This window comes from Lichenifustis flavocetrariae (assembly GCF_026130545.1).
Taxonomy (GTDB): Bacteria; Pseudomonadota; Alphaproteobacteria; order Rhizobiales; family Beijerinckiaceae; genus Lichenihabitans; species Lichenihabitans flavocetrariae.
Map to the genome: position 1 here is coordinate 1 of NZ_JAMOIM010000035.1, position 48,912 is coordinate 48,912.

The 48,912-nt window shown below is 66.8% G+C and carries 48 protein-coding genes and 3 pseudogenes; 29 read left to right on the plus strand and 22 right to left on the minus strand.

The window, feature by feature from the left end; genetic code table 11:
• Positions 1 to 152: 152 nt before the first annotated feature.
• The 4 genes from M8523_RS28385 to M8523_RS28400 all read right to left on the minus strand — a co-directional run bounded on the left by M8523_RS28385 (position 153) and on the right by M8523_RS28400 (position 5,894).
• The gene (locus M8523_RS28385; RefSeq protein ID WP_282588248.1) at positions 153 to 2,378 is read right to left on the minus strand and encodes a hypothetical protein; all 2,226 of its coding nucleotides are present in this window, start codon (positions 2,376 to 2,378) and stop codon (positions 153 to 155) included.
• 9 nt (positions 2,379 to 2,387) lie between these two features.
• Complete coding sequence (gene copM / locus M8523_RS28390; RefSeq protein WP_282588249.1) at positions 2,388 to 2,744, minus strand: CopM family metallochaperone; 357 nt, start codon at positions 2,742 to 2,744, stop codon at positions 2,388 to 2,390.
• 178 nt (positions 2,745 to 2,922) lie between these two features.
• Positions 2,923 to 3,312: a hypothetical protein gene (locus M8523_RS28395; protein ID WP_282588250.1), complete on the minus strand. Its 390-nt coding sequence runs from the start codon at positions 3,310 to 3,312 to the stop codon at positions 2,923 to 2,925.
• A 47-nt stretch (positions 3,313 to 3,359) separates the two neighbouring features.
• The gene (locus M8523_RS28400; RefSeq protein ID WP_345894316.1) at positions 3,360 to 5,894 is read right to left on the minus strand and encodes a heavy metal translocating P-type ATPase; all 2,535 of its coding nucleotides are present in this window, start codon (positions 5,892 to 5,894) and stop codon (positions 3,360 to 3,362) included.
• A 246-nt stretch (positions 5,895 to 6,140) separates the two neighbouring features.
• Here M8523_RS28400 and cueR point away from each other — a divergent pair, with 246 nt between their 5' ends.
• The gene (gene cueR / locus M8523_RS28405; RefSeq protein ID WP_282588252.1) at positions 6,141 to 6,584 is read left to right on the plus strand and encodes a Cu(I)-responsive transcriptional regulator; all 444 of its coding nucleotides are present in this window, start codon (positions 6,141 to 6,143) and stop codon (positions 6,582 to 6,584) included.
• A 4-nt stretch (positions 6,585 to 6,588) separates the two neighbouring features.
• On the opposite strand, the gene M8523_RS28410 is transcribed toward cueR, so the two are convergent.
• Genes M8523_RS28410 through M8523_RS28420 form a run of 3 tightly spaced genes read right to left on the minus strand, consistent with a single transcriptional unit; the run spans position 6,589 to position 8,721 of the window.
• Positions 6,589 to 7,134 (minus strand): cytochrome b, encoded by a 546-nt coding sequence (locus M8523_RS28410; RefSeq protein WP_282588253.1) that lies wholly within the window; start codon positions 7,132 to 7,134, stop codon positions 6,589 to 6,591.
• Between the two features lie 17 nt (positions 7,135 to 7,151).
• Positions 7,152 to 8,441 carry a CDF family Co(II)/Ni(II) efflux transporter DmeF gene (dmeF, locus tag M8523_RS28415; RefSeq protein ID WP_282588254.1) on the minus strand — a complete coding sequence of 430 codons (1,290 nt, stop codon included), beginning with the start codon at positions 8,439 to 8,441 and terminating at the stop codon, positions 7,152 to 7,154.
• A gap of 10 nt (positions 8,442 to 8,451) precedes the next feature.
• Complete coding sequence (locus M8523_RS28420) at positions 8,452 to 8,721, minus strand: metal/formaldehyde-sensitive transcriptional repressor (RefSeq protein ID WP_282588255.1); 270 nt, start codon at positions 8,719 to 8,721, stop codon at positions 8,452 to 8,454.
• A 40-nt stretch (positions 8,722 to 8,761) separates the two neighbouring features.
• Here M8523_RS28420 and M8523_RS28425 point away from each other — a divergent pair, with 40 nt between their 5' ends.
• Complete coding sequence (locus M8523_RS28425; RefSeq protein ID WP_282588256.1) at positions 8,762 to 9,517, plus strand: MFS transporter; 756 nt, start codon at positions 8,762 to 8,764, stop codon at positions 9,515 to 9,517.
• A 131-nt stretch (positions 9,518 to 9,648) separates the two neighbouring features.
• Complete coding sequence (locus M8523_RS36895; protein WP_428351512.1) at positions 9,649 to 10,221, plus strand: phosphatase PAP2 family protein; 573 nt, start codon at positions 9,649 to 9,651, stop codon at positions 10,219 to 10,221.
• A gap of 36 nt (positions 10,222 to 10,257) precedes the next feature.
• Here the strand turns inward: M8523_RS36895 and arsH are convergent, their stop codons facing one another.
• The 8 genes and pseudogenes from arsH to M8523_RS28470 form a co-directional block, all read right to left on the minus strand.
• Positions 10,258 to 11,067 carry an arsenical resistance protein ArsH gene (arsH, locus tag M8523_RS28435; protein WP_282588258.1) on the minus strand — a complete coding sequence of 270 codons (810 nt, stop codon included), beginning with the start codon at positions 11,065 to 11,067 and terminating at the stop codon, positions 10,258 to 10,260.
• The gene (locus M8523_RS28440) at positions 11,064 to 11,759 is read right to left on the minus strand and encodes a gamma-glutamyl-gamma-aminobutyrate hydrolase family protein (RefSeq protein WP_282588259.1); all 696 of its coding nucleotides are present in this window, start codon (positions 11,757 to 11,759) and stop codon (positions 11,064 to 11,066) included. The genes arsH and M8523_RS28440 overlap by 4 nt, the downstream gene beginning before the upstream one ends.
• Positions 11,752 to 12,810 carry an ACR3 family arsenite efflux transporter gene (arsB, locus tag M8523_RS28445; RefSeq protein ID WP_282588260.1) on the minus strand — a complete coding sequence of 353 codons (1,059 nt, stop codon included), beginning with the start codon at positions 12,808 to 12,810 and terminating at the stop codon, positions 11,752 to 11,754. The genes M8523_RS28440 and arsB overlap by 8 nt, the downstream gene beginning before the upstream one ends.
• Positions 12,811 to 12,817: 7 nt before the next feature.
• Positions 12,818 to 13,342, minus strand: coding sequence for a GNAT family N-acetyltransferase (locus M8523_RS28450; protein ID WP_345894320.1), 525 nt, complete (start codon positions 13,340 to 13,342; stop codon positions 12,818 to 12,820).
• Positions 13,343 to 13,368: 26 nt separating this feature from the next.
• Positions 13,369 to 13,656: pseudogene (gene arsC / locus M8523_RS28455) on the minus strand (arsenate reductase (glutaredoxin)); the annotation flags it as partial.
• Positions 13,649 to 14,008: an ArsR/SmtB family transcription factor gene (locus tag M8523_RS28460; RefSeq protein ID WP_282588261.1), complete on the minus strand. Its 360-nt coding sequence runs from the start codon at positions 14,006 to 14,008 to the stop codon at positions 13,649 to 13,651. The gene M8523_RS28460 and the pseudogene arsC, both read right to left, overlap by 8 nt.
• 87 nt (positions 14,009 to 14,095) lie before the next feature.
• On the minus strand, positions 14,096 to 14,416 hold the full coding sequence (locus tag M8523_RS28465) for a DUF736 domain-containing protein (protein ID WP_282588262.1): 321 nt from the start codon (positions 14,414 to 14,416) through the stop codon (positions 14,096 to 14,098).
• A 311-nt stretch (positions 14,417 to 14,727) separates the two neighbouring features.
• Positions 14,728 to 15,612, minus strand: a complete 885-nt coding sequence (locus tag M8523_RS28470; RefSeq protein WP_282588263.1) for an aromatic alcohol reductase — start codon at positions 15,610 to 15,612, stop codon at positions 14,728 to 14,730.
• Between the two features lie 124 nt (positions 15,613 to 15,736).
• On the opposite strand from M8523_RS28470, the gene M8523_RS28475 reads away from it, so the two are divergent.
• From M8523_RS28475 to M8523_RS28490, 3 genes are all read left to right on the plus strand, one after another.
• Positions 15,737 to 16,642 carry a LysR family transcriptional regulator gene (locus tag M8523_RS28475; RefSeq protein ID WP_282588264.1) on the plus strand — a complete coding sequence of 302 codons (906 nt, stop codon included), beginning with the start codon at positions 15,737 to 15,739 and terminating at the stop codon, positions 16,640 to 16,642.
• Positions 16,643 to 17,053: 411 nt separating this feature from the next.
• A complete protein-coding gene (locus M8523_RS28480; protein ID WP_282588265.1) occupies positions 17,054 to 18,271 on the plus strand; it encodes a PAS domain-containing protein in 1,218 nt (405 codons plus the stop codon).
• Complete coding sequence (locus M8523_RS28490) at positions 18,264 to 19,661, plus strand: HWE histidine kinase domain-containing protein (RefSeq protein WP_345894317.1); 1,398 nt, start codon at positions 18,264 to 18,266, stop codon at positions 19,659 to 19,661. Before M8523_RS28480 ends, M8523_RS28490 begins: the two co-directional genes overlap by 8 nt.
• A gap of 93 nt (positions 19,662 to 19,754) precedes the next feature.
• Here M8523_RS28490 and M8523_RS28495 read toward each other — a convergent pair whose 3' ends face one another.
• Positions 19,755 to 20,828 carry a sensor histidine kinase gene (locus M8523_RS28495; RefSeq protein ID WP_282588266.1) on the minus strand — a complete coding sequence of 358 codons (1,074 nt, stop codon included), beginning with the start codon at positions 20,826 to 20,828 and terminating at the stop codon, positions 19,755 to 19,757.
• A gap of 393 nt (positions 20,829 to 21,221) precedes the next feature.
• Entirely contained in the window at positions 21,222 to 21,872 is a 651-nt protein-coding gene (locus M8523_RS28500; protein ID WP_282588267.1) for an NAD(P)-dependent oxidoreductase, read from the minus strand.
• 185 nt (positions 21,873 to 22,057) lie between these two features.
• Here M8523_RS28500 and M8523_RS28505 point away from each other — a divergent pair, with 185 nt between their 5' ends.
• The 8 genes from M8523_RS28505 (at position 22,058) to M8523_RS28540 (ending at position 29,429) form a co-directional block, all read left to right on the plus strand.
• Positions 22,058 to 22,318: a hypothetical protein gene (locus M8523_RS28505; protein ID WP_345894318.1), complete on the plus strand. Its 261-nt coding sequence runs from the start codon at positions 22,058 to 22,060 to the stop codon at positions 22,316 to 22,318.
• A 236-nt stretch (positions 22,319 to 22,554) separates the two neighbouring features.
• Entirely contained in the window at positions 22,555 to 23,523 is a 969-nt protein-coding gene (locus M8523_RS28510; RefSeq protein WP_282588268.1) for a D-2-hydroxyacid dehydrogenase family protein, read from the plus strand.
• Between the two features lie 123 nt (positions 23,524 to 23,646).
• Positions 23,647 to 23,838 carry a hypothetical protein gene (locus tag M8523_RS28515; RefSeq protein WP_282588269.1) on the plus strand — a complete coding sequence of 64 codons (192 nt, stop codon included), beginning with the start codon at positions 23,647 to 23,649 and terminating at the stop codon, positions 23,836 to 23,838.
• 336 nt (positions 23,839 to 24,174) lie between these two features.
• A complete protein-coding gene (locus M8523_RS28520) occupies positions 24,175 to 24,840 on the plus strand; it encodes an NADPH-dependent F420 reductase (protein ID WP_282588270.1) in 666 nt (221 codons plus the stop codon).
• A gap of 445 nt (positions 24,841 to 25,285) precedes the next feature.
• A complete protein-coding gene (locus tag M8523_RS28525) occupies positions 25,286 to 26,026 on the plus strand; it encodes a CBS domain-containing protein (protein WP_282588271.1) in 741 nt (246 codons plus the stop codon).
• Between the two features lie 181 nt (positions 26,027 to 26,207).
• Positions 26,208 to 27,530, plus strand: coding sequence for an efflux RND transporter periplasmic adaptor subunit (locus M8523_RS28530; RefSeq protein ID WP_282588272.1), 1,323 nt, complete (start codon positions 26,208 to 26,210; stop codon positions 27,528 to 27,530).
• On the plus strand, positions 27,527 to 28,753 hold the full coding sequence (locus M8523_RS28535; RefSeq protein WP_282588273.1) for an ABC transporter permease: 1,227 nt from the start codon (positions 27,527 to 27,529) through the stop codon (positions 28,751 to 28,753). The genes M8523_RS28530 and M8523_RS28535 overlap by 4 nt, the downstream gene beginning before the upstream one ends.
• On the plus strand, positions 28,746 to 29,429 hold the full coding sequence (locus M8523_RS28540; protein WP_282588274.1) for an ABC transporter ATP-binding protein: 684 nt from the start codon (positions 28,746 to 28,748) through the stop codon (positions 29,427 to 29,429). The genes M8523_RS28535 and M8523_RS28540 overlap by 8 nt, the downstream gene beginning before the upstream one ends.
• Positions 29,430 to 29,640: 211 nt before the next feature.
• On the opposite strand, the gene M8523_RS28545 is transcribed toward M8523_RS28540, so the two are convergent.
• Positions 29,641 to 29,853, minus strand: coding sequence for a hypothetical protein (locus M8523_RS28545; protein ID WP_282588275.1), 213 nt, complete (start codon positions 29,851 to 29,853; stop codon positions 29,641 to 29,643).
• Positions 29,854 to 29,935: 82 nt separating this feature from the next.
• Positions 29,936 to 30,868 (minus strand): LysR family transcriptional regulator, encoded by a 933-nt coding sequence (locus M8523_RS28550; RefSeq protein WP_282588276.1) that lies wholly within the window; start codon positions 30,866 to 30,868, stop codon positions 29,936 to 29,938.
• A gap of 403 nt (positions 30,869 to 31,271) precedes the next feature.
• On the opposite strand from M8523_RS28550, the gene M8523_RS28555 reads away from it, so the two are divergent.
• The 5 genes from M8523_RS28555 (at position 31,272) to M8523_RS28575 (ending at position 37,011) form a co-directional block, all read left to right on the plus strand.
• Positions 31,272 to 31,832 (plus strand): nitroreductase family protein, encoded by a 561-nt coding sequence (locus M8523_RS28555; protein ID WP_282588277.1) that lies wholly within the window; start codon positions 31,272 to 31,274, stop codon positions 31,830 to 31,832.
• Between the two features lie 355 nt (positions 31,833 to 32,187).
• Positions 32,188 to 32,703 (plus strand): hypothetical protein, encoded by a 516-nt coding sequence (locus M8523_RS28560; protein ID WP_282588278.1) that lies wholly within the window; start codon positions 32,188 to 32,190, stop codon positions 32,701 to 32,703.
• Positions 32,704 to 32,744: 41 nt separating this feature from the next.
• A complete protein-coding gene (locus tag M8523_RS28565; RefSeq protein WP_282588279.1) occupies positions 32,745 to 33,503 on the plus strand; it encodes a PRC-barrel domain-containing protein in 759 nt (252 codons plus the stop codon).
• A gap of 124 nt (positions 33,504 to 33,627) precedes the next feature.
• Entirely contained in the window at positions 33,628 to 36,096 is a 2,469-nt protein-coding gene (locus M8523_RS28570) for an HAD-IC family P-type ATPase (protein WP_282588280.1), read from the plus strand.
• Positions 36,097 to 36,117: 21 nt separating this feature from the next.
• Positions 36,118 to 37,011, plus strand: a complete 894-nt coding sequence (locus M8523_RS28575; protein ID WP_282588281.1) for an ADP-polyphosphate phosphotransferase — start codon at positions 36,118 to 36,120, stop codon at positions 37,009 to 37,011.
• A 211-nt stretch (positions 37,012 to 37,222) separates the two neighbouring features.
• Here M8523_RS28575 and M8523_RS28580 read toward each other — a convergent pair.
• A pseudogene (locus tag M8523_RS28580) lies at positions 37,223 to 38,023 on the minus strand (NADP-dependent phosphogluconate dehydrogenase); the annotation flags it as partial.
• Positions 38,024 to 38,034: 11 nt separating this feature from the next.
• Entirely contained in the window at positions 38,035 to 38,928 is an 894-nt protein-coding gene (locus M8523_RS28585) for a slipin family protein (protein WP_282588282.1), read from the minus strand.
• A 94-nt stretch (positions 38,929 to 39,022) separates the two neighbouring features.
• On the opposite strand from M8523_RS28585, the gene M8523_RS28590 reads away from it, so the two are divergent.
• Complete coding sequence (locus M8523_RS28590; protein WP_282588283.1) at positions 39,023 to 39,196, plus strand: hypothetical protein; 174 nt, start codon at positions 39,023 to 39,025, stop codon at positions 39,194 to 39,196.
• A gap of 386 nt (positions 39,197 to 39,582) precedes the next feature.
• Here M8523_RS28590 and M8523_RS28595 read toward each other — a convergent pair.
• Positions 39,583 to 41,945 (minus strand): annotated as a pseudogene (locus M8523_RS28595) (heavy metal translocating P-type ATPase).
• 497 nt (positions 41,946 to 42,442) lie between these two features.
• Between M8523_RS28595 and atpD the strand changes: the two are divergent.
• The 9 genes from atpD to M8523_RS28640 form a co-directional block, all read left to right on the plus strand.
• On the plus strand, positions 42,443 to 43,867 hold the full coding sequence (atpD, locus tag M8523_RS28600) for a F0F1 ATP synthase subunit beta (protein ID WP_282588284.1): 1,425 nt from the start codon (positions 42,443 to 42,445) through the stop codon (positions 43,865 to 43,867).
• Complete coding sequence (locus tag M8523_RS28605) at positions 43,864 to 44,283, plus strand: F0F1 ATP synthase subunit epsilon (protein WP_282588285.1); 420 nt, start codon at positions 43,864 to 43,866, stop codon at positions 44,281 to 44,283. Before atpD ends, M8523_RS28605 begins: the two co-directional genes overlap by 4 nt.
• On the plus strand, positions 44,280 to 44,573 hold the full coding sequence (locus M8523_RS28610; protein WP_282588286.1) for an AtpZ/AtpI family protein: 294 nt from the start codon (positions 44,280 to 44,282) through the stop codon (positions 44,571 to 44,573). Before M8523_RS28605 ends, M8523_RS28610 begins: the two co-directional genes overlap by 4 nt.
• A complete protein-coding gene (locus tag M8523_RS28615) occupies positions 44,570 to 44,869 on the plus strand; it encodes an N-ATPase subunit AtpR (RefSeq protein WP_282588287.1) in 300 nt (99 codons plus the stop codon). The genes M8523_RS28610 and M8523_RS28615 overlap by 4 nt, the downstream gene beginning before the upstream one ends.
• On the plus strand, positions 44,866 to 45,573 hold the full coding sequence (locus M8523_RS28620) for a F0F1 ATP synthase subunit A (RefSeq protein ID WP_282588288.1): 708 nt from the start codon (positions 44,866 to 44,868) through the stop codon (positions 45,571 to 45,573). The genes M8523_RS28615 and M8523_RS28620 overlap by 4 nt, the downstream gene beginning before the upstream one ends.
• Complete coding sequence (locus M8523_RS28625) at positions 45,570 to 45,818, plus strand: F0F1 ATP synthase subunit C (RefSeq protein ID WP_282588289.1); 249 nt, start codon at positions 45,570 to 45,572, stop codon at positions 45,816 to 45,818. Before M8523_RS28620 ends, M8523_RS28625 begins: the two co-directional genes overlap by 4 nt.
• Positions 45,819 to 45,822: 4 nt before the next feature.
• Positions 45,823 to 46,554 carry a F0F1 ATP synthase subunit B gene (locus tag M8523_RS28630; RefSeq protein ID WP_282588290.1) on the plus strand — a complete coding sequence of 244 codons (732 nt, stop codon included), beginning with the start codon at positions 45,823 to 45,825 and terminating at the stop codon, positions 46,552 to 46,554.
• On the plus strand, positions 46,551 to 48,113 hold the full coding sequence (locus tag M8523_RS28635; RefSeq protein WP_282588291.1) for a F0F1 ATP synthase subunit alpha: 1,563 nt from the start codon (positions 46,551 to 46,553) through the stop codon (positions 48,111 to 48,113). The genes M8523_RS28630 and M8523_RS28635 overlap by 4 nt, the downstream gene beginning before the upstream one ends.
• Positions 48,110 to 48,912, plus strand: an 803-nt coding sequence (locus tag M8523_RS28640; RefSeq protein WP_282588292.1) for a F0F1 ATP synthase subunit gamma, incomplete at its 3' end; no start/stop codon positions are given. The genes M8523_RS28635 and M8523_RS28640, both read left to right, overlap by 4 nt.

Genomic DNA, 48,912 nt, shown 5'->3' on the forward strand with positions numbered 1-48,912 from the left:
GCCCGGCACCAACGCCTTTCAGGTCATTCTCCAGACCGTCAGCGCCTGACCAGCCTCCAAATGGCCTGGGTAATTACTAATTTTAGATCCCTGTTACACCCGCCCCATGATGCGGCAACTCTGTCGGTCGAACGTGAAAAACCCGTTTCCGCTCAGATTGCGGTTTTGAACGCCTTGACCGCCTTGGCTAGCTCCGCGCGTAACATCTCACGGCCAGCCGGCGGAAGTCCGGCAGCCTCCACGGTCACCCTGAAATTGAGGGGAACGCCGTAGCCCGCCACCGCTCCTTGCACGTCGGCAATCGCATCGGCGAGCATGCTGAGAGCGGCGCTGTCGAGCACGGCCATCGCCACCGTCGCATCCATCGTCGCGCTCGCCGGTTCCTGGAAGCTCGAATCCCGTGCGCCCGGGCCAGGACTTGCAGGCTCGGACTCGGCCGCGTTCGGAAGCAGGAAGGAAACTGAAGCAGCGCTATGGGCTTCACAGGGCCATGAGACTGCACCGCCAGGCGCGGTCACGATGTAGCGGCTGTTGAGCGCGTTCGTGATCGTCGTCGAGATCGACTTCCATGGAAGGGTGACGCCCGGCGGCGCGAACCTCTCGGACGCCGCGTTCCAAATGCTCAGAGCCGTCGTTTCACCGTCCGACCAAGCGTCGGGAAGTTCCTCGGGCGTAAGCGCCGTCAGCGCCACCGGTGACGGCGGCATTCGGAGAACGGCCGTCTTGGAAACCGCTCCGGCCGGGGGCTCCTCTCCGCAGAACGACATTGGGCCATTGGTGAGCCAGAGCACGCCTTCCTTCACTGCCGAGCTTACGGCGGAAAGGATCGAAGCCTCGGCGGATTTGGGTATAACGACGTGCTCAGGGTACTCGACGCCATCGACGTTCTGCTTCACATCAACGACGTTTCCTCCCGCAAAGTACGCGAGCAAGGCCGAGACCTTCACGCCTGCCCCGAAATCCAAGGCGGGCAACACGCCGGGACGAAGCAGGGCGACGTCAACGGCCTCCAGCTCCGCACTTTCGAGCTGGACCGCTTCGAGGTTCGCTTCGGCCATCGCGGTTTCGTCGGAACGCTTCTTCCACCATGTTCTGGCGCTGCCGTCCGGCCTTGTCAGCCGGAGAACGAACCGACCCTGTTCCGCACCGTTGGCGACCGTGTCGAGCAGTTCCTTCCGTCGCAACATCTTGGGCAACTTCGATCGCTCGAAGAATGCGCCGACGAGCGTCTTCACCCGCTGCGTCGGCTCGTCGGAACGCCAGATGTCATAACTGCTGCCGGGCAGGATGAGGTCGGGATCGAGGGCGGTCTCCTGGATCCGTGAATCCTTGTCGTCCTTGATGCACTGGAAGAGCGTCTTCGCGTCCTCGACCGTCACCTTGAACGCCTTGATGGAGTCATCCTCGGCGGTGGCGACGCCGATACACCATGCCTGCCTCACCGCCTGCTTCATGGCGTCTTCCGACGACTTCAGGCTCGCCTGCAATTTCGCCGTGCGAACCGCCTCCTGGGGGTGGCCCGAAAGAAGAGCCTTCACCTCCTGCCACGCCAGGAAGTCCCGAATACGATCCCGCGCGGCGGCGATGCCGACCGAAGACGGCACCCCCAGCACCAGCGCATTGCGATTGACCCTCGGCTTGTCGCTGCCGGTGGTCTGGTCGATGTAGCGCACTGCCTCTGCGGACGGCTTTCCCGACTCCGCCGCCGCCGTGGGGCCCAGAACGGCGAAGTGGAACTCGCCGTCATCCGCTACGTCACCGGCACTTGCCGGAAGCATGTGGAACTTGGTCCCGGGCCCGGCCGTCGCCTTCAACTTGGCATCGTTGCGGACCAGGTCGAGCAGCTTGTCGTCGTCGGCGGGCTCGCCGACGCGCAGTTGGCGAGCGTCGTCGTGCATCTGCTTGAGGTTGGGCTGGTCACCAAGGCGCCAGGTCTTCGGCAGGTCCTTGGTACCGTCAGGCCTTTCCGGCGCGCTCGCAAGCTCGGCTTCGTCCAGGTACCAGGACCGACTCGCCCAATCCCCCAACGCCTTGCCGAGCGTGATCGCGTCGGGCTTGCCCGCCCCCACCATGGCACGCAGATCGGCCAGGGAGGCCTTCTTGCCGGGCGGCTGGGAGTGAAGGAAGGTCGCGACGACGGCGCTCTCCAATTCGCGGTGAACGAGACCGGGATGGTTGTGCACGGTGTGCAGCACCATGTCGGCCGGACTGGGCTTCCAGCCGATCATGTGCATGCCGTGGGTGCGGGTGATCGCCCCGATTGTCGCGTACTGGCCGACCACCAGCGCGGCCACGCTCCAATGCAGCAGGACCTGGGCACGCGTGTAGCCGGCCTGGCGTTCCCCGCCAGTCCGAACGAAAAGCCCGCGCGGGGTCAAGGGTTGAACCTACTTCGGGTTCTTGGCCAACCAGGCTTTCATCTCGCCGATCTCCTGCTCCTGCGCCTTGACGATGTCGCCCGCCATCTTCCGCAGCATCGGATCCTTGCCGTACTGCAACTCGACATTGGCCATGTCGATGGCGCCCTGGTGATGCGGCATCATCATCGTGACGAAGTCCTTGTCCGTCTTGCCGGTCGGCTTCACGTCCATGTTCTTCATCATCGTCTGCATCGACGCCGCGAACGCCTTCTCGGCGGGCGTGCCGCCACTGGCGTTCATGTCCATCTTCATGTCCTCGGCGAACGCCATGGCCGGGGCGGCCACGGCGGCGAGGGCGACGGCGATCTTGAAGCGATTGTTCATCGGGGTTCTCCTGGGTTGGGAATGGGCGACTGTCCGCGTCAGGCCGATCGGCCTGACACGCGACGTTCGGGTGAAGCTGGGGCCGGCGGTCAGCCGTTTGCCCTCGGGGGACGTATCATCGAAATTGGAAGGGAGGGCCGAACGCGCTCAGTCGCGGCGTCGGATAGCCCGTGCCGCGTTAGACGGCAGGCGAGTTTCTGGGAGGCCGCGACAGGCCATCCAGGTCGATGCTCTCGGCGCCCGTTGAGACGGTCGCATGGCGGGTGCCGGGCGCGGATGCAGGAAACGGAATGGTCGCCGGAAGGGCCAGCACTGCCATGGAGCAGGCCACGTTGCAGCACGCCGACGTGCAGGGCGCCTTGGGGACGTGAGCGACGCCCGCCTGTTCGAAGAAGGAAGCGTTGCTAGCTCCGTCCGTCGACTGGGCGAGATGAAATTCGTTCGGACAGTCGCCCGTCTCGCCATGGGCGTATGCCGAAGCCCCGCCCGCCTGGAGGGCGAGGGCCACGATGGCGACCAGCATCAGCTTCACGCTTAAACGGCGAACGATGTCGACGACGCTCTTCATTTGAAGAAGAATCTACAGGCAGACATGTTTCGCTTCCAGCATCCTTCTCAGCCCAGGCGCGCGGATTTGAGGCGCAGGGCGTTTCCGATGACCGACACGGAGCTGAGCGACATCGCGAGCGCGGCGATGATGGGGCTGAGCAGGATGCCGAAGGTCGGGTAGAGCACGCCCGCCGCGACCGGGATGCCGATCGCATTGTAGGCGAAGGCGAACATCAGGTTCTGCCGGATGTTGCGCATCGTCATTCGGCTGAGCGCGACGGCGCGCGCGATGCCGGCGAGGTCGCCCTTGACCAGCGTGATCCCGGCGCTCTGGATGGCGACCTCGGTGCCGGTACCCATGGCGATGCCGACATCGGCCTCGGCGAGGGCCGGGGCGTCGTTCACGCCGTCGCCTGCCATGGCCACCACCCGGCCCTCGGCCTTGAGCTTCCGGACGGCGTCGTGCTTGCCCTCGGGCAGGACGTCGCCGTGAACCTCCTTGATGCCGAGCAGCCGCCCGATCGCCTGGGCCGTCGCGACGTTGTCGCCCGTCAACATGACGATCCGTATGCTGTCCGCCCGCAGGGCGTCGAGCGCGGCGGCGGTGCTCGCCTTGACCGGATCGGCGATGGCGATCACCGCACCCGCCTTGCCGTCAACGGCCATAAAGAGGGCGGTCGCCCCGTCGCGGCGCAGTTCCCCCGCCCGTGCGGCCAAGGGGCCGAGGTCGACGCTGGATTGCTGCATTATGGCCTCGTTGCCCAGCGCCACCAAGCGTAGGCCGACCTTTCCTGTGACGCCTTTGCCCGTGACGGAAGCAAAGTCGGCGGGGTCCTGGACCGCGATGCCCTTGTCGCGAGCCGCCGCGACGATGGCGGCGGCGAGCGGATGCTCGCTCGACCGCTCCAGGCTCGCGGCCAAGGCAAGCATGTCGTTCTCCGACATGCCTTCGGCAGGCACGATTGCCGTCACCTTAGGCTTGCCCTCGGTCAGGGTGCCGGTCTTGTCCAGCACCAAGGTGTCGACCTTCTCCATGCGCTCCAGCGCCTCAGCGGACTTGATCAGGATGCCGGCGCCCGCTCCCTTGCCGACGCCTACCCCGATGCTCATCGGCGTGGCCAGCCCGAGCGCGCAGGGGCACGCGATGATGAGGACGGACACGGCCGCGATCAATCCGTAGGACAGCGAGGGCGCGGGTCCCCAGGCGGCCCAGGCGGCGAAGGCCAGGACAGCGATGCCAAGCACGGCGGGCACGAAATAGCCCGCGACGGTGTCGGCCGTGCGCTGGATCGGAGCCCGGCTGCGCTGCGCTTCGGACACCATCTGGACGATGCGCGCCAGCATCGTGTCGGACCCGACCTTGTCGGCCCGCATGACGAGCGATCCTGTGCCGTTCACGGTGCCGCCGATCAGCTTGCCGCCGGGCTCCTTCGCCGCCGGCATGGACTCGCCGGTCACCATGGATTCGTCCACGGCGCTCCGGCCGTCGATCACGATGCCGTCCACCGGCACGCCGCTACCGGGCCGCACGCGCAAAGAGTCTCCGACCCGGACTTCCGCCAGGGGCATCTCCTCGTCGGTCCCGCCCTTTCCGACGCGCCAGGCCGTCTTGGGCGCCAGGTTCAGCAATGCCCGGATCGCCCCGCCCGTCTGGTCGCGGGCCCGCAGCTCCAGCACCTGCCCGAGCAGTACCAGGACGACGATGACCGCCGCCGGCTCGAAGTAGACGGCGACCATGCCGCCCATCTCATGGAAGCCGGCCGGAAAGAGTCCCGGCACGAAGGTCGCGACGAGGCTGTAGAGGTAGGCGGCGCCGGTGCCGAGCGAGATCAGGCTGAACATGTTCAGGCTGCGGTGGACGACCGAAGCCAAGCCCCGCTCGAAGAACGGCCAACCCGCCCACAGGACGACCGGCGTCGACAGGACGAATTGGATCCAGGTCGAGACGTGAGGTGGGACGAGCTTGTCGAGGTCCAGGGCCGCAACGTGGCTGCCCATTTCCAAAATGAAGATCGGCAGCGTCAGGACGAGCCCGATCCAGAAGCGGCGGGTCATGTCCGCCAGCTCATGGTCGGGCGGCGCTACAGCCGTGACCGTCAGGGGTTCAAGGGCCATGCCGCAAATGGGGCAACTTCCTGGACCCTCCTGCCGGATCTGCGGGTGCATCGGGCACGTGTAAATCGTGCCCTCCGGCACGGGAGCAGCGGCAGCGGCCGGCACGGGCAAGAGGTACTTTGCAGGGTCCGCCAGGAACTTGGTCCGGCACCCGGCCGAGCAGAAGAAGTAGGGGTGGCCGTCATGTTCCGCCTTGTGCTTGGCGGTGAGCGGGTCGACAGACATGCCGCAAACTGGGTCCTTCACGGCCTGACTGCTGCCCTCGTCGTGCGCCGACGATGGCTCGCCGGAGCTGGAACCGCAGCAGCCGTGACCATGGTCGTGGTCTTGAGATTCGGCTCCGGTGGCGACGTACTTCGCGGGCTCGGCGATGAACTTCGCGCGGCAGCCAGCCGAGCAGAAATGATAGGCTTGACCCCCGTGCTCGGCGTGATGGGGCGACTTCGCCGGATCGACCGACATTCCGCAGACCGGGTCCTTAGACATGCTCGTCGATGGCTCCAGCTCCGCCTGAGCACCGCCGGCGCAGCTGCATCCCTTGCCGCTAGCCTTAACTTCGTGCGCCGATTCCACCATGTTACTTGTCCCTTCGGCATCCCTCATGCACTTTCCCGTCGTGGCAAGGTCAAGCCCCATAAGCAGGAATCGCAGGCGGCCTTCGAAACCCAGAAGGTCGACTGCCACATCGATGCCATGTGGTAAGGTCACCCGTCAGGCGACGGAGCGGCGGTGATGCAGATCGGTCAGGCAGCGAAGGCGTCGGGGGTGACCGCCAAGATGATCCGCCACTACGAGGCGATCGGGCTGGTGCCTTCGGCGGGGCGCCAACCCAGCAACTATCGGGATTACGACGACGCCGACGTGCATCGCCTGAGGTTCATCCGCCGATCGCGGGACCTGGGCTTCCCGATGGATCGCATCCGAGACCTACTGAAGCTCTGGAGCGACCGGCACCGGTCCAGTTCGGAGGTCAAGGCCATTGCCCTGGCCCACGTGGCCGAAATGGAAACCCGGATCGCGCACATGCGCGAGATGGCGGACGTGCTGCACGCGTTGGCCGACGCTTGCGAGGGAAACGGGCGTCCGGAGTGCCCGATCATCCGGGGCCTTGAGGGAAGCGACGCGGGGGGCCCGCGCATGCCGGCGTATTTGCCACCCGGATCGGTGAACCACTGACGGGTCACCGGACCTTGGCGGCGCCGCTCCTGGCGGGAAGCATGCGCCCGAGCACGCCGTCCTTCCAAAGGTAGTGGTGCACCAGCGCTGCGGCGGCATGGAAGAGCGCCAATCCGAGAAGGATGTTGGCGGCGAGACCGTGCCACTGCGTGATCGGCCGACGCCAGGCGCGGTCGCCGACCTGGGGCAGGTGCACGACGTCGAACAGGTTGTAGCCGCGCACGAAGGCGTTGACGACTCCAAGGACGACGACGGTCAGCAGCAGGGCGTACAGCAGGTAGTGGGTCGCCTTGGCGAAGGCGTGCAGGGTGGCGGCATCGGCGGCCGGCAGGCGACGGCCGGCGGTCCCTCGCCACGCGATGCGCCAAGCCAGCACGGCCGCGAGCACGAAGCCCAAAACGACGTGGACCGACCAGTATGCCGTGTTCACCGGGCCGTCAGGGATCCAGTCGGCCGTCTGGCCGATGATCCAGAGCACAACGACCGACAGGGCGGTGATCCAATGCAGCGCGACCGTCGTCCGGTCGTAGGTTTCGGTTTTTTCGTTCATGATCGCCGTCCCGCGCGTCATTTCGCGCCGACTTCGATCGTGAGGTGCGACAGTCCGCCGAACCCGGAGAGCCGCTTTCGGTAGTAGTCCGGTCCCCGCGCACGATCGGTCACCAGGGAGACGATCGCACCAAGGTGGCCGGGCCCCAGCCGCCAGAGGTGCAGGTCGGTCAGGCGATCGCCGTCCGCCTCGATGACCTTCCGCATCCTGTCGGCGAGGGCCGCGTCCGGGATTCGATCCAACAGGATCGCACCCGTGTCCCGCAGCAGGCCGAACGACCAGCTGGCGATGACCACGGCGCCGACTAGCCCGGCGAATGGGTCCATCCAGAGCCAACCGAACGTCCGGGCGAGAAGCAACCCGACGATGACGAGGACCGAGACGGCGGCGTCGGCCATCACGTGGACGAACGCCGCGCGCATGTTGTTGTCGCGGCCGTGCGCACCGCCATGAAGGTCATGCGCGTGTTCCTCGAACTGAACCGCATAGTCCCGTGACTTGCCGGACTCGGCGAAGATCCGGACGTTGGCCGTGAAGGCGTGCGGCTCCGGGATCTCATCGGCGGATTCGAGGTAGTCGCCGCGATCGACGAGGGAGAAGGTCTGCCGCGTTCCATCGGGCCTCACCGTCTCGATGACGACCCCTTCCGGATTCAGCTCCACACCCTCCAATCGCAGCCGGAAGCGAGGGGGAACGCCGTCCTCGAACACGCCGAGCGCGACCACGCCCCGATCGGTCTCGATGCGGTGCGTCTCGTCCCCGTGATCCTGGTCGTGGTGGGCGTGCCCGTGCGAGTGGCCGTGCCCGTGACCGTGACCGTGACCGTGACCGTGACCGTGGTGGTGCTCGCCGCCGCTCAGCAGCCAAGCGCTGCCGACGTTGACGAGCAGCCCGAGGACCGCAATCGGGATCGCCTCGTCGAAGCTGATGGGCACCGGGTGCAGGAGCCGGGCCACGCCTTCGTAGCCGATCAGCAACGCGATCATGGCGAGGATGATGGCGCTGCTGAACCCCGCGAGGTCCCCGACCTTGCCGGTACCGAAGGCGAACGTCGGGTCCGTCGCGTGCTTGCGGGCGTAGGTGTAGGCCAGCGCCGCCAGGAGCAGCGCCCCGGCGTGGGTCGACATGTGCAGGCCGTCCGCGACCAGGGCCAGCGAGCCGAACAGGCCGCCACCGACGATCTCGGCGATCATCATGATCCCGCAGAGCCAGATGACCGCCCAGGTCTTGCGCTCGTTGCTCGCGTGACCCTCGCCGAGGAACACGTGGCTGTGCGCGCCGGGCCGCGCAGAGGAGAGATCCGTCATCGTCGTGGCCTCACTTCAAGTAGGTGCGGATGGTCTCGACGAGCAGCCCGGCCGCGTCGCCGCCGTGGCTGTCGTCGCGGTTCGCGAGGTGTTCCCGAACGTGGTCCTCGATGACCTCCGCCATCAGGCCGGAGGTCGCCCCACGCATGCCGGCGATCAGGTGCATGACCTGGTCGCACTCGGCCTCGCTTTCCAGCGCACGTTCTATCGCCTCAACCTGTCCCTTGATGCGACGAACGCGCGCCAGGAGCTTCTGCTTCTCGCGGACTGTGTGGGTCATTCCGTCAGGATAGGGTACCGCCCTATCCCAATCAAGCGGATTGGCTGGTGAGCGAGGCACCCGCACCGTTGTTCCACGCTTCACCTTGATTGCCGCAAGCGGCGGCGACATCCACCTGGTCTTCTGGATCGCGGTCATCCCGGCGCTGCTGGCGGTCGCGGTGCTGGTCGTGGCCGTTCGCGAGCCGGCGAGGCCGGCATCACCCGCGACAACCGCCCGTTCACCGATCCATCCGAGCGAGCTGATGCGCCTCGGGCCGACCTACTGGCGCTTGGTGACGGTCGGCACGGTGTTGACCCTCGCCCGCTTCAGCGAGGCATTCCTGATCCTCCGCGCGCAGGATCTCGGCCTCGTAGCGACGCTGGTCCCGCTGGTGCTGGTCGTCATGAACGTCGTCTACGGGCTCGTGGCCTATCCGATGGGGATCCTGGCCGACCGGAAGGACCCGAAGCTGTTGCTTTGTGCCGGTTTCGGCGTGCTGGTCGCCGCCGACGTCATCCTTGCCTTCGCGCCGAACCTCTGGGTCGGCGTGTTCGGGGTCGCCCTGTGGGGGCTGCACATGGGCATGACCCAGGGGCTGCTCGCCTCGCTGGTGTCCGCGGCCGTCCCCGCCGACAGGCGCGGCACGGCCTTCGGCGTCTACAACCTGGCCGGGGGCGTGGCGCTCCTGCTCGCCAGCGTCCTGGCCGGAGCCCTGTGGCAGTCGTACGGCCCGGGCTCGACCTTCATGGTTGGCGCCGCGTTCACGATGGTCGGTCTCATTGGCGCGGTGACGCTTCTCCGGCGTGACCCATGACGGTGTCCGTACCTTCGACCATCGACAAGCAGGATTGACATGGAAAGTTGGAACCGCGCCGTCTTCCTGGCCCTGAACGCCCCCGAGCACCCGGCCGCGGGGTTGGTTCTCCTGGCGACGGCCATCGCGCAATGGGCGATCTTCCTTGTTCCACTTCTTCTTGCCGCGCTGTGGCTGTGGCTGTGGCTGTGGCTGTGGCTGTGGCTGTGGCTGTGGCTGTGGCTGTGGCTGTGGCTGTGGCTGTGGGACGGGCGGGAGGATCGGAGCGACCTGGTGCTCGCGTTCTGCGGAGCGGAGATCGCCCTGGGCTTCAACCAGGTCGCCGCGCTGATCTGGTTCCACCCGCGCCCCTTCGCCGTCCCTATCGGCCGGACGCTCGTCAAGCACGCCGCGGACAGATCGTTCCCAGCGACCACGTCACGTTCCTGGTGGCGGTGGGCCTGGGCTTGCTGGCTTGGTCGCATCGCCGCTGGGCGGGGCTCCTTGTCTTGGCCCTGACGCTGCCCGTCGCATGGGCGCGTCTGTTCCTGGGCATCCACTTCCCCCCTCGACATGATCGGCGCCATCCCGGTCGCGTCAGCTGGACTCCTGGTCGTTGCGCCGTTCCGTTCGTGGGTCGAACGGAAGCTCACCCCGCGCTGGATCGAGCCGCTCTACAGACGCCTTTTCCAGGTCCCATCCGACGAGGTTGGGTCCAGCCTTGAAATTGCCGGCGGTGTCGCCCACCGGGGGTGTCGCAGTCACCTTGTAGTGGCTAGGAGACGCGCCTCGGTCTTGGCAGCGTCCTCCTTCCGCTCGGAATATCGGTCGGTGAGTTGGGCCACGTGCGGGCGCATCAACACCGTGACGCGGACCAGTTCCTCCATGACGTCGACGATCCGGTCGTAATAGCTGCTGGGGCGCATTCGGCCGTTCTCGAATTCCTTGTACGCCATCGGCACGCTCGATTGATTCGGGATCGTGAACATTCGCATCCAGCGACCGAGCAGACGTAAACTATTGACGGCATTGAATGACTGGCTGCCGCCTGACACCTGCATGACGGCGAGCGAACGCCCCTGCGTCGGTCGGACGCCACCGAGCGACAAGGGCAAGTGGTCGATCTGACACTTCAGGACGCTGCTGATCTGGCCGTGCCGCTCGGGGCTGCACCATAGTTGGCCCTCGGACCATATCGACAGGTCCCGCAATTCCTTCACCGCCGGATGGTCGTCCCCCGGCACCTGATCGGGCAACGGCAGGTCGGACGGGTCGAAGATTTTCGGTTCGGCCCCGAAGAAGCGCAGCAAGCGTGCGGCTTCCTCGGTCGCCAGCCGCGAATAGGACGTCTGCCGAAGCGACCCGTACAGCAGCAGGATACGCGGTGGATGGTCCAGCGGGCCGAGGCCGAGCGCCGGCCTCTCGACGGCATAACGGCGGTCCAGGGCCGGCAGGTGGTCGGGGTCGGAAAGGTTGCGGACCCGCGTCCCGCAGCACGGCGCCTCGGGAGGGAGGTCGACCTTCGGGGCGCAGCAGGCGTCCTGTGGCGTGGTCGGCGTGCAGCAGCTCATCCTTCACTCGCGGCTTCGACCAAGCCCCTGAACAGCGCGTTGCCGGCGTGGTCGGTGCAGGCGAAACGCTCTTGGTGCCATTGGACCCCAACGGCGAAGCGACGGCCGGGAAGCTCGATGGCCTCGACGACGCCGTCACTAGCACGGGCGCCGATCGTGACGCCCGGCGCCATCCGGGCCACGGCCTCGCGATGGAAGGTGTTCACGTCCAGCGTCCCCCGCCCCAGGACCTGGGCCAGCCTCGATCCCGGCGCGATCTCGATGGCGTGCGAGGCTCCACGCCGGTCGTGTTCAAGGGCGTCCGGCATAGTGGCCCTGAGGTCGGGCGTGAGCAGGCAGCCCTTGATGCAGGCGAGCATCTGCATTCCGGCGCAGATGCCGAGCATCGGCTTGTCGCGGTCGAGGAAGCCCTGGACGAGCGCGCGCTCGACGTCGAGTCGATCCGACGCGGGCGACGGCGAGACATGGCCCGGCAGGTACCAAGCTTCCGGGTAGGCGAATCGCCCACCCGCCGTCGGCAGGCCGTCGAAATCGTCCAGGACGGCGCCGACGATCCCCGGCAGGTAGGGGATACCGAACGGCAGGCCGCCCGCATCGGCGATGCCGACGAAGTACCCTTTCGCGGCTTCGTAGCGGTCGCCGCCGCCGCTGGTGTTCTCGTCCAGGAGGACAGCGATCCGGGGGCTACGCATGGCGGTCCCTCCGGGCGACGGCCCCGGCACCCCCACGTTCGTACCAGCCCCGGCTTCGGTTCACGATCCATACCACCGACAGCATCACGGGCACCTCGATCAGCACGCCCACGACGGTGGCGAGCGCGGCGCCTGACCGGAAGCCGAACAGGCTGATGGCGGCCGCGACGGCCAACTCGAAGAAGTTGCTGGCGCCGATGAGGGCCGAAGGGCCGGCCACGCAGTGTTCCTCCCCCGTGAGCCTGTTCAGCAGGTAGGCGAGCCCGGCGTTGGCATACACCTGGATCAGGATCGGCACCGCCAGCATGGCGATGACGGTCGGCTGGGCGATGATCTGCTCCCCTTGGAAGCCGAAGAGCAGGACCAACGTCGCCAGAAGGGCAACGAGCGAGACCGGCTGGAGCGTCCCCAGCAACTTGTCGAGCGCGGCCTGTCCGCCCGAGGCGAACAGCGCGCTTCGGATGGCCTGCGCGGCGATCACCGGCACGACGATGTAAAGCGCGACGGAAATCGCGAGGGTCGCCCAAGGCACGCTGATCGAGGACAGGCCCAGCATCAGCCCCACGATGGGGGCGAACGCCACGATCATGATCGCGTCGTTGAGGGCGACCTGACTCAAGGTGAAGGCAGGCTCTCCCCTTGTCAGGTTGGACCACACGAAGACCATGGCGGTGCACGGCGCCGCAGCCAGGATGATCAGGCCCGCCACGTAGGAGTCGATCTGGTCCGCCGGCAGGTAGGGCCGGAACAGGTGCCCGACGAAGAGCCACGCCAAAGCCGCCATGGAGAAGGGCTTCACCGCCCAGTTCACGAAGAGCGTCACGCCGATGCCGCGCCAGTGCCGCCCCACCTGGGCGAGCGCCGTGAAATCGATCTTCAGCAGCATGGGCACGATCATCAGCCAGATCAGGGCCGCCACGGGCAGGTTGACCTTGGCGACCTCGACCGACCCGATGGCTTGGAAGAGTCCCGGCGCGGCATGTCCGGCGGCGACCCCGACGACGATGCACACGGCGACCCAGAGGGTCAGGTAGCGTTCGAAGGTGGACATGTTTCCCTCAGAGCGCGATGCGGCGCGTCAAAAGCGGCGTGGAGGCAGGGCACAGGCCGGAGGCCTGACGGGTCGCCAAGATCGCGGGCGGCGCCGCAGGACGCGGGATCGGGGCGAAGCCGAGCGACTGGAAGAACGCTGACGATTCCTGCGTCGAAGGCAGGGCGTATGCCTGGCGGGCGCCCAGGTCGAGGGCTCGCGTCATCAGCAGCAGGGTGATGTTTCGCCCGATGCCCCTGCGGTGGAAGATTGGCATGACGCAGAGCGACCGCAGCAGGACGTCGGTCCCGTACGGTTCGAGGCCGCCGAAGCCGACCGTCGTCCCGCCGAAGAGCCCGTAGCGGTGAAGGTGCGTCCAGGGTCCCGAAGGTCGTCGGTCGGCAAGCCGGCAGCCGCCAAGTGGTCCTCCAGGTCGTCGTTCGCGGGGAAGACCTCGTCGGCAAGGAAGGGCGTGCCGTCGTCCTTCGTTAGGTCGACCTTCGGCACGGCAGAAGGCGGCAGGAGGTGGAGGACTGCCTCCGATGGCCGGCAGAGCTTCACGCGGGTTGGCGTCACCACGATCGGGCGGTTGATCAAGATCGGGTTCGCGACCATGGCGTCGAGCAGGTCGTCCTCGGACAGGCTCGGCTTGCCGAGCCCGAGCGCCTTGAACGGCGTGCCACGCTCGCGGATCACCTCGCGGACCGGCCGGCCCATGAGGGCGACCAGTTCCCGGAGGCGATCCTTGGTTGGGGGCGTCTTGAGGTACTCGATCACGCTCGGCTCGATGCCGGCGTGCCGCAGCAAGGCAAGGGCGTTGCGAGAGGTGCCGCAGTCGGGGTTGTGGTAAAAGGTGACGTCAAGCACTGGCGGCGTCCTTCGATGTGCAGCACGGCGCCGTCAGTTCGGCGATGAGCGGCGCGCACAGTTCGGCCCGCCCGCCGCAGCAATCCTTGACCAGGAAGCTCACCACGGCGCGGAGCCGGTCCAGGTCGGCCCTGTAGATGATCGAACGGCTGCGGCGCTCGGAACTCACCAACCCGGCGCGGGCCAGGATGTTGAGGTGCGTCGACATCGTGTTGTGCGGCACGGCCAGCTCGCGGGCGACCTCGCCGGCAGCCAGGCCGTCCGGCTCGTGGCGCACCAACAGCCGGAACGTGTCGAGGCGGGTCGACTGCGCCAGCGCCGCCATGGCGAGGATCGTCTCTTCGTTGTCCATCTGTCGAGACTAACAGACATGACGGGCCGCCACAAGCTCGCCTGGGGAATGTCGGGCGCCTCCGCATCATGCGAGGCGCCCTTCTCGTCACTCTCCGTCGCGCTGTTTGCCTCGCGACCACAGCAGGCTGTGGCCCTTCCCGTTCTCGTCGGCGAGCAGGCAGGCGTAGACCGGGGACATGAGGCTCGGGTCGTCGAGTAGAACAGAAAGGTACGGGCGTCCTTCGCGGGAACGCTTCGCCCACGCTGCACCGATCTCGATGGCTCCGGCGTGCACACGGTGGCTCGGGCCATTTTCGCTGCCTCGCGTCACCGGAACAATTCGGATGTCGTTGGCGCGGATGGTCAAGGTGCAAATCGAACCGCTGAACTCGTTGCCTTGAGCCTTGAAGGTGCCGATGGTCGTCATGGTGGTGATCTCCCGTTTCGCTTGAGCCCGCGTCCATCGCGGCCTCGATGGCGATCCAGGGGCCGAAGGCGATCGTCGCCGCATCTGTGAAGACCGCAGCGCCAGCGGAGGACGGCGTCGGCCGGGCTTCTTGCCTCGCGAGGAATGTGGCCCACCAAAGGGGAAGAAGGTCGGCCGACGCCGTTGCGGTAGGCGATCGAGGCGAAGCCGTTCTCCGGGCAGGTCAGCCAGTCGATGAGGCCGCGAGGCGTGGGGATGCCCTACGGGGGAGCGCCGGCGACCCGGATCGGTCGTTCTACCAGCGTTCCCGTTCAGCGCGTTGCAAGCACCTCGGCGACCGACGTCCAGCGCAGCCCCGGATAGCGGCCGTTGTCGAGGGGTGCGAGCTTCCCTTCGCCGGTGAACATGTTGTGCATGTACTGCATGCCCTGCCACGGCGGGAAGACTGACCGCCGGCCGGGCGCAACTGCACGCAGAAGCCGTATGACCGTCGCGAGCGCTCCAAGGCTCCCGGCGCGGAGCGTCTTGAAGGGCGTTCCGGTCACCTTGCCGGCGATGGCGGCAAGGTCGCGCGCGCTGACCTGGTCTCCGGCGATGCGGAGGACCCTCGGAGTCGTGGGATCAAGCGCAGCCTCGGCCGTGAAGGCGGCAACGTCGTCCATTGTCGTGAAGTCGAGCCGCTGGTCGACGTCCCCGAAAAACAGCACGCGCTTCGGCTTGAAGAGGAGGAACGGCGCTTGGCCCGCCAGCAGCTCCATGAAGCCGCCGTTCAAGATGGAGGTGCCCTTGATCGGAGCCGCGTCCAGCAGCTTGTGAAAGTCGCGGCGGAGGTCGAGGTTGCGGTTGGCCCCCGGCTGAGTCTTCGTAAAGTCGAGAGAGAAGTCCGAGGGGATGAAGCGTGGCACGCCGGCTGCGACCGCTGCGCGGAGCAACACCCCTTGGGTGTCGATGATCACGGGGCGCAGGCCGTTCAGCGCCGAGACCAGGCAGGACGCGCCGCGACAGGCCTCGGTCACCTGCGACAGGTCGTCGGGATCGAGTTCCACGACTGTCACGCCCAGGGCTTCCAATCGCGCGACCTTGTCGGGTGTCGTGCCGTGCCGGACGATCGCCTTCACGTCGGCATGGCGAAGGCGCAATTCGCGCGCGATCCGACCTCCAAGGGCGCCCGTCGCGCCAGCCAGCAGAATAGTCATCAGTTTTCCTTTCGAGCCGACATGGCGGCACGGTCATTCGACAAGCTGGAGAGATAGGCCGTTCCCAGCCGACGATCAGTCACTTGAGATTGGACAGCGCGTTCCAGTTGGGGAACGATGGACGATGATGGATCTGGTTGACCTTCGCACCTTCGTCCGCATCGCCGAGCTTCGCAGCGTATCAGCGGCGGCGCGCTCCCTCGATGCGCCGAAGTCGTCGATCAGTCGATCGCTGGCTAGGCTGGAAGCGTCGATCGGCGCGGTCCTCGTCGAACGATCGACGCGGCACCTCCGGCTGACTGACGCCGGCACCCTGCTGCTTCCCCACGCTCTCCGCATCCTCAACGACGTCGACGAGGCCGGGAACGCCCTCGGCAGCTTCGCGGGGAAGCCGCGCGGCACGCTGCGCGTCAATGCCCCCTTCACCTTCGCGGTCGGGCTGCTGGCGCCGATGCTGCCCGGCTTTAGGACTCGCCATCCCGACGTCCGCGTCGTTCTCACCATCGACAACCGCACGATCGACGTGCTGGCCGAGGAGGCCGATTTGGTGGTCCGGATCGGCACCCTCGCCGAATCCGGGCTGATCTCCCGCCGCCTGGCCACGATGCATCTGTGGACCTGCGCTAGCCCGGCCTACCTGGCGGCCCGAGGAGTTCCCGCTTCGGTGGACGACCTGGGGGGACACGACCTCCTGGACAGGGCCGACAGGGCGACGAAGTGGACGTTCCGGACCGGCGAGCGCGAGGAGGCGGCCGTCGAGTTCCAGCCCGTCATGGTGGTGCCCGAACCTGCCGCAATGCTCGTCGTGCTGGTCGGAGGCGGCGGCATCGCGCGCCTTCCGGATTTCCTCGCTGCCCCCGCCATTGCCAGGGGCGAATTGGTCCGGGTGCTTCCCGCGCATGAACCGGAGTCGGTCGACGTCCACGCCCTCTATCCGAGTCATCGCAGCCTTTCGGCCAAGGTCCGGGTCTTCATCGATGCCTTGGTCGTTCACCTGAAAGCTCATCCAGCAAGCCGCATCTCCACCTGACTGAAACGGCCGCGTTCAATGTCGGTCTGGTGGAACCATGGTGCCCCTGACGTGAACCGCCAGATGGCGCGCAGGACGCCCTGCGCCATTGTACCGGAGCGTCGAGGCTGCCGTGACCTGAGCGTCCTCGCGCGGGGTGAGGGGAACCGTTCAGCGACCCAGCATGTCGCTCAGGATCGTTGGAAACGCTGCCCTTACTGAAAATACCCCCGCGTCGCTCGCGGCCAGGTGAGATCGTCCCAGCGACGCCCGCGGCTGATTTTCAATCTACATTCCGCTTCGAGGCAAAAACGCATATTCACTATGCGAATATTTGCGATCCGATACGGGATCGAAAGCTTGTGCCAACGCTTGGCACAGCCCTTACTGAGGTTCCTCATCGGAGCCACCGCGATTCCAATACGCAAGACCATGAACGTGTCCGTGACGCCGGAGCTGGAAGGTGCGGTCATGGCGCGCGTGGCCGCCGGCCGCTACCGCACGGCGAGCGAGGTGTTCCGCGCGGCGTTGAGGCTCCTCGACAAGGAGGAACCGCTCGACGCGGCCGTCCTCCCTCGCAGGGAAGGGGGAGAGACGACCATGTCGGACCAAGCCGGAAAGTCCAGCAAGCAGAAGCACGCCGAGTCCGACGTCGAAGGATTCCGCGAGGACCTGGGTCCGTTCGTCGTCGCTGCCGAGACGACGCGAATGCCGATGGTGTTCTCCGACGCCACGGCTCCGGACAACCCGATCGTCTTCGTCAACCAGGCCTTCCTCGACCTGACGGGCTACGACGAGCAAGAGGTGCTCGGACAGAAGTTCGACTTCCTGTTCCGGCAGGGCACGGACCCCGAGGCGCTGACGGAGATCCGGACGGCGTTCCAGGGCGGCCGAGGCCTCGAAACGCCGGTCCGCTTCCGGCGCAGGGACGGCGGCACGGTCTGGGTCTCCATCTTCATCAATCCGGTACGGGACGGCGCGGGGAGGGTCGTGCAGCACTTCTCTTCCTTCGCGGACGTGACGACGCACAAGCGGGAAGAGGAGCGGCTCAGGTTCCTGCTGGACGAACTCAACCACCGCACCCAGAACACGCTCGCGACGGTCCTTGCGATCGCCGGGCAGACGTTGCGCGGCATGGCGGCCGAGCGGACCATCGAAGCCTTCGAGGGGCGCATCCTCGCCCTGTCGAAGACCCACGCGCTCCTCGGCTCCGAAAATTGGGACAGGGTCGGCCTTCGGGACATCCTCGACCAGACGCTGGGGACCCTGGGGATTCGGGCCCGAGTCTCGATCGAGGGGAACGACGTTCCCCTCCGGCCGAAGGAGGCGTTGAGCCTCACGATAGCGTTCCATGAATTGGCCACCAACGCCATGACCTACGGCGCGCTCTCGACCGACGGCGGAACGGTCGACGTATCGTGGCGGCTCGAACCCATGCCGAACGGCGATCGGGTCCGTTTGCATTGGAGCGAGAGCGGAGGCCCTCCCGTCACCCCACCTTCATCCACGGGATTCGGCCGGCGGCTCATCGAGGGCGGCTTGGCACAGGACCTGAACGGCGAGGTGCGCCTTGCCTTCGAGGTCACGGGAGTGACTTGCGAGATCGCGATGCCGGTCCCGAAAGGGGATCGGTGGGCGAGCCATGACTGATCATCTGTCCGGCCGGCGCATCCTCGTCGTCGAGGACGAGGTGTTGGTCTCGTTCATGTTGGAAGACATGCTCGGACAACTCGGGTGCGAAGTCGTCGGTCCCGCCGCGCGGGTCGACCAAGCCCTGGCGATCATCGACGCCCAGGAGATCGACGCGGCGGTGCTCGACGTGAACCTCAACGGCGAGAAGAGTTATCCCGTGGCGGATGCGCTTGCGGCTCGGGGCGTGCCGTTCGTTTTCTCCACCGGCTACGGACCGAAAGGTATCGGGGAAGCCTACCTTCGATATCCCGTGCTGCAAAAGCCGTTCAAGAGCGGGACGCTGGGCGATGCCCTCGGGACGTTGCTGAGCGCCGGGGATCGTGAAGCATCCCAAAACGCCGGGGATCGTGAAGCGTCACAAAAGGCTCCCCCTGCCATCTGGGATGCGAACCGGCTGCGCATTGCCACCGACGCCGCAGGGGTCGCGTTGTGGTCCTGGAACGTCGATACCGACGCGATCTCGATGGACGAGCGTGCCCACGACCTGTGGGGGGTCCCGAGCGGGCCGGTCACGTTCACCGACCTGTCCGCGAACATCCATCCGGAGGACCTCGACAGGGTCAGGGCCGCGTTCGCGTCGACGAGGGAAGTCCTGGGCGCCTACGAGGTCGAGTTCCGCATCCTGTGCGGCAAGGAGGTGCGGTGGGTCTCGGCACGCGGACGGGGTGACGACCAGGGGATCGTCGGCCGCATCATGTTCGGGGTCTTCCTCGACGTGACCGAGCGCAAGATGGCGGAGGAAGCCCGCGAGATGATCGCGGGCGAGATGGGACATCGGGTCAAGAACCTGTTCTCCATCGCGTCCGCCCTGGCGATGATTTCCGAGCGGTCGACCGAGACCTCGAAGGAGATGTCCGAGGATCTCAGGCTGAGGTTGTCCGCCCTCAACCGCGCGCACGACCTCGTTCGTCCGATGGCCGGCGACCCGGAAAAGGCGGCCCATCTCGCCGACCTGCTCGCGCTGCTGCTGGCCCCCTATGCCGGCGACGGGGCCGGCGGTGACCGGGTCCTGGTCACCGTACCCGAGTTGATCGTCGGCGAGGCCTCCGCAACGGCCCTGGCCCTCGTCGTCCACGAATTGGCGACGAACTCGATCAAGTACGGAGCCCTCTCGACCGCGACCGGGACGCTCGACGTTTCCTGCGTCGCCGACGACCGGGAGGCGGTGATCACCTGGAGGGAGCGAGGCGGGCCCGAGGTCATCCCACCGAAGGGGAACGACGGATACGGCAGCCGGCTGGTCACCGGTGCCGTATCGGGCCAGCTCGGCGGCTCGATCGACTTCGAATGGCTCTCGGAGGGCGTCATCATCGTCCTGCGAATCCGCAAGGCGCAGCTGGGGACGTGAGTCCCGCGTACCCGCTATCCAGCGAACAAGTCCCGAAGACGCCCCGCAAGGACGACCGTTCGAAAGCCTCCATGTGGCCCGTCGAGTCGCGGTTCATGCCGCTTGTGGCAGAAGCACCTTAAAGGTCGGCGAGACGATCGACACGCTGACACCGGTTTTCCCGCTCACTTCATCCATGGCGGCTCCCAACTGCCGGACCAGGGAGTCGACGATCATCGTTCCCAACCCGCCGCCCAGTTTGCCGACTTGAGGGGCTTTTCCGACGCCGTTGTCGGAGATCGTCAGCTTCCAATCCGCTCCGTCCGCCTCATAGGTGACCAGGATCCGGGAGTCGGGCCCGCCGTTCGGAAACGCATATTTCACGGCGTTGATCACAAGCTCCGTGACGATCAACCCGATGCTCACGACATTGGACGACGCGATCAAACCTTCGTCGGATAGGACCTCGATCGTGATCGGACGGTTTTCGTCGCTCATCGAGGAAGCCAGACTGTCGCAGAGCTTCGAGAGGAAGGCGCCGATCTCGATCTCGACCATGCCCTCGCATTCACTGAGGTGCGCTTGAACCAGCGCGACCGACATCACGCGCTCATAGGCGTCCTCAAGGTGACCGCGCGATTCGATCGAGGCGACGGCCCGTGCCTTCAAGAGAAGGATGCTGGCAATGATCTGAAGACTGTTCCTGACGCGGTGCTGTAGCTCCTGCAACAGGATGCGGTTCTGGGACAACAGGCGTTCAGCCTCAACGAGCAGTTCCTGCTTCTCCCGTTCGATCGCGCGGCCGTCGGTCACGTCCCTGAAGGCGAGCAGAATGGTCGATTTCTCGCCCTCGGGGGTGAGCAGTTGCCGAGCGTTCAGCAACATGACCCGATGACCGACCTCGGGGAAATCCTGCTCGACCTCGAACGCGTCCATGGCGGCGTGATCGGGAATGATTGTTTCAAGGAGGAGACGCAGTGCAGGGATGTCCCACTGGCCGTCGCCCAATTCATAGAGCGTGCGACCCCGAGTTTCTTCAGGGTCGACCTTGAACGTGTCGTGAAAAGAGCGACTCGCCGCCAGGACGCGAAACTCGCTGTCGAGGACCAGGAACGGGTCAGGGATCGTATTCACGATCTCCAGCGCGAGTATCCGCGCCTCATCAACAGTCAAGAACGGGTTCATCATCGGCGCCATCCTGGAATAGGGGAAACGGCCATGCAGGAAGGATCGACACGCCCGAGGTCGCGAAGGATCAAAGTTAACACGGAACCGAGTCCCGGCATAACCTGCGCTTGGCCAAGGCAGGTCGCCGCCACGACATGGTATGCAACCGACTTAAGCCACGACGCTCCAATGCGAGTCCTCGGACGAAGCGCCGGATCACGGCGTCGTTCAGGCCGTGAGCGTTTTCGCATTCCCGCGAACCGAAGTCGTTCATGTCATTGCTGAGGCGAGGGCCTAGGGTCTTCATCCGGGCCCCACTCCCCACCTGCGCAGACGCATGGGCGCCGATTCTCGCCCGTCTCCGGATCCGTGCCCTCCTGAGTCATCAGAAAGCGGGTCGAACATCCTCGATCTCTATGCTCGCGCGGCGTCTGCCGACGTGATGACCGGCGATTTGCCGGCCCAGTGCCGGTCCTCAAGCTCAGTGATGAGGAAGCGGGCCACATCTGCGCGCGCAATGCTGCCACCATGGAAGTCGGTCAGATCCGTGAGGGCACGTATATCGTCGGTGGCCGGGCCGTTGGTCAGATTGGTGGGCCTGACGATCGTCCAATCCAGGCTGCTTTCGCGGACCTCGTCTTCCTGCCGATCCTTGTCATGATAGGTCGAGTTGAGGAGCAACGGCTGGACGATGCGATCATACAGGAAGCCTCCATGGCCGTGACTGTCGCCCGCGCCAATTCCCGTGATGCACACCAGGCGCTTGATCCCCCGATGCTGCATGGCGTCAATCAGGACGCGCGTAGCGGTCGAGAGGAGCGTCTCTTCGTGGAGCAGGGACAGCTTGGTTCCCAGCGCGCTGATGACCCCATCGCAACCGGCAAGCGCCTTCGCGACGGCTTCGCCATCCCGTGCGTCGCCCTCGATGATGTCGGTACCGGGAAGTAGCGGCGCAGCATCCGAGGCCGAGCGCGCCAATGCGTTTACCTGATGTCCCCTGGCCAGAGCTTGACGAACGACCTCTCGGCCGGTGCCGCCGGTCGCGCCGGTTACGAGAATCCTCATGGTTTTCTCCTCAGGCATGGCGCCGACCGCGCGGCGACTTACCACGATATTCGTCGAGAGAGCCTCGTTCCGGTGCGGTTCAGTTGTCGGAAAGGCAGGTCCGCAAATCGGTGATCCCCGCAGCCTTAATATGAATCCACAGGGCGATCAGGATCCGTTTCCGAATAGTCGCAACCCATGATCGCTTGGCGCCTGTGAGGTTCGCCCAGTCCAACGTGCCGCCCGTCGCACCGATCATCCGCAGGGTCTTCAAGGGACCCCTGATCCTCAACTCGGATTACGACGGTCCCCGGGCGCAGGAGGCACTCAACGACGGCGGGGCCGACGCTATCGCGTTCGGCCGGGCGTTCCTGCCAGATCCGGATCTCTCCCGCCGAAGCCAAGACTATTTGGCGTTCACGGAAGGCAACGTCGCGACCAGGTACACCCGGGGGCCGAAAGGCTAAATCGACTATGCCTGGGCTCCCGGATGACCAATGGTGCCGGGCGTATCGGAAAGAGCGTGATCCGGGTCCATCGTCCTTGGCAGCCGCCGGGGTTGGCGAGACAGGCTGCCCGTCGAACGCAACTGGACCGGGCCTACGCCAGGAAAGATCGTCGTTGGCTTCAGCCGCTGACGGGCAACGCTGTCGAGCGCATCAAGTAGGGAAGCCGCCCATCCGAGGCGCGATACGGAGCAAGCATGGTCAAGATCGCCGTCCTCGATGATTGGCAGGACGTGGCGCGTCGGAGCGCCGACTGGTCGGCCCTGGAAGCCCGCGCCGACGTGGTCTTCTTCGCCGACGCCCTCGGCACCGAGGAGGCCGCGACCGCGCTGGCCGAGTTCGACATCCTGCTGACGATGCGGGAACGGACGGCCATTGCCGACAGCCTCCTCGCGCGACTGCCCAAGCTGCGCATGATCGGCATCACGGGCGGCGCCAACGCCTCGCTCGACATGGAGGCCTGCGCTCGGCGGGGGATCACGGTCTGCAACACCACGGACGGGCGCCCGGCCGCGTCATGGGCCACGGCCGAACTGGCGCTCGGACTCTTGATCGCCGCCGCCCGGGCGATCCCGGTGGCCGATGCCACCATGCGGGCCGGCGGCTTCCAGCACGGCGTACCGGTCGGGATCGGCTTGGCGGGAAAGACGCTCGGCATCCTCGGCCTCGGCCGCCTCGGGACTCGGATGGCGCGTTACGGTGCCGCGCTCGACATGGACGTCATCGCGTGGAGCCCGAACCTGACGGAGGAGAAGGCACGAGAGGCCGGCGCACGGCTGGTCGGAAAGGGCGATTTGATGGCGACGTCCGACGCGATCTCCATCCACATGGTGCTGTCGCCCCGCAGTCGCTGCATCCTCGGCGCCGAGGACATCGCCCGCTTCAAGCACGGCGCCATCCTGATCAACACCTCCCGGGGGCCGCTGGTCGACGAGGCGGCGCTGGTCGCCGCCGTCCAGGCGGGCCGGATCGTCGCCGCGCTCGACGTCTTCGACAAGGAGCCGCTTCCGAAGGACCACCCGCTCCGTGCGGAGGGGTCGACCGTGCTGACGCCCCATCTCGGCTACGGCGTGGCGGAAACCTGGCGCGATTTCTATCCCAAGAGCGTCGAGAACGCCCTCGCCTTCCTCGACGGCACCCCGATCCGCGTCGTGGGGCCGAGTTGACCCCGACGATTGGACCGACGTGAACACGGCGTCCTACGGCCGCGCGCAACGGGTGGCCAAGCAACAACGCCACCGGTCCGAGGTTGACCCCAGGGCATCCGCCCGCCACCCGAGGACGAAACGATGACAAGCCACATGCCGCCGGTGCCGCCCGCCAACCGCAGCCCGAAGGGGACCGGTTCCGATCCGAAGACGGATCGGGACACCTCGATCCACCACCCGCAAGCCGACAACACCGCCGAGCAGGGCGAGACCGCCAACGTCAAGCAGAACACCACGAACAAGGGATACTTCGCCGGCCGCCGCGTGAAGTAGAACCGCGTCGAGCACGCCATCTCCGCCACGCGATCGGTTCCCGGCCTCCCCGCGCGGCTGGGCCGGACCCCTCGATCGAAATCGCGCACAGCCCGCAATTGAGAACGCGCGACATGACGTTCGCCGACGCTGGACGCTCGCCGTCATCGCGGCGATCCGGGCACCTCGTCGCAACCGTTTTCGCATTCCCGGTCAGCGCCTTTGATCGTCTCGCTCGGCAGGAATGCCTGTCATCATCATGGACAGCGTGACTACGATCGCGAACGGGCTTGAACGACGCTGCGGGACGACAGGCGTGCCGACGCAATCCGTCGCCAACCATGACCAGGTACGAACATGAAAATAGGCATCATCGGCGCCGGCCAGATCGGCGGCACGCTGACCCGCCGCCTGACCGCGCTCGGACACCGCGTCGTCGTGGCGAACTCCCGCGGCCCCGAGACCCTCAAGGCGCTGGCTGCCGCGACCGGCGCGACCGCGGTCTGGGCGGTCGAGGCTGTCCGCGACGTGGATCTCGTCGTCGTCACGATCCCGGAGAAACGTGTTCCCGAACTGCCCGCCGGCCTCTTCGCCGACGCCCCGGAGCGACTGGTCGTCGTCGACACGGGGAACTACTACCCGCGCCAGCGCGACGGCCTCATTGCTGCCATCGAGGGCGGCCTGCCGGAGAGCGTCTGGGTCGAGCAGCAAATCGGCCGTCCGGTCATCAAGGCGTTCAACAACATCCATGCCGGACACCTGATGGACCTCGGCAAGCCCCAGGGGACGCCGGGACGCATCGCCCTGCCGGTCGCGGGCGACGACCCGGAGGCCAAGGCAACCGTCATGACGCTCGTCGAGGAACTTGGGTTCGACCCCGTCGATGCCGGCGGCCTCGATGCTTCCTGGCGGCAGCAGCCGGGCACGCCTGTGTACGGCGGCGACCTCGACGCGGCCGGCGTCCGTCGCGCCCTGGGCGAGGCGAGCAAGCCCCGGACGCCGGAGTGGAGCGCCGTCACGTGAGCCGCGCTCCATTCTTCGACGCCAACGGCATGCTCGACGGCTAGTCGCGAGGAGACTTCTAAGATCCGATCATCATCGGATCGGTCAGGTCGAATGGCGCTCGGACGGGAGACTGGCCCGTTCCCCTATGGGATGCCCACTCTCCATTTACAGACACCGGGAATGCGAAAACGCTTCGACGCTCCAGCCGACAAGCATGCATTACTTGGCGAGAGAGGCCGCCACGCTCTTGCAGCGGGCGGCCCGAGTTTGGGGAGGAAGCGCCCCGGAGCGGCAGGCATCGAGGCAACGTTACGCGGTCCAGCCGTGGATCGAGGTCGGTGTTCGGCGTCGATCGAGGCGGTGCGGAAGGCCGGCAACTCGCGGTGCGACCTAACGGCGAAGCGGAGCCGCCACTCGCGGCCCGATCGACTCAGCGGAGGACGCCTTGCGCGCTCGAGACATCATGTCGACGGAAATGATTACCGTCAGGTCCGATGCGGCCATCGAAGACGCCGTGCGGATCATGCTCGCCTCGCACGTCAGCGGTCTGCCCGTGGTTGACGACGCCGGACGTATCGTCGGCATCGTCACCGAAGGGGACTTCCTCCGTCGAGAGGAACTGGGCACCGAGCGCCGCCGGCCCCGGTTGCTCGGCTTCCTGCTCGGACCCGGCAGTCTTGCCGACGACTATACCCACTCGCATGGACGCAAGGTTTGCGAAGTCATGAGCCAAGAGGTCGTGACGGCATCGCCCGACACGTCGATCGAGCGCATCGTCGACCTGATGGTCTCGAAGGGCATCAAGCGACTTCCCGTCGTGCGGGACGGCGTACCGGTCGGGATCGTGGCCCGGGCCGACATCCTCCGCGCGTTCGCCAAGGCCAGTCCGTTCAGGTGGCCGGACCCGATGCGGGATGACGCGGACATCCTTTCCGAGATCTTGGCCGAATTCGATCGCGAGAGATGCATTCCCAAGGGTGCCGTCGACGTCCTCGTTCGCGATGGCCAAGTCGAGCTGCGCGGATCGATTTCCGACGAGCGAGAGCGCGCGGCGGTCCGCGTGGCGGTCGAGAACGTGCGGGGCGTTCGCGCGATCAAGGACCACATCGTCTGGGTGCTGCCCATGACGGGCGCGTTCGAACTCTCGCCGGAGGACCGAAAGGCCGAGGACGCCCGGTCCGCCTCTCTCGCGAAAGTCCCATGACCCCGCCTGTCCGATGCAATGCGGGACCCAATCATGCCCTGGTCATGATCCGAAACGGCCGTCGCGCTCCGGTGCAGGACCGGCCTATGGGTCCCCTTCCGCAAGCCGGCTGCACGTGGCCTCTCGTTGTGCAGTCGAATATCCGTAAAAGCCGAGCGTCCGAGGCCCGGGAACCGAAGCGATGGGACGGCGACACGCCTTGCCGACGCGCGGGGGTGCATGGGCGTTCGCGGTCGTCGGATCGCTGCACGTGACGGGCCTCATCGGTCGCGGTGCCGATGCCACGAAGGGCGCTCCGGCCTTCCTCTGGAGCCACCGCTGGTTCGTCCTTGCCGTGGTGGTCGTGCTAGGCCTGGGCGGCTGGCAGGGCGCGCGTATGTGGTTCGGCCCCGGCGTCGTCGTCGACATTGCGAAACGGGGCGCGCTTATCGAGACGGTCGTGGCCACGGGCAACGTCGAAACGCTCTATCGGGTGATCATCGGCAGCCAGATCACCGGAACGGTCGAGCAGGTCCTGGTCGAGGAAGGCGTCCGTGTCACCAAGGGGCAGCCGCTGATCGCGCTGGAGTCGCGGGAATTGAAGGCCGCCGTCGTCCAGGCGCAGGGCGCCGTCGCGCAGGCCGAGGCGCGGACACGTCAGATCGACGAACTCACGCTTCCGACCGCCCGCGAGACCCGCAAGGAAGCACAGGCCACGCTGCTGAACGCCCAGCAGACGTTCGACCGCACGTCGGACTTAAGCCGCAACGGGTTCGCCACGCACGCAGCCCTCGACACGGCGCAGAGGGATCTGGACGTCGGGCACACGCAGGTCCGCTCCGCCGAGGTACAGGTCTACACGTCCAGCCCGGGCGGCAGCGATTACGTCATGGCGCAGACCCAGCTCAACCAGGCGCGGGCGAGCCTCGACACCGCCACCTCGCGACTGGCCTACGCGACGATCTCGGCGCCCAGGGACGGCGTGCTCATCACCCGAAACGTGGAGCGCGGTACCGTCGCGCAGCCCGGGAACACGCTGCTCGTCCTCGCCCCCGATGGGGACACGCAGCTCCTCCTGGCGATCGACGAACGCAACATGGGCAAGCTCGCGCTGGGGCAGCACGCCATCGCCTCGGCGGACGCCTATCCGGACAAGCGGTTCGACGCCATCATCTCCTACATCAACCCGGCCGTCGACATCACGCGGGCGTCCGTCGAGGTCAAGCTGACCGTGGCCGCCCCCCCGGCCTACCTTCGGCAGGACATGACGGTCTCGGTCGACATCGAGGTCGCGCGCAGCGCGAACGCCCTCGTCCTGCCGGTGCGATCGGTGCGTGACGGCCTTTCCGGTGACCCTTGGGTCATGGGGGTGCGGAACGGGCGGGCCTACAAGCAGTCCGTGCGCCTCGGCTTGCAGGGGAACACGCAGATCGAAGTCCTCGCCGGCATCAAGGACGGCGACGCCGCGATCCCCGCGAGCGCCGGCGTCCTCACGGGGCAGCGGATCAGGCCGATCACGCCATGAGCCGATGGCTGCCCTTCGAGTGGATCGCCGCCATTCGCTTCCTGCGCGAAGGGCGGATGCAGACGCTGTTCATCATCACCGGCATCGCGATCGGCGTCGGCGTCATCGTCTTCATGTCGGCGCTCCTGACGGGGCTTCAGGCGAACTTCATCAAGCGGGTGCTGACCTCCCAGCCGCAGATCCAGCTCATCCCGCTCGATCAGATCGCCCGTCCGCTCCGAAACGCGCCCGGCGTGTTCGAGAATGCATCCGTTCAGCGTCCGAGCCAGCGCGTCATCTCCGTCGATCAATGGCAGAAGGTCCGCGACCGCATGCAGTCCATGCCAGAGATCACGGCCATCTCCCCGACGATGGCCGGCTCGGCTCTCGCGATCCGAGGGGCCGCGAGCCGTGCGATCACGATTTCCGGCATCGAGCCCACTTCGTATTTCACCATCGTGCGGATCCCGGATTATGTCGTCGCGGGCGTGCCGCGCCTGAACAGCCAGGACATCATCATCGGCACCGAGCTGGCGAAGGACCTGGGCGCCACGGTAAACGACAAGCTGAACGTCCAGGCCGCGACCGGCACGCCGGTGGTCCTGACCGTCACGGCCGTGCTCGACCTCGGCAACAAGGCCGTCAACGAGCGCAACACCTACGTGGCCCTTCGGACGGCGCAGTCGCTGCTCGGCATCATCGGCGGCGTGACCACCGTCGACCTGACCGTCAAGGACATCTACGCGGCGGAGACCCTGGCCAAGCGGATCGAGGGCTCGAACGCCGTCGAGGCCGACAGCTGGATCGCCACCAACGCCCAGTTCTTCACCGCCGTCCAGGCCCAGAAGACATCCAACACGATGATCCGGCTCTTCGTCGCGCTCTCGGTGGCGTTCGGGATCGCGGCCGTCCTCGTCGTTTCGGTGATCCAGCGCTCGAAGGACATCGGCATCCTGCGCGCCATGGGCGCGTCGCGCGGCCAGGTCCTGCGGGTGTTCCTGATCCAAGGCGGCGTGCTCGGGTTCGTGGGTGCGATCGCCGGGTCCGTCCTGGGCGCGGGGGGACTGATGTACTGGCATTCCGCCATGCGGCAGGCCGATGGATCGGAGCTGTTCCCCTTGATGCTGGAGCGCGACCTCTTCATCGCGACGGCGCTGCTCGCGACGGCGACCGGGCTGGTGGCCGCCATGGTCCCGGCGATCCGGGCGGCCAAGCTCGATCCCGTGGTGGCGATCCGTGGATGATCCGGTCCTGCGCCTCGACAGGATCTGCAAGGCCTACAACGTGGGCCTGCCTTCCGAGACGAAGGTGCTGCACGACGTCGATCTTACGCTGAAACGCGGGGAGTTCCTGGCGCTGATGGGGCCGTCCGGCTCGGGAAAGAGCACGCTCCTCAACATTATCGGGCTCCTGGACCGTCCGACGTCCGGGCACCTCTTCATCAAGGGCCAGGACACCGCGCTCCTGAACGACGCAGCGTTGACGCGGCTCCGGGGGCACACGATCGGCTTCGTGTTCCAGGACCATCACCTGATCTCGGCGTTCACCGCGGTCGAGAACGTCCTGATGCCGCTGCTCGTCGACGCCGAGTTCGCCGGCCCGGACATCGTCCAGAAGGCCAATGCGCTCATGGCGCGGGTGGGGTTGGCGAAGGTCGCCGACAACCGGGCGATGAACATGTCGGGCGGCCAGCAGCAGCGCGTGGCCATAGCCCGCGCACTGGCGATGAGCCCCGACCTTTTGCTCGCGGACGAGCCCACCGGCAACCTCGACACGCAGTCCGCCGGCGGCGTCTTCGACCTCATGCGGGAGGTAAACCGCGAGAGCGGAACCACCATCCTGATGGTCACGCACAACCTCGATCTCGCGAAGCGCTGCGATCGCATCGTGGACGTCGTCGACGGCCGCATCACGGCTTGAGGGAGGGCGCCTAGACCGGACGCCTCATGGGGTCGACCGCTACTTCTGCGGCGTCATCAGGTCTTCGGCATGGAAATAGGCGCGGGCGTGCTTTTGCAGCGCGCCATCTGACGGGTGGTCGACCGTCTCGATGCCGACGATCTTGTCCATCGCGCGCGGATCATGGGCCGCGATGTGTTTTATAGCACGGTCTTGGCCAAGCCGGGTCCCGTCAGCGGGCCGTTCCGATCGCCTCGACCACCGCGTGCAGGTAATCCTTGTCTTCGGCGGCATGACCGCTCCCGATGGAATTCGCCTTGTGGTGGATATGGACGTGGGGGTCCTCTGGATGCAGGACCAGCTTGTCCATCTGGTCGGCGTCGAAATGGAAGACCTTGGCTTCGTGGTGATCGATCCACACGACGGCGTGGTTGTGCTGCTTCATCGGCTCGACCTCATGAGAGTGGGGCGTCGTGCTCGACGCCGAAGGGTCGCGTGGCCCCATCGACGCCGCGAACGAAGCGCCGTCATGCCGCCGGGGCAAGCTCGGTTTCATCCTGCACGGGATTGAGTTCATCGCCGCGCTGGCGGACCCACTTGGTGATGTGATCGAGGGCGGCCCGGATGCGGGGAGTGTCGCGATTGTCCTTGTGCACGACCTGCCAGATGCCCGTGCTCGGTATCTGGGTCGGCAGCGGCGGGGTCTTCAGCCGAACGAGCCCTGGCTCGGCGTCCGCGCAGTAGCGGACGAGGCTGGCCAGGCCTCCTCCTTGTTTGGCGGCCGCGAGCGCGGCCGCGTGGCTGCTGGTCTGCATGGCGATGCGCGCCCGAGGCGCAAGCTCCGCCAGCCAGTCCGTCTGGGTCGCGTCCTGGATGCCTTCGAGTTGGGTGATCAGACGGTGCCCGGCGCAGCCCGCGTCGTAGTCGCATTCGCCGTGCCGTTCGAGGTAGCCGGGGCTGGCGTAGAGCCCGAAGGCGAGCGTGCCGATCCGGCTGACGAGGAGGTCGTGCTGTTCGGGTTGCCGAAGACGGATGGATATGTCCGCCTCGCGCATGGAAAGGCTGAGTTCCCGAGGGTTAGGGATCAATTCGACCATGATGTCGGGTTGCGTTTCGTAGAGCGTCCCCAGGCATGGCGCGACGAGGTTGCTGGCGATCGTCTCCGCGCAGGTGACGCGGACCGGGCCCGCCATGCGCAGGTCGCGTCCGACCACTTGGCGCTCCAGCGCAAGTGCCTCCGCCTCGACCAGTTCCGCCTGCTTGCGGACATCTTCGCCGGCCGGCGTGGGCACGTAGCCGTCCGGGGTCCGGTTCAGGAGCCGGACGCCCAGGCTGGTTTCCAGGGAGTTGAGGCGGCGGCCCACGGTCGACTGGGCCACGTGCAATTGCTTCGCGGCACCCGAAAGGCTGCCCAGACGTGCTACCGCGAGGAAAAACCTCAGGTCATCCCAATCCAGCATAGGGCTCTCCTAAACACGCGACGGACGCCCGAACCAGACGCTTTCCGTTTCCGCATAGTCGCTACCCGGGATCGCTCGGTGCGTTCGAGATCAGAAAAGCTTATCGGGGAGACGTATTGCAGGTCGATCGTGGAGTTTCTTTGCGTCGGGACGAAGGTCCTCCCACGTCCGGTCCGACAAGTTTACATCTACCAACGACACCCTAGCGACATACGCCGCATGCGATCTTCGATACTCGCTATGCGAAAACGCTGCTTCCACGTCGGCTCGACTCGGCCGCCGTGGCTTCGGAGCGGCCTACCATGAACCATCTCATCGTGGTCGCCCGTCCCGTCGAACCTCCTGCACCGGTCTCCCCGAGGCCTGAAGGCGCGGCCAGCGTCGGAAACAAGGACATCGCGAAATGGAACTCGACGAAGCCATGGCGGGCCGCCGGGCCGTCCGCGAATACATGGCCCAAGCCGTCGACGAACGAACGATCCGTCTCCTGATCGACGACGCGATGGAAGCGCCGAGCGCCGTCAACGGGCAGCCCTGGACCTTTACTGTCGTGCGAAACGGGTCAGTGCTCGATCGCGTATCGCGGGACGCGAAGGCCCACGTGTTGGCGACGACGCCTGCCGACGCAGTGCCGGCGCACTTCAAGTCGATGCTCGACGACCCGGATTGCCAGGTCTTCCACCACGCGCCGGTGCTCGTCCAGATCTCGGCCGCCACCGAGAACGCCTGGAAGGTCGAGGATTGCGCGCTCGCCGCCCAGAACCTCATGCTGGGCGCCTATGCCGTAGGCCTGGGCTCCTGCTGGATAGGCCTCGCGCAGGGCTACCTCGGGACGACTGCCGGCAAGGCGGCGCTCGGTCTTCCCGTCGAATGGGCCCCGGTGGCGCCGATCATCCTGGGACACCCGAAAGCCGCGGCGGCCCCGGTCCCTCGCAAGTCGCCGGAGATCCACTGGGTGGATTGAGGACGAAGCGCGTGCGGCGACGACCTGCCGAGAGGCCGACTAAGCTCGGTCCGAAGCGCCTCCGGCAAGCACCCGGCGTTCCCGATGAAAGGACCGCGAACGTTTTCGCAGGCGCGACTGGACTCTTGGCAATATCGCAGCCGCGCGAACCCTGTTGCAGGGCTGATCGAGGCATTTGAGCCTGCACTGGCCGCCGCGACCGATGTCGACGGCCTGACGTCGGACCGGCGTCGACTCACGCGTACGCATATTCGCATAGCCGCGGCGCGAAGTCGGTTCGGGTGTGAAGGTTGACGTTGGACTACAGGTCGATCGGCCAGGGCGAACGCCTTTGCTTCTGCATTGGATCGCCACGATGGCACGCCCCGCCGCATTCGCCTCGTTGCCGCCGAGCCTCAATCCCTTCCTGTACTCTGGGGTGGGCACCGAATTGAACGGCTCGGAGTTGACCGTCCTTTCGATCCTGGCCCGGCTCGGTTTCGATCCTTGGATCGAGGCCGGTCGCCTCGTCACCCTTCCGAAGGCGGTCGCGGCGTCCTGGTTCGCCGAGCGGATTTCGCAGATGCCGCTGACTGCGCCTGCCCTTGCCGGAGCGGCCGAAACCGCTTCGAGGCTGGTCGCGCTGCTGCCGGCCGATGCGCAGGTAATTCGGGTCGGCTCCAAGAGCGAAGCCGCAGGCCAAGTCGACGCGGCGAGGACGCCCCATTGGGCAATGCTCCTCATGGTCCTGTGCGCCCTCGCGCTCGGTGCGGTCGCTTCGTCCCATTCCCCGGCAGCACAGACCACATCCGCGCGATCCGAACCGATCCATCTGGACGCGATCAAGCCACAAGACGGGACAGGAGTCACGACCCCTGTGAACCGTGATTGACGAGGCGTTCCACCCGACGCGTAAGCCTTAGGAGATCATCGATGCTCATCGCAGTTTCAGCGCTCAAGGGATACGCCGTCGAGGCCAGTGACGGCGGCGGGATAGGGAAAGTCCACGACCTCCTGTTCGACGACGTGACCTGGCGGCTCCGATGGCTCGTCGTCGACGTCGGGTCCTGGCTCAGCGATCGAAAGGTCCTCGTCCATCCCTCGTCGATCCGGAACCCGGATTACGTCGGCCAGGTGCTGCCACTCACCCTGACGAAGCTCCAGATCGAGAATAGCCCGCCGCTCGCGACGGACCAGCCCGTGTCCACCAGGATGGAAACGAACCTCTTCGACTACTGCGGATCGGATCCGCTCTGGGGTTACAGCTACTTCGGTGGGGATGGCCTCGGAGGGCCCTTGGGCGGTCCGAGGTACCTCGGCGGACGTGACGGTGTCGGCCTCGCCGACGACGACGAAGGCGACCCGCACCTTCGCAGCCTCGCCGAGGTCACCGGCTACCACATGCACGCCGTGGATGGCGAGATCGGCCATGCAGAGAACTTCCTCGTCGACGACGCCAACTGGGACGTCCGCTACATCATCGTGGACACCAGGAACTGGTGGCCGGGCGAGCATGTCCTGATCTCGCCTTACGCCGTGAAGGCCGTCAGCTGGAGGGCCCGTGAGATCAGGCTCGACGTCGGTCGCGAGAGGGTGAAAAGCAGTCCGCCTTGGGACCCGATCGCAATGATCGACCAGGTCTACGAGAAGAAACTCCACACCCATTACGGCTGGCGTGGTTACGGCTTCTGAACACGGGGAGGCACCACCACCCCTCGCGGCCTCGTCAGCGCGGCCGCGCTTCCATCGTTCCGAAGCACTGGCTCGCTGCGGCCATATCGGCGCATCCCGACATTGCACCGAAGGCTCAGCCCTCATGGAAACCAAACCCGCCGACGCCCAGGTTGCCGGTTCCGAGAGGGAATCGAAGGCCGAACGCGAGAAGGGATCGAAATCGCCGTCGAAGGTCATCGACGCGAACGCGGCTCGGGATGCGCCGAAATCGACCGATCCCGCTGACGTTACTGCCGGCGCCGCTCAACAGGCAGGGCTGACGAGCGACGAAGCGCGCGCGCGGCTCGACAAATTCGGGTCCAACTCCCTGCCGGACACCGGCGCGCATCCCCTGCGGATGGCGCTGGAGAAGTTCTTGGCGCCCGTGCCGGGGATGCTGGAAGCGGCGGTCGTCCTGGAGGTGGTTCTCGGCAAGTACGCCGAGGCTGCGATCATCGTCTTCCTCCTCCTGTTCAACGCCGCCCTCGGCCTGTTCCAGGAGAGCCGCGCCCAGGCAACCCTAACCGCACTGAAGGCGAAACTGGCGCTGTCCGCGTCGGTGCGACGTGACGGCAAATGGAAGACCGTACCCGCCGCGGAGCTGGTCCCCGGCGACTTGGTGAAGCTCTCGCTCGGCGGCGTGGTCGCCGCCGACTTGAAGCTGACGAGCGGGGAGATACTGTTGGACCAGTCGATGCTGACCGGCGAATCGGTCCCGATCGAAGGCTCCGCGAACCTCCAGACCTATGCCGGGGCATTGGTTCGGCGCGGTGAGGCCGAGGGGGTCGTCACGGCCACCGGCGGACGGACCAAGTTCGGCCGGACGGCTGAACTCGTTCGGACCGCCCATGTCGTGAGTTCCCAGCAGAAGGCGGTCCTGCGCGTCGTGCTCAACCTTGCCGCCGTCAACGGCGTCGTCATCCTGATGCTGGTGGGCTATTCCTGGTTCATCGACATGCCGGTCGGCGAGATCATCCCGCTCGTCCTCACGGCGATCCTTGCGTCCATCCCGGTCGCGCTGCCCGCCACCTTCACCCTCGCCTCGGCCCTCGGCGCCCGCGCCCTCGCCCAGAAGGGCGTCCTGCCGACCCGCCTCTCCGCCGTGGACGAGGCGGCATCGATCGTCGTGCTGTGCGCGGACAAGACCGGCACGCTGACGCGCAACGCGTTGAAGGTCGCGACCGTCCGTCCGGAACCGGGTTTCGACGAGGCGCACGTCCTGGCACTGGCCGCGCTCGCCAGCTCGGACGGCGGAGACGACCCGGTCGACGGGGCCATCCGCTCGGCCGCCGCGGGCAAGCCCGTCCCCGACGCGCCGAAGCTGGTCAAGTTCGCCGCGTTCGATCCGGCCAAGAAGATGTCCGAGGCGACGGCGACCGGGGCCTCGGGGGACGCGCAACGGATCGTGAAGGGCGCTTTCGTCGTCGTCGTCGCACTGGCCCAGTCCTCACCTGGCGCCGCGGTCGCGGCCAAGGAACTCGAAGGCCAGGGTTTCCGGGTCCTGGCGGTCGCGGCCGGGTCCCCCACGGCGATGAAGCTCGCGGGACTGATCGCGTTGAGTGATCCGCCCCGTCAGGATTCGGCCGGGTTGATCACCGAGTTACACGGCCTCGGCATCCGCACCGTGATGGTGACGGGCGACGCGCCGGCCACGGCGGCCATCGTCGCCAAGGCCGTGGGACTGGCCGGCCCGATCTGCCCGCCGGAGCCGATCCCCGACGCCGTCCGGCCGGAGCAGTTCGCGGTGTTCGCCGGCGTCCTGCCGGAAGACAAGTACAAGCTCGTCAAGGCGTTCCAGACGGGCGGCCATGCCGTCGGGATGTGCGGCGACGGGGCCAACGACGCACCGGCCCTGCGCCAGGCCCAGATGGGCATCGCGGTCTCGACGGCGACCGACGTCGCCAAGTCGGCCGCCGGCATGGTGCTGACGGAGCCCGGGCTCGGGGGCATCGTCGCCGCGGTCAAGGAAGGGCGGACCACGTTCCAGCGGGTCCTCAGCTACACGCTCAACTCCATCACGAAAAAGACGGTGCAGGTGCTGTTCCTGGCGGTCGGCTTGCTCATGACCGGCCACGCGATCCTGACGCCGATGCTCATGGTCCTCATCATGATCACCGGCGACTTCCTCGGCATGGCGTTGACGACCGACAACGTCCGTCCGTCGCCCGCGCCGAACGCGTGGCGGATCGCCCCCCTGACCGTCGCCGGCGTCAGCATGGGGCTCGGCGAGTTGCTCTTCTGCTCGGCCATCCTGGTCTTCGGGTTCTACAGGATGGGCTTTGCCATCGGCCCGTTGCAGACGCTGGCTTTCGTCGCGATCGTGTTCGGCAACCAGGCGACGACCTACACCAATCGTGAGCGCCGCCACCTGTGGTCGTCCCGGCCCAGCTCCTGGCTGATCGCGTCGTCGACCGCCGACATCCTGATCGCCTCGACGCTCGCGGTCGGCGGCATCGCGATGGCGGCCCTGCCGCTTTGGCTGGTCGTTTCCACGCTCGCCGCCGCGGCGGTCTTCGCGGTCCTCCTGGACTTGGTGAAGGTGCCGCTCTTCCGACGTCTCGCGATCACCTAGGCCGGATCAGGAGTGCATCGAATGGCGACGAAGATCGATTCCAAGGACTTTCGCGTGCGCGAGGACGACGAGGTCGATCTCGAGAAGTGGCCCACGCGCGTCGAACCCGTCTACCGGTCGAAGGAGCAATACCAGTCGATGCTCACGGACCATGTCGGCCGCCTCAGTGATCAGCAGCAGCTCCTCTACGCTTCGGATCGGCATTCCGTCCTGCTGATCTTCCAGGCCATGGACGCCGCGGGGAAGGACGGCGCGATCAGGCACGTGATGTCCGGCGTCAATCCGCAGGGTTGCCAGGTCTTCAGCTTCAAGCACCCGAGCGCCGCGGAGTTGCAGCACGATTTCCTCTGGCGCACCACCCGTGACCTGCCGGAGCGCGGGCGGATCGGGATCTTCAATCGGTCGTACTACGAAGAGGTTCTGATCGTCCGCGTCCATCGGGAAATCCTCCTGGGCGAAGGTGTTCCCGACGCGCCGCGCCACGACAAGGAACTTTGGCACGATCGTTATCGGTCGATCCGCAACCAGGAGCGGCACCTCCACGCCAACGGCACCCGCATCGTCAAGTTGTTCCTTCATATGTCAAAAGAGGAGCAGCGGAAGCGCTTCCTCGCTCGCATCGACCAGCCGGACAAGAACTGGAAGTTCAGCGATGCCGACGTGAAGGAGCGCGAGTCATGGAAGCGTTACATGACGGCCTATGAGGAGTGCCTGGGCAAGACGAGTACGGGCGACTCCCCTTGGTACGTCGTGCCCGCCGACGACAAGGAAAACGCGAGACTCATCGTGTCACAGATCGTCCTCGACACGTTCGAGGAGTTGAAGATGTCTTTCCCGAAAACCAGCGAGGAGCGACGCCTTGAATTGCTGTCAATGCGCAATCGGTTGGAGCCTGAAACCAGGAGGCCGGCATGATCGTGACTAGGGTTGCGCGGCAGAACCATTGCGCCAGTGTTCTCCCGAAGCACGCTTTCGAGCGTCGGCGTAGCCCCGGCACCTGAAAGGTCATCTCACGGTCAATGCCGAGGTTGGCAATGGCTTGCTCTCGTTCACGAAGATCTGTTCGCGTCAGATGACTGCGCCGCGCGCAGTGCGCCGCCGCAGCCGCATCCGCATCGACAAGGGCTCAGTGCCGTTCGGCGGTCCTTTCCAGGTGGCCGCCGAACCCGAAGCGGAGCGCCGACAGGACACGGTCGGCGTAGTCGGCCTGGCCTCGGGAGCCGAAGCGGGCGAACAGGGCGGCCGATATCACCGGCGCCGGCACGTTCTCGTCGATGGCCGCCTGGAGGGTCCACCGCCCTTCGCCGGAGTCCGACACCCGGCCGGCGTAGCCATCCAGCCCCGGGCTTTCCCTCATGGCTGCCGCGGCGAAGTCCGGCAGCCATGACGAGACGACGCTGCCGCGCCGCAACATCTCGGCGACCTGCGGTACGTCGATGTCGTATTTGTAGAGTTCGGGATTGCGTAGCGGCGTCGTCTCCGCATCGGCCGCCGCCGGGGCGAGGAGCCCGGCGTTAACGTGCATGAGGATGTCCAAGCCTTCCGCGTAGGAGGCCATCATCCCGTATTCGATACCGTTGTGGACCATTTTCACGAAATGCCCGGCGCCGATCGGCCGCAATGGAAGTAGCCCATCTCCGCGTTGGTCGGTTCGCCGGTGGCCCCGGCGGTTCGCGCCGCGGCGTCGACGCCGGGCGCCAATGCACGAAAGATCGGATCGAGCCGTTGCACGATAGCCGTATCGCCGCCGATCATGGCAGAAACCACGCTCCAGCCCCCAGACTCCGCCGCTCACGCCGACGTCGACGTGTGCAAGTTCTTCGCGCGCAGCTCGCCGGATATCGTCGTGGTAGTAGGAATTGCCGCCGTCGAGCACGACGTCACCCGATTAAAGAAGGGGCGTCAGCGTCGAGATCACCGAGTCCACACTCGGATCCCTCATGCAACGGCTTTCAAGGGCGGCGAGATCGACGGGTTTGGAGCGGCCAAACCGGCCAACACCAACGCGGAAGCCGGGTTCATCGCTTCCACCATCGACGTCGGGATAAGGATGGTCGACCCCCTCTCCTTGGTCGTCTCGTAGATGATGTTCATCGCTCGCAGCTGCAGGGCGATCGGGTACTCGGCGTAGGTCTTCGCGGCCGCGACAAACCGGCTGGCGACCTCGTCCTCGGCTGATCCAAGGATGATACGGGCTTGCTTCTCCCGCTCCGCCTGCGCTTGGCGCGACATCGCATCCTGAAGCGCCACGGGGATCGCCACGTCGCGCACCTCGACCGAGGTCACCGAGATGCCCCAGGCCGATGTCTTCGCGCCGATTTCGGCTCTGAGCTGTTCGTCGGCCGCCTTCCTGTCGGACAGCAATGCGGCCAGCATCGAGGAGCCGATCATCTCGCGGAGCGAGGTCTGCGCTACCCGATCGATCGCTTGACGATAATCCGTGATCTTCAAAGCGGCTGCCTCCGCGTCGTGCACGTGCCAGAAGATGATGGCGTCCACGTTGACCGGCACCGTGTCCTTGGTCAGCGCCTGCTCGGCGTTGAAGGCCGTCGTCTGGATCCGTTCGTCGATGACGGCGATGACCCGGTCGAACACGGGAATGATCAGGAACAAGCCGGGCCCGCGGACGCCCTGGAGCTTGCCCGCTCGAAGGATCACGAACTTCTCCCAGGAATTGGCAACCTTGAGCGAGAGGGCGACGAGCACGGCTGCAACGAAGAACAGGATGGCCAGGGGTACGGCGAACCAGCTGAACGACAACGTGCCGAATCCGGCAAGCGCCAATCCGCAAAGGAAGAGGATCGTTGCCAGCAGCGATGTGATCGGGTTCATGCGACGGCTCCTGGACGCTCGAACTTCATGCCCCAATTGAGACATATCCGGGTGAACGCGCAGGTGACCGTTGCCGACGTGCCTGATTTCGCGTTTGGACTATTCGTTTCCGCATTCGACCGATCATGGCGTGCTGCACGAATTGAAGGAGCCCGGTGAGGGCGGCCGTGGCCGTGCCGGTCAGGATGCCCGTGAGCACCACCGCCAGCCAGAACGCGGCGGCACCGGCTTGGCGCAACGACGTGGGGACTTCCTCGCGGATGGGTGAACGATTCAAGGGCCCGCACGATTCCTGGCGAGGAGAGAGCGACACGCCCCTGATCAGGCGCCGATCACGCTCCGCCGAGTCAAGTGCGGCGTCGACCGTCAATCTCGATGGTCGTCAGACCTGGTTTCCAGCCTCCAAGGAAACCGCGTGATCGCGACGCGCGGGGACCTTGCTTGGATCAGGGCTTGCATCGACCACGGCCCGCTTTGCAGCCCGCGACCGCGAGGCACGTCGATCCGGGATCCGTCGACGATGGCGGCAAGCCGTTCTCGACGACACAGAGCCTTCGGCTTCCCGTCCTGGCTGATGGACTTCGCGCCGGCTTCAATCCAGATCGGACGAAGTACCAGGACCTGCTCCAATGCCTGACCTTTGCATAAGGCCCTTCAACCCAGGCGCGCGGATCTAAGCCGTAACGCGTTCCCGATGACAGACACGGAGCTGAGCGACATCGCAAGCGCGGCCACGATGGGGCTGAGCAGGATTCCGAAGGCCGGGTAAAGCACGCCGGCCGCCACCGGGATGCCGATCGCATTGTAGGCGAAGGCGAACATTAGGTTCTGGCGGATGTTGCTCATCGTCATCCGGCTGAGCGCGACCGCTCGCGCGATGCCGGCGAGGTCGCCCTTGACCAGCGTGATTCCGGCGTTCTGGATGGCGACCTCGGTGCCGGTCCCCATGGCGATCCCGACATCGGCCTCGGCAAGGGCCGGGGCGTCGTTGACGCCGTCGCCGGCCATGGCCACCACCCGGCCTTCCGCCTTGAGCTTGCGGATAGCGTCGTGCTTGCCCTCGGGCAGGACATCGCCCTGAACCTCCTTGATGCCGAGCAGCCGCCCGATCGCCTGGGCCGTCGCGACATTGTCGCCCGTCAGCATGAGGATCCTGATGCCGTCCGCGCGCAAGGCGTCGAGCGCGGCGGCGGTGCTCGACTTGACCGGATCGGCGATGGCGATCACCGCCCCGGCCCTCCCGTCCACGGCCATGAAGAGGGCTGTCGCTCCGTCGCGGCGCAGTTCCCCCGCCCGTGCGGTGGACGGGCCGAGGTCGGCCCCGGCGTCCCGCATCATGGCCTCGTTGCCCAGCGCAACCGAGCGTGGGCCGACCTTGCCCGTGACCCCTTGCCCATGACGGAGGCGAAGTCGGTGGGGTCCTGGACCGTGATGCCCTTGTCGCGCGCCGCCGCGACGATGGCGGCGGCGAGCGGATGCTCGCTCGACCGCTCCAGGCTCGCCGCCAGGGCGAGCACGTCTGTCTCCGACAGGCCTTCGGCAGGCACGATCGCGGTGACCTTGGGCTTGCCCTCCGTCAGCGTGCCGGTCTTGTCCACCACCAGTGTGTCGACCTTCTCCATGCGCTCCAACGCCTCGGCTGACTTGATCAAGATTCCCGCGCCCGCCGCCTTGCCGACGCCGACCCCGATGCTCATCGGCGTGGCCAGCCCGAGCGCGCAGGGGCACGCGATGATCAGGACGGACACGGTCGCGATCAGCCCGTAGGACAGCGACGGCGGGGGTCCCCAGGCGGCCCAGGCCACGAAGGTCATGACGGCGATCCCAAGCACTGCGGGAACGAAGTAGCCGGCGACGGTGTCGGCCACGCGTTGGATCGGGGCCCGGCTCCTCTGCGCCTCGGACACCATCTGGACGATGCGCGCCAGCATCGTGTTGGACCCGACCTTGTCGGCTCGCATGACAAGGGCGCCGGTGCCGTTCACGGTGCCGCCGATCAGCTTGTCGCCGGCACCCTTGGCGGCCGGCATAGACTCGCCGGTCACCATCGATTCGTCGACGGCGCTGCGGCCGTCGAGCACGACGCCGTCGACCGGCACGCCGCTGCCAGGGCGTACGCGCAACGAGTCACCGACCCGGACTTCCGCCAGCGGCACCTCCTCGTCGGTCCCGCCCTTTCCCACGCGCCAAGCCGTGTTGGGCGCGAGTTTGAGCAAGGCGCGGATCGCACCGCCGGTCTGGTCGCGGGCGCGCAGCTCCAGCACCTGGCCCAGCAGCACCAGGACGACAATGACAGCCGCCGGCTCGAAGTAGACGGCGACCATGCCGCCCATCTCATGGAAGCCGGCCGGGAAGAGGCCCGGCACGAAGGTCGCGACGAGGCTGTAAAGGTAGGCAGCGCCGGTTCCGAGCGAGATCAGACTGAACATGTTCAGGCTGCGGTGGAGCACGGACGCCCAGCCGCGCTCGAAGAAAGGCCAGCCGGCCCACAAGACGACCGGCGTCGACAGGACGAACTGGATCCAGGTCGAGACATGCGGCGGGACGAGCTTGTCGAGGCCCAGGGCCGGGACGTGGCTCCCCATTTCCAGGACGAAGATCGGCAGAGTCAGGGCGAGGCCGATCCAGAAGCGACGGGTCATGTCCGCCAATTCATGGTTGGGCGGCGCCTCCGCCGTGACCGTCAGCGGCTCTAGGGCCATGCCGCAGATGGGGCAGCTTCCCGGCCCCTCCTGCCGGATCTGCGGGTGCATCGGACAGGTGTAGATCGTGCCGGCCGGTGAGGTAGACGCGCGGCGTTTCTCGGTACGGATGTATTTGGCCGGCTCGGCCAGGAACTTGGTCCGGCACCCGGCCGAGCAGAAGAAGTGCGTCCTACCCGCTCGCTCGGCCTTGTAGGCGGTCTTCAATGGATCGACCGACATCCCGCAGACCGGGTCCTTGGCCGTCGCAACCGATGACGTGGCCGTACTACCTCGATCGGCAAGGCCGCGGGATTCGTGAGCCGACGCATCCATGACGATGAGTCCTTCCTTGCCGGCCTCGCACCTTACCTCATGCCGAGGCAAAGCAATCCCCGGAGGGCCTCGGGACTCGGATCGTCCTGCTCCAGCATAGGCTGATCACGATAGGCGACGATCCGCTTCGGCAGATAGGTTCCGTTTCCGAATAGCCGCTACCCGAGATCGCTCAGTGCATTCCACGTCGGACGAGCCCATGCCGCGGTTCCAACAAGGCTGGAACGGGAAGCCGAGGTCCCGTCCAACACCCCGACAACGGAGTTTCGTCACCGCGGATGCGCGAAGCGTTTTCGCATTCCCGGTCACCGACTTTGCTGCTCACGTCGGGGTCGCAGACACCGTACGCTACGAATTCTCCGACGCATATGTGGGCTGTCTGAACTCGTCGGCGGGTCGGACGCGACGCCTGCGTTCGAACGAAACCTCCGCTGCAACCGCCCTGCCAAACTGGCGTCGCGCCGCTTCGGCCCAACTGTCTGAGCATCGGAAGAGACATGAACGAAGGTCCGGCGACAGGTTGCGTGATCTCAGTGCGGGGCGCCGTAGTGGACGTGAGCTTCGCCGGCGCGGCCCTCCCCGCGATCGATACCGCCCTTATCGTGCAGTGGGACCGTCCGGAGTCGCTCGTCCTCGAAGTTCACAGCCACGTCGATCCTTCGACCGTGCGATGCATTGCCCTTCAGGCGACTGCGGGCCTCGCCCGCAGCACGCGGGTCAGCACGACCGGGGCTCCGATCTCGATCCCGGTCGGCGACGCCGTGCTCGGCCGCCTCCTCGACGTCATCGGCACCGTCAGGGACCGCGGGCCGCCGCTGCCGCCCGAAACGCCGCGACGCGGCATCCACAATCCGCCGCCTTCCATGGAGGACGAGACGTCCAGCACCGCCGTGTTCGAGACGGGCATCAAGGTGATCGACCTGCTCGCGCCGCTTCTCCAGGGCGGCAAGGCCGCGATGTTCGGCGGCGCGGGCGTCGGCAAGACGGTGCTCGTCATGGAACTGATCCATGCCATGGTCGAGAAGTACCAGGGCATTTCGGTCTTTGCCGGCGTCGGGGAGCGCTCGCGGGAAGGCCATGAACTGCTAACCGACATGCAGGGCTCGGGCGTTCTGGCCCGCACGGTGCTCGTCTACGGCCAGATGAACGAGCCGCCCGGCGCGCGCTGGCGGGTGCCGCTCACGGCGCTGACCATCGCCGAGTTTTTCCGCGACCAGAAGCACCAGAACGTGCTGCTGCTGATGGACAACGTGTTCCGCTTCGTCCAGGCCGGCGCCGAACTGTCGAGCCTGTTGGGGCGCCTGCCATCCCGGGTCGGCTACCAGCCAACGCTCGCGACAGAGGTCGCGGCCTTGCAGGAACGTATCGCGTCGGTGGCCGGCGCCGCGGTCACGGCCATCCAGGCCGTCTACGTCCCGGCCGACGACTTCACCGATCCGGCCGTCACCGCGATCTCCAGCCACATGGACAGCATGATCGTGCTCTCGCGCGACCTGGCGGCCGCGGGCTTCTACCCCGCCATCGATCCGCTCGCCTCGACGTCGGCGCTGCTGGATCCGATCCTCGTCGGGGAGGAGCACTACCGGGTCGCGGAGCGCGCCCGCGAGGCCCTGGCCCGCTTCAAGGACCTCCAGGACATCATCGCCCTCCTTGGCGTCGAGGAACTCGGCGCGGGCGACCGGGAGATCGTCAAGCGCGCCCGTCGTCTCCAGCGTTTCCTCAGCCAGCCCTTCGCCGTCACGGAAGCCTTCACGGGCACGCCCGGGCGAAGCGTTCCCCGCGCGGAGACGATCGCCGGCTGCCGCGCCATCCTGGACGGCGAGACCGACGAATGGGCCGAAAGCTCGCTCTACATGGTCGGCAACCTGGACGAGGCGCGGAAGAAGGAGACGGACGCGAAGAAGATGGATCGGCCGTCGTGAAGCTGCGCATCGACACGCCGCTTGCGACCGTCGTCGACGAGGACGGCGTCCTCGCGTTCCGGGGAGAGGACGTGAGCGGTGCCTTCGGGATCCTGCCGCGGCACGCCGCATATCTCACCAGCCTGGCGATCTGCGTGGTGAGCTGGACGGCGGCCGGGGGGACGCAACGATGCTGCGCCGTGCGGCGCGGCGTCCTGACCGTCACGCCCGGACGCGACATCGCCATCGCCACCCGGGAGGCGATCGCAGGGGACGACATCGCGACGCTCGAAAAGACCGTCCTGAGCCGGTTTCGCGACGAGATCGAGACAGAGCGGGCCGAGCGGGTCGACAGCACCCGCCTGCAACTGCGCGCCATAAGGGAAATCATGCGTCATCTCCAAGGAGGACGGCCGCCATCGGAGACCTTCGGATGACGGCGTCGAACCACGACCCGGTCGATGATGACCAGCTCCTCGGCAGCGTCAGGCTGCGCGGCACGCGGCACCGGGCCTGGCTGCGCGACGGCGAGCCCTCCGTCGCCCGCCGCCTGGCCCAGATCGGCGTTCTCGGCTGGATCGTCGTGGTGCCCATGCTGCTCGGCGTCTTCGCCGGACGCTGGCTCGACCGGACCTTCGACTCCGGTCTGTTCTGCACCGCTCCGCTGCTGATGCTGGGGGCCGCGCTCGGTTGCTGGTCGGCCTGGAAGTGGACGCAGGCCGCATGAGCGCCTGGGCGTTCCACGGCTGGCCGTCCGTGGCCGCGAGCCTCGCGGCCTATTTCGCCGGGGGGCTCGCGCTCGGCGGCGTGCATTTCGGCGGCCTCTGGTGGACCGCCCGACTTTTCGCGGGGGGCGACCGACTGTTGTTGGCCTTGGGCGTCATGCTGGGTCGCATCGTCCTCCTGGGCGGGCTGCTGACGCTGGTCAGCTTCGCCGGCGCACCGCCGCTGCTCGCGGCCGCGGCCGGCGTTCTCCTGGCCCGTCCGGTCGTGACGCGCCGCATCCGCCGGGTGGTCGCATGACCTCGCCGCTGTCCAGCCTCGCGCTGTTCCACGTCGGTCCGGTGCCGATCACCGCGGCCGTGATCGTCACGTGGGCGCTCATGGCCATCCTTACCCTGGGGAGCGTCCTCGTCACCCGCCGGCTGACGCTTGTCCCGTCGAGGACGCAGGCCGCCTTCGAACTCATCGTCGATACCGTGGACGGCCAGATTCGTGACACCATGCAAATGGAGCCGGGCCCCTACCGTGCCTTCGTCGGCACCCTGTTCGTCTTCATCTTCGTCGCCAACTGGTCGTCGCTCGTTCCTGGGGTCGGGCCGCCCACCGCCAAGCTCGAAACCGATGCCGCGCTGGCCCTTCTCGTCTTCGTGGCGGTGATCTGGTTCGGCATCCGCGCGGGCGGCGTCCTCGGGTACCTCGCGACCTTCGCCTCGCCCAACCCGATCATGATCCCGCTCAACTTCATCGAGAGCCTGACGCGCACCTTCTCCCTCCTCGTCCGCCTGTTCGGCAACGTGATGAGCGGCGTCTTCGTGATCGGGATCGTCCTGTCGCTGGCCGGCTTCCTCGTGCCGATCCCGCTCATGGCGCTCGACCTGCTGACCGGGGCCGTCCAGGCCTACATCTTCGCGATCCTCGCGATGGTGTTCATCGCCGGCGCGGTCAGTGACGGGAAACCCGCGCGCGCCATCCCCGACCTCTCCAATCCAAGGACAACCTCATGAACTGGCTTGCCTGCGCCAGCATCGTCTCGGCCGCGCTTGCGGTCTCGTTCGGCGCGATCGGTCCCGCGCTCGCGGAAGGACGCGCGGTCGCCGCCGCCATGGATGCGATCGCCCGCCAGCCCGAGTCGGCCAATACGATCTCGCGCACGCTGTTCGTCGGGCTCGCGATGATCGAGACAATGGCGATCTACTGCCTCGTCATCGCGCTTCTGCTGCTCTTCGCCAACCCGCTGCTGAAGTCGTGACCCCATGACCTTCGACTGGTGGACGCTCGGCTTCCAGACCGTCAACGTCGCGGTGCTCGTCTGGCTCTTGCAGCGGTTCTTCTGGAAGCCCGTGTCGGCCATGATCCAGCAGCGCCGCAGCACGGTGCAGGGCCAACTCGACGACGCCGCGGCCAAGCGCAAGGAGGCGACCGAGGCGCTGGCCGGGATCGCCGCGACACGCGCCGGTTTCGCCAAGGAGGGCGAAGCGATCCGGACGGCGGCCCATGCCGCGGCGGCGAAGGACAGCACCGCGCAACGGGAGCAAGCGAGCAAGGCGGCAGCGGTGCTGGAGGCCACGGCGCGGGCCGCGATCGAAACTGACCGGTCGACCGCCGAAGCCGCCGCCTCGCGCCGCGCGAGCGACCTCGCGGTCGACATCGCGAAGCACCTCGCGGCGCGGCTCGACGGCGCCGCCGTGCAGGCCGCCTTCCTGGATTGGCTCGTCAAGGCGATCGGGGCGATGCCGGAGGCCGCGCGCCGCCTCGCCGGGGCGGAGGGCGCAACTCTTGAAGCGGTCAGCGCGACGCCGATCGCCGCCGCCGACCAGGCTCGTTATGACGCAGCGATCGGCCAGGCCTTTGGGTCCCGTCCCCAAATCACGTATCGGGCGGATCCCTCCCTCATCGCCGGCCTCGAATTGCGCGGCGCCAACCTGGCCGTCAGCAACAGCTGGCGCGCCGATCTCGCGCAGGTCCTGGCGGATTTGAAGCGATGACGATGGATGCTGACGCGCGCGCGGACGCCTGGCTCGCGGACGCCCGATCCACGCTGGGATCGACGAACCTCGGGCCCCGGGCCGAGCAGATCGGCCGCGTCGAGGAGGTCGGCGACGGCATTGCCCTCGTCTCGGGCCTGCCACTCGCGCGGCTCGACGAGCTGCTCCGGTTCGCCAAGGGGCAGTTCGGCTTCGCCCAGGTATTGGAGCAGGACCGGATCGGCTGCGTCCTGCTGGACGACGTCGATGGCGTCGAGGCCGGCGATGCAGTGCATGGCACGGGCGACGTGGTCCGCGTGCCGGTCGGGCCAGGCCTGCTCGGTCGCGTGGTCGATCCGCTCGGTCGGCCGCTCGATGGAAAGGGGCCGATCGCAGCGGACAGCAAGGAGCCGATCGAGCGACCGGCGCCGGCGATCATCGACCGGGACCTCGTCACCGAGCCCGTCCAGACGGGACTGATCGTGATCGACGCGCTGTTCGCGCTCGGTCGCGGCCAGCGGGAATTGATCATCGGGGACCGCGCCATCGGCAAGACGACGATCGCGATCGACACGATCATCAACCAGAAATCGAGCGACATGGTCTGCGTCTACGTCGCGGTGGGCCAGAAGAGTTCGAGCATCCGCCGCGCCGTCGATGCAATCCACGCCGGCGGCGCCCCGGAGCGGTGCATCATCGTGATCGCCGAGGCCGCGAGTTCCCCCGGCCTGCAATGGATCGCGCCGTTCGCCGCGATGACGATGGCCGAGTATTTCCGCGATCGGGGTCAGCACGCCCTGATCGTGATCGACGACATGACCAAGCACGCCGCGACCCATCGCGAGATCGCGCTGCTGACGCGCCAGTCGCCCGGCCGCGAGGCCTATCCGGGCGACGTGTTCTACGTGCATGCGCGCCTGCTGGAGCGGGCCGCCAAGCTCTCGAAGGAGAAGGGCAGCGGGTCACTCACGGCGCTGCCCATCGCCGAGACCGATGCGGGCAATCTCAGCGCCTACATCCCAACCAACCTGATATCGATCACGGACGGCCAGATCGTGCTCGACGCGAAGCTGTTCCGCCAGGGCCAGAAGCCGGCGGTCGACGTCGGCACCAGCGTGAGCCGCGTCGGCGGCAAGACCCAGGCCCACGCCCTGAGGGACGCCGCGAAGACGCTGCGCCTCGACTATGCGCAATTCCTCGAACTGGAGGCCTTCACCCGCTTCGGTGGGATGCCCGACACGCGGGTCCGGAACCAGCTCGCCCGGGGCGCCCGCATCCGGGCGATCCTCGAACAGCCGCAGCATTCGCCGTTGCGGCTGGCCGACGAAGTCGCCCTGGTGCTCGCGGTGCAGTTCGGCCTCCTCGACACGATCCCGTTGCCGACCGTGGATGCCGTCCGGAAAGGCTTGCGCGATGCGCTCGACAAGGATGCGGCAGAGGCGGTCAGGCAGATCGAGGACAAGGGCCTGCTCGACGACAAGACGAAACAAGCGCTTCGCACCGTGCTGGAACGTCACGTCAAAACACTGGCGCCAGCGCCAGCGCAAGCGCCGGCCCCGACATCGGCCAAGCCGGCGTGACCGAGCGTCTCGCCGAGGTCGGAGCCCGGATCGACGGCATCCGGCAGCTCGGTGCGGTGGTGAATGCGATGCGCGGCATCGCGGCCGCCCGCGCCCAGCAGGCCCGCGGCCAGCTCGCCTCCGTCGACGGTTATGCGGCCGCGATCGCCGCGGCCATTGGACAGGCCCTCACGCTGACGCCCGCGATCCGTTCGGAAAGTCCCGCGCATCGGCCGACCGGCTCGGCGCTCGTGCTGTTCTGCGCCGAACAGGGTTTTGCCGGCGCCTTCAGCGAGCGCCTCCTCGACGCGGCCGGACCTGATCTAGGCCACGGCAAGTTGTACCTCATAGGAACGCGTGGCGGGACCGTCGCTCGCGAGAGGGCCATCACGCCTGAATGGTCAGGCGCCATGCCCTCCCATTCGGATGGCATTCCCAAGCTCGCGGCCGTGATCGCCGAGGCGCTCTACCGACGCATCGCCGCCGGGGACGTCGACCGTCTCGACGCGATGTTCGGCCGGTGGGATCCAGGGCACGGCTGTCGCGTCGAACGCCGTCGCCTTTTCCCGATAGACCTGACCACCTTGACCAGCCCCAAGGGGAACATCCCCTTCGTGACGCTTGAACCGACCGTGCTCATCGGCGAACTGACGGCAGCTTACGTCCACGCCGAACTCTGCAAAGCGGCCCTCCACGCATTCGCGGCGGAGAACGAGGCGCGACTGCAATCGATGACCTCCGCACACAGCCAGATCGAGCGTCAGCTGGCCGAGCTGCAATCGGTCCAGAGGATCGTGCGGCAAGACGGGATCACGGAAGA

Excerpts from the sequence above, each read along its gene's own strand:
- copM (WP_282588249.1), bottom strand. The coding sequence starts at position 2,744 with ATGAACAATCGCTTCAAGATCGCCGTCGCCCTCGCCGCCGTGGCCGCC.
- M8523_RS28395 (WP_282588250.1), bottom strand. The coding sequence starts at position 3,312 with ATGAAGAGCGTCGTCGACATCGTTCGCCGTTTAAGCGTGAAGCTGATG.
- M8523_RS28400 (WP_345894316.1), bottom strand. The coding sequence starts at position 5,894 with ATGTCTAAGGACCCGGTCTGCGGAATGTCGGTCGATCCGGCGAAGTCG.
- cueR (WP_282588252.1), top strand. The coding sequence starts at position 6,141 with ATGCAGATCGGTCAGGCAGCGAAGGCGTCGGGGGTGACCGCCAAGATG.
- M8523_RS28410 (WP_282588253.1), bottom strand. The coding sequence starts at position 7,134 with ATGAACGAAAAAACCGAAACCTACGACCGGACGACGGTCGCGCTGCAT.
- dmeF (WP_282588254.1), bottom strand. The coding sequence starts at position 8,441 with ATGACGGATCTCTCCTCTGCGCGGCCCGGCGCGCACAGCCACGTGTTC.
- M8523_RS28420 (WP_282588255.1), bottom strand. The coding sequence starts at position 8,721 with ATGACCCACACAGTCCGCGAGAAGCAGAAGCTCCTGGCGCGCGTTCGT.
- M8523_RS36895 (WP_428351512.1), top strand. The coding sequence starts at position 9,649 with ATGGGCGATCTTCCTTGTTCCACTTCTTCTTGCCGCGCTGTGGCTGTG.
- arsH (WP_282588258.1), bottom strand. The coding sequence starts at position 11,067 with ATGAGCTGCTGCACGCCGACCACGCCACAGGACGCCTGCTGCGCCCCG.
- M8523_RS28440 (WP_282588259.1), bottom strand. The coding sequence starts at position 11,759 with ATGCGTAGCCCCCGGATCGCTGTCCTCCTGGACGAGAACACCAGCGGC.
- arsB (WP_282588260.1), bottom strand. The coding sequence starts at position 12,810 with ATGTCCACCTTCGAACGCTACCTGACCCTCTGGGTCGCCGTGTGCATC.
- M8523_RS28460 (WP_282588261.1), bottom strand. The coding sequence starts at position 14,008 with ATGGACAACGAAGAGACGATCCTCGCCATGGCGGCGCTGGCGCAGTCG.
- M8523_RS28465 (WP_282588262.1), bottom strand. The coding sequence starts at position 14,416 with ATGACGACCATCGGCACCTTCAAGGCTCAAGGCAACGAGTTCAGCGGT.
- M8523_RS28470 (WP_282588263.1), bottom strand. The coding sequence starts at position 15,612 with ATGACTATTCTGCTGGCTGGCGCGACGGGCGCCCTTGGAGGTCGGATC.
- M8523_RS28475 (WP_282588264.1), top strand. The coding sequence starts at position 15,737 with ATGATGGATCTGGTTGACCTTCGCACCTTCGTCCGCATCGCCGAGCTT.
- M8523_RS28480 (WP_282588265.1), top strand. The coding sequence starts at position 17,054 with ATGAACGTGTCCGTGACGCCGGAGCTGGAAGGTGCGGTCATGGCGCGC.
- M8523_RS28490 (WP_345894317.1), top strand. The coding sequence starts at position 18,264 with ATGACTGATCATCTGTCCGGCCGGCGCATCCTCGTCGTCGAGGACGAG.
- M8523_RS28495 (WP_282588266.1), bottom strand. The coding sequence starts at position 20,828 with ATGATGAACCCGTTCTTGACTGTTGATGAGGCGCGGATACTCGCGCTG.
- M8523_RS28500 (WP_282588267.1), bottom strand. The coding sequence starts at position 21,872 with ATGAGGATTCTCGTAACCGGCGCGACCGGCGGCACCGGCCGAGAGGTC.
- M8523_RS28510 (WP_282588268.1), top strand. The coding sequence starts at position 22,555 with ATGGTCAAGATCGCCGTCCTCGATGATTGGCAGGACGTGGCGCGTCGG.
- M8523_RS28515 (WP_282588269.1), top strand. The coding sequence starts at position 23,647 with ATGACAAGCCACATGCCGCCGGTGCCGCCCGCCAACCGCAGCCCGAAG.
- M8523_RS28520 (WP_282588270.1), top strand. The coding sequence starts at position 24,175 with ATGAAAATAGGCATCATCGGCGCCGGCCAGATCGGCGGCACGCTGACC.
- M8523_RS28525 (WP_282588271.1), top strand. The coding sequence starts at position 25,286 with ATGTCGACGGAAATGATTACCGTCAGGTCCGATGCGGCCATCGAAGAC.
- M8523_RS28530 (WP_282588272.1), top strand. The coding sequence starts at position 26,208 with ATGGGACGGCGACACGCCTTGCCGACGCGCGGGGGTGCATGGGCGTTC.
- M8523_RS28535 (WP_282588273.1), top strand. The coding sequence starts at position 27,527 with ATGAGCCGATGGCTGCCCTTCGAGTGGATCGCCGCCATTCGCTTCCTG.
- M8523_RS28545 (WP_282588275.1), bottom strand. The coding sequence starts at position 29,853 with ATGAAGCAGCACAACCACGCCGTCGTGTGGATCGATCACCACGAAGCC.
- M8523_RS28550 (WP_282588276.1), bottom strand. The coding sequence starts at position 30,868 with ATGCTGGATTGGGATGACCTGAGGTTTTTCCTCGCGGTAGCACGTCTG.
- M8523_RS28555 (WP_282588277.1), top strand. The coding sequence starts at position 31,272 with ATGGAACTCGACGAAGCCATGGCGGGCCGCCGGGCCGTCCGCGAATAC.
- M8523_RS28560 (WP_282588278.1), top strand. The coding sequence starts at position 32,188 with ATGGCACGCCCCGCCGCATTCGCCTCGTTGCCGCCGAGCCTCAATCCC.
- M8523_RS28565 (WP_282588279.1), top strand. The coding sequence starts at position 32,745 with ATGCTCATCGCAGTTTCAGCGCTCAAGGGATACGCCGTCGAGGCCAGT.
- M8523_RS28570 (WP_282588280.1), top strand. The coding sequence starts at position 33,628 with ATGGAAACCAAACCCGCCGACGCCCAGGTTGCCGGTTCCGAGAGGGAA.
- M8523_RS28575 (WP_282588281.1), top strand. The coding sequence starts at position 36,118 with ATGGCGACGAAGATCGATTCCAAGGACTTTCGCGTGCGCGAGGACGAC.
- M8523_RS28585 (WP_282588282.1), bottom strand. The coding sequence starts at position 38,928 with ATGAACCCGATCACATCGCTGCTGGCAACGATCCTCTTCCTTTGCGGA.
- atpD (WP_282588284.1), top strand. The coding sequence starts at position 42,443 with ATGAACGAAGGTCCGGCGACAGGTTGCGTGATCTCAGTGCGGGGCGCC.
- M8523_RS28610 (WP_282588286.1), top strand. The coding sequence starts at position 44,280 with ATGACGGCGTCGAACCACGACCCGGTCGATGATGACCAGCTCCTCGGC.
- M8523_RS28615 (WP_282588287.1), top strand. The coding sequence starts at position 44,570 with ATGAGCGCCTGGGCGTTCCACGGCTGGCCGTCCGTGGCCGCGAGCCTC.
- M8523_RS28620 (WP_282588288.1), top strand. The coding sequence starts at position 44,866 with ATGACCTCGCCGCTGTCCAGCCTCGCGCTGTTCCACGTCGGTCCGGTG.
- M8523_RS28625 (WP_282588289.1), top strand. The coding sequence starts at position 45,570 with ATGAACTGGCTTGCCTGCGCCAGCATCGTCTCGGCCGCGCTTGCGGTC.
- M8523_RS28630 (WP_282588290.1), top strand. The coding sequence starts at position 45,823 with ATGACCTTCGACTGGTGGACGCTCGGCTTCCAGACCGTCAACGTCGCG.
- M8523_RS28635 (WP_282588291.1), top strand. The coding sequence starts at position 46,551 with ATGACGATGGATGCTGACGCGCGCGCGGACGCCTGGCTCGCGGACGCC.